This window comes from Pseudomonas yamanorum, assembly GCF_013386765.1.
Taxonomy (GTDB): domain Bacteria; phylum Pseudomonadota; class Gammaproteobacteria; order Pseudomonadales; family Pseudomonadaceae; genus Aquipseudomonas; species Aquipseudomonas yamanorum_A.
In genome coordinates this window covers 1-47,476 of the sequence record NZ_JACARE010000020.1, presented here as the reverse complement: position 1 = coordinate 47,476, position 47,476 = coordinate 1, and the positions used below count along the sequence as shown (strand labels likewise).

Here is a 47,476-nt window from a genome sequence, read left to right as displayed (position 1 = left end):
ACTTTGCCGCTTTTGCAAAGTGAGTCGCTGTAAGAGCGAAACCATAGGCGGCCGTTACCTAACTAACGGATATTCACCCCCCCCTAGCTCAACAAAACAACCCCACCAGGCAACTCCGTACACTTAGCCCCATAAGCATCGCGAATCAAAAGCGCCACCCCCGCCAGCTGGTTCAAACTGAACCGCGCCTGCACCCGCCGCTTGCCCAACTGCGCATTCATTAACAGCAACATCCCCGGCCGATAGCGATTAATCTCATCCACCACCGTCGCCAACGTCGCGTTATCAAACACCAACACCTGCTCCCGCCAAGCCACCACCGCCTGCGTATCCACCGCCACCGGCTCACCCACACCGCTGGCGTCATACGTCACCTGCCGCCCGCTTTCGAGCCGAACCGTACGCCCACCCACCGCCACCGCCACCGCACCGTCGATGCACGTCACACACACACTGTGATCCGTATTACGCACATTGAACCGCGCCTGCGCCGTACTCAACCACCCACCGCCCGCCTGAACCCGAAGCGGCATCGCCACATTGGCCAACACCTCAACCTCCCCCTCCAACAACTCAATCCCATCATCACGCCGGCTGATCCGCGTCTGGGTATTGAGCTCCAGCCGAACACCGTCACTCAACTCAACCCGCCGCTGCTCCCCGACCTCCGTGCGGTAATCCGCCGTCAACCCGGCAAACCCACCCGGCACGGTCACTCGCACCATCAACACCGCCGCCGACGCCGCAATCGCCCCACCCAAAAACGCCCGCCGCCCAAAATGCCGCGGACGGGAAAACTGCTCAGCAGCGGGAGCCAATTGCCGCCACAACACCTTGGCCTGCTCGAACGCCCGGGCATGGTCCGGACTCTGGGCGCACCACTGGCGCAACGCCTTGGCATCCGCGACGGTGGCCCGGCCCGACGTCAGCAGCACCAGCCAATCACGCGCTTCATCGTGCAGGGGGCTGTCTGGCGTATTCCGGGCAGCGGAGAAGTTAAAAATGTTCAAGCGCGCAGGTACTCAACGGATTATCAGGGACTCAATCACTAAGACGGTTTTCCGGCACCGGGACCGAACCGCTGGATCACTTTTCTTTCAAGGCGCTGCGCGCAGTGGCCCAGCCCGGCCTTGATTTCCTTTTCGACCATGCGCGTGGAAATCCCGAAACGCCGGGAGATTTCCAGGTGCGGCGCCTCTTCCAGGCGCGCGGCGATAAGGATCTGGCGCCGCCGCGCCGGCAGTTCGTAGAGGGCTTTGAGCAGGGACTGGATTTCGCGCTGGCCACCCACCACCCGCGACGGGTCCTGGGCTTCATCCACCGTCTGCAGCAGCTCTTCGACCTCGCTGCCGGTCAGCAAGCGGGCATCCGCCTGGCGCCGGTCGGCAGCGATGTTCAGGGCCATGCGGTAGAGGTAGGCATTCGGTTGCGCCAGGTTCGGCGGCACGCCCATGCGGTCGACCCGCAGGTAGGTTTCGTGCAGCACGTCGTTGGCCAGGTCCTCCGAGCCCAGGCGCTTGCGCAGGCGCACCTTGAAGTCCTCGTAGGACGCCAGGAACAGGCTGACCATCGTGCTGTGGCCGGTGTCTTTCATGCCCCAAAAACTCCTTCCCCTGCTGTGCATTCCATGCGTGTTCCTGTTGAGTCGGGCATCAAAAGTAAGGTCACCGGCAAGCGCAGTGAACTGGGCGCCGGGCGTTCGACACGCGCAGCACGCAGGCCAAGTACCAGCGCTTCGTCACGCTGCAGGTCTCCGGTGGAGCTGACCAGGCGGCTGTGTTCGATCACGCCGTTGCGGTTGACCCACACCTGCACCAGCGCCCGGAAACTGCCGGGGCGGGTCAATGGCGAACGGCACAAACTGCGTTCGATCGCCTGCTGCAACGCCGTGGCATAGCTGTTGTTGATCCGTGCTGCATTGCCTGCCTTCAGCCCTCGGGGCTCTGCCGATCGGCTGACCTCGGGGACTTGCAGGGTGAACGCATCGCTGCGGGCATAACGCGCCATCAAGCCACTCCCTGTCAGCAGCAGCCCCAAGGCTTGCTGCGCACTGTAGCGGCCATGTACGCCGATGGAACGCCGGCCCCGGGTCAACTCGCGATCCACCAGCACCGCCATGCCCGTGGCATGGCTGAACGCTTGCAGGGCGCTGTCCAGGTTCTGCGCGGGCAGGTCCAGGATCACCTCGGCGCGCACGGCCTGCGCCAGCCCCACCAGCAGAGCCAGGCAGCAGCCCGCGTGCCTCCAAGCGCTCCTGCTCAGCATCGCAACACGTCCGACATAGCCTACAAAACCGTCATCCTGAGGCCAGTTTATGAACCTGATGTTACGGTGCCAGCAAAAAAAACATCACGGTGACGGGCAGCCCGCTGCACTACACTTTTGCGCCATACCGGCCCATTTCCCAGGGCCCGCCAGGAGGCACCGATGAACCTGTTCCCAACCCTCGCCAGCCTGTTGCTGTGTGCAGCCCTGCCGCTGATGGCCCACGCCGAAGGCCCCCCCGGCGGCTGCGCCGAGGTCAATGTGGATGGCTACAAGGCGCCGGACTATGGCTGCCTCAGCCAACAGATGGGCAACAACCCCGACGCCGCCAAGGCGACGCAGAAGAACCAGCAAGCGCAACAAGTGCCCATCGACAAGCGCAAGCCAAACCAGATCGGGCTTTCTACGCCGGCGGCGACCAGCGTGCGCATGGGCAATACCTTTGGTACTTCGGTGAAACCCCAGCGGCCTTGATCGCCGCTTGTCCCCCCCTGCGTACCCACTCGAAAAAAAGCCATTGTGTTATCGCGACAGCCGATGTTATGTTTCTAACAGACATTAAAAACACGACATTCGAGTAACATCAATGACCGGTAGCCGCGAAAGTGTCATGGATAAAAACAGCTTCCAGCGCACGCTGGAGCAGCAGTTCCCGACGCTGACTCCCACCGGCAAGCGCATCGCCACCTACCTGCTGGCCAACCTGCAACAGTTGCCGTTCGAAACCGCCGACAGCATTGCCCACCAGGCCGGCACCACCGGGATTTCGGTGGGGCGTTTCTTGCGCACCCTGGGCTATCGCAACCTCGATGACGTGAAACAAGGCCTGCGTGGCGACCCGCAAGCGTCCTGGCTGATCACCGACCGCCTCGGCGCGTTTCGCCAGGAGAACGATCAGGAAGACGCCCTCGACCGTTCCCTCAACCGCGAGATCGAAGCGATCCAGCACGTCTACGGCCTGGCCCGCAGCCAGGGTTTCGCCGACATCGTGCAGCACATCGTCGACGCCGACGCGGTGTTCATCCTCGGCATCCAGTCCACCCGTGGCATCCTCAATGCGTTCCACAGTCACCTGGAATACATTCGCCCCAAGGTCTATTACGTCGATGGCCTGTCGGGGATCTACGCCGAGACGTTGAACTCCGGCTTTGAAAAACCCTACGCCATCACGGCAGACTTTCGCGCCTATTCCAGCATCACCCCGACTTTCTGCGAAACCGCGAATGCCCATGGCCTGCCCCTGGCGCTGATCACCGATTTGCAATGCCCCTGGGCCCGGGACTACGACCTGGACCTGCTGCAACTGAAAACCGATGTCGGCCAGTTCTGGGACTCCATGGCGCCGCTGACGTGCCTGTTCAACCTGATGGTGTCTGCCGTCGCCGACCAGTACGGCGAGCGCCTGGACGCCCGTCTGGCGAAAAACCGCGCCCTGCAACAGGCTTTCGGCCAGTTTGAATCCTGACCCTACAAAGGAAATGTTTGAGTGAATACCAGCCCATTGGTAGAAATCGCCCCACCGGAATACCCGGTGCAGGTCGACCTGATCTACGCCAGTGCCGACAACCTGGCAGGCACCGTGATCTACCGCAACGCCCGCTGCCTGCTGCACACCGAAGCGGCCGCCTGCCTGCGCAAGGCCAGCCTTCTGGCGCGCCAGGCCGGCATGACCTTGCTGATCTACGACGCCTATCGCCCCGCCTACGCCCAGCAACTGTTGTGGCAAGCGCTGCCCGACCCGGACTACGTGCGCGACCCGCGCCTGGGCTCGCACCACACCCGCGGCGTGGCCGTCGACCTGACCCTGATTGATGAACACGGCACACCCCTGGACATGGGCACGGCCTTCGACGCCATGGAGCCCAAGTCCCACCAGTTCTATCCCGACCTGCCGCCACAGGTGCAGCGCAATCGCCTGCTGCTGTTGGGCATCATGCTCGGCGCCGGATTCAAGGCGATTGCCACCGAGTGGTGGCATTACGAATTGCCGGATGCCGAACTTTTCCCATTAATTGAGGAGTCCCACTGAACCAAGGAACGTACCATCACAATAATTAGCAGCACCCTTTAGCTCCAACTGCCCGGTTATAGATTTCATAAAAAAAAACCAACCCGCTTTTTCCTCTAAATAATCAAGGAAACCGGCATGACCCCAAGCAACCGCAAGACCCTCGCACTCTCCCTGCTGTGCGCCGCCCTGAGCCTGGGCGCGTGGCAATCGGCAAGTGCCGCCGCCCCCAAAGACACCCTGATGATCGGCAAGGCGGCCGACCCGCAAACCCTCGACCCGGCCGTGACCATCGACAATAACGATTGGGCGGTGACGTACCCGGCGTACCAGAAACTAGTGGCCTACAAAGTCGAAAACGGCAAGGGCAGCACCGACGTCAAGGGCGACCTGGCCGACAGCTGGACCACCTCGGCCGACGGCCTGGTGTGGGACTTCAAGCTCAAGCCCGGCAACAAGTTCGATGACGGCGCCGACGTCGACGCCAATGCGGTGAAGTTCTCCTTCGACCGTGTGATGCAGCTCAAGCAAGGCCCGTCCGGCGCGTTCCCGGATGACATGAAAGTCACCGTGGTCGACCCGCTGACCGTGCGTTTCACCCTGACCAAACCTTACGCGCCCTTCCTCTACACCCTCGCCCACAACGGCGCCGGCATCATCAACCCGGACGTGGTGAAACAGGGCGACGTCAACGCCTACCTCTCCACCCACACCGCCGGCTCCGGCGCGTTCCGCCTGACCAACTGGCAGAAGGGCCAGAGCCTGACCCTGGAACCCAACACCTACTACGCAGGCCCCAAGCCCGCGCTGAACAAGGTGGTGATCAAAATCATCAGCGAAGCCTCGGTACGCCGCCTGCAACTGGAGCGCGGTGACCTGGACATCGCCGAAGACATGCCCCAGGACCAGCTCACCAACCTGGCCAAAAAGAAAGACGTGGTGATCAAGGAGTTCCCGTCGCTGCGGGTGACCTACCTGTACCTGAACAACCAGAAAGCGCCGCTGAACAACCAGAACGCCCGCCAGGCAATCGTTGATGCGGTGGACTACAAAGGCATCGTCGACGGCATCCTCAAGGGCCAGGCCAAGCTGATGAACGGGCCGATTCCTGCCGGCATGTGGGCCAACGACCCGAGCCTGCCGATGATGAAACAGGACCTGGACGGCGCCGGTGCCAACCTGAAGAAACTCCCGGAAAAAATCACCAACCTGAACTACATGTACTCCGACAAGGACCCGGACTGGGAATCCATCGGCCTGACCCTGCAAGCCAGCCTGGCGCCGCTGGGGATCAACCTGAAGATGGAAAAACTGGCCAACGCCACCATGCGCGAGCGCCTGGGCAAGGGTGACTTCGACGTGTCGATCGGCTCGTGGGCGCCGGACTTCTCCGACCCCTACATGTACATGAACTTCTGGTTCGATTCGTCCCTGCAAGGGCTGCCGGGCAACCGCTCGTTCTACAGCAACCCGGTGGTGGACAAGCTGATCCGCGATGCAGCGGCCAACAACGACACGGCCAAGCGCACCGAGCTGTACCAGGAAGCCCAGAAGATCGTGCTCAAGGACAGCGTGTACGCCTACCTGTACCAGAAGAACTACACCCTGCCGATGCGTGATTCGGTGAAGGGGTACGTGTTCCACCCGATGCTGGAACAGGTGTTCAACGTGGCTGAGATCAGCAAATAGAAACTGCTGAGGCGCAACGGTGGTTGCGCCTGGCCCTTTCTATGTGGCGAGGGAGCTTGCTCCCGCTGGGCTGCGAAGCGGCCCCAAAAAAGCCAGGGCCGCTTCGCGCCCCAGCGGGAGCAAGCTCCCTCGCCACTACAAGCCTGCTTAACACCCGAGGTGCCTCATGGCCTTCCTGAATATGTTGCGCAAACGCCTGTTCGGCCTGATTCTGGTCGTCGTCGGCGTTTCGCTGATTACCTTTTGCATCTCCCACCTGATCCCGGGTGACCCGGCGCGCCTGATTGCCGGCGACCGGGCCAGCGACGCCATCGTCGAGAACATCCGCCATCAACTCGGCCTCGACCTGCCGCTGTACCAGCAATATGGCCGCTACATGAGCGACCTGCTGCACGGCGACCTCGGCACCTCGATCCGCACCAGCCGCCCGGTGCTTGAAGACCTGAAAGCCTTCTTCCCCGCGACCCTGGAGCTGGCGGTGGCCGCCCTGCTGCTCTCGGTGCTGGTGGGTGTGCCCCTTGGCGTGCTGTCAGCGGTCTACCACAACCGCGCCATCGACCAGATCGCCCGAACGCTGGCGGTCACCGGTATTTCCACCCCGGCTTTCTGGCTGGGCCTGGGCTTGATCGTGTTGTTCTACGGCCAGCTCGGCTGGCTGCCCGGCAGCGGTCGGCTGGACGAGGGCCTTGAGCCGCCGCGCACCATCACCGGGTTCTACCTGATCGACTCGCTGCTGGCCGGCGATATCCCGCTGTTCCTCAACGCCCTGCAGCACCTGATCCTGCCCGCTGTGACCCTGGGATTCGTCAACCTCGGCGTGGTCGCTCGGCAGATCCGCTCGGCGATGCTTGACCAGTTGGGCGAGGACTACATCCGCACCGCCCGCGCCTACGGTTTGTCGCGCTGGGCGGTGATCCTGCGTCACGCCCTGCCCAACGCGCTGATCCCGTCGATCACCGTGCTCGGCCTGACCCTCGGCGACCTGCTCTACGGCGCCGTGCTGACAGAAACCGTGTTCGCCTGGCCGGGCATGGGCGCCTATGTGGTGAAGTCGATCCAGTCCCTGGATTTCCCGGCGGTGATGGGCTTCGCGATCATGGTGTCGTTTATTTATGTACTGCTGAACATGCTGATCGACCTGCTCTACCGCGTGGTCGACCCGCGCATCGGCGAGGTGAATTGAGATGACCGCACCCGTGACAATGCCCGTACCGGTGCCCCTGGAGCAGCGCCCCACCTGGCGCGCGCGAATGGAATACCTGGGCTATCAAATAGGCCGCAGCCCGCTGACCATTGCCGGCCTGACCATCACCCTGATCGTGCTGATCTGCATGGCTTTCGCGCCGTGGCTGGCCAGCCATGATCCCAATGCCCTCAACCTGGCCCAGCGCCTGGCCGAACCTTCGGCCGAACACTGGTTTGGCACCGATGAAGTCGGCCGCGACCTGTTCAGCCGGGTGCTGTACGGCAGCCGCCAGTCGGTGGGCGTCGGCCTGTTCGTGGCGTTTTCGTCCTGCCTGATGGGCGGGTTGCTGGGCTGTCTGTCGGGGATTATCGGCGGGCGGTTCGACAGCCTGATCATGCGCCTGATGGACATCATGCTGTCGGTGCCGTCCCTGGTGCTGATCATGGCCCTGGCCGCAGCCCTTGGCCCGAGCCTGTTCAACGCGATGCTGGCGATCACCGTGGTGCGCATTCCGTTCTATGTGCGCCTGGCTCGCGGCCAGGCCCTGAGCATTCGGCAGATGGGCTACGTCAAGGCGTCCCAGACCTTCGGCGCCGGGCGCTGGCACATCGTGTCATGGCACGTGGGCCGCAACGCCATGCCGCCATTGCTGGTGCAACTGAGCCTGGACATCGGCAGCGCGATCCTGATGGCCTCGGCCCTGGGTTTCATCGGCCTCGGTGCGCAACAGCCCACCGCCGAATGGGGCGCGATGGTCGCCACCGGGCGCAATTTCATCCTCGATAACTGGTGGTATTCCACCTTCCCGGGGCTGGCGATCCTGGTCACCGCCACCGGTTTCAACCTGCTGGGTGACGGTGTTCGTGACCTGCTCGACCCACGGCAACAGGGGAAATGACCATGTCCAGCCCGGCAGTGCTTGCCATCGACAACCTGAGCCTGGAGTTCCCGGCTTACCGCAATAACGTCCAGGCCCTCAACGGCGTGTCCTTGCACGTCAACCCCGGCGAAGTCGTCGGCGTGGTGGGTGAGTCCGGTTCCGGCAAATCCGTCACCGCGATGCTCAGCCTGCGCCTGCTGCCGGAGCGCAGTTACCGGATCACCGCCGGCAGCCTGCAGATGCTCGGCCGCGACATGCTGGCTGCGAGCGAGAAAGAGCTGTTGCAGATTCGCGGGCGTGACGCGGCGATGATCTTCCAGGAGCCAATGACCGCGTTGAACCCGACCCGGCGCATCGGCCGGCAGATGCTCGACGTGATCATCCATCACCAGCGCCTGAGCAAGGCCGACGCCCGCGCCAAGGCCATCGCGCTGCTGCGGGACATGCACATCGCTGACCCCGAACAGGTGCTCGACAGCTACCCTTTCGAACTCTCCGGCGGCATGCGCCAGCGAGTGATGATCGCCCTGGCGTTCTCCTGCGACCCACAGCTGCTGATCGCCGACGAACCCACCACCGCCCTCGACGTCACCGTGCAACGCCAGGTGCTGTTGCTACTGCGGGAAAAAGCCCGGGAACGCGGCACTGCGATTTTGCTGATCACCCACGACATGGCCGTGGTCTCGCAGTTCTGCGACCGGGTCTACGTGATGTACACCGGCGCCGTGGTGGAAGAAGGCCCCACCGCCCAAGTCATGAGCGACCCGCGCCACCCCTACACCCAGGGCCTGCTCAGCGGTTTGCCGGAACAGGTGAAACCCGGCGACGACCTGCTGACCATCCCCGGCCAGGTGCCCAACCTGGCCGCCCTGCCCTCAGGCTGCACCTTTCGCGAACGCTGCCCACAGGCCATGAGCCAATGCACCACGCGCCCGCGCCTGGATCTGATCAACCCTGCCGGCACCCGCAAAAGTGCGTGCTGGCTGACTGCCGGGGAGTCGGTGTAATGACAGTGTCCCAGGATTCACTGCTGGCCCTGCGAGATGTACGGGTCAAATTCCCGGTAAAAACCGACTGGCTGGGCCGCCCGCGCGGTTACGCCCACGCCCTCAACGGCATCGACCTGCAAGTGCGCCGAGGGGAAACCCTGGGCATTGTCGGCGAATCCGGCTGTGGCAAAAGCACCCTCGCCCAACTGCTGATGGGCTTGGTCAAGCCCAGCGATGGCGAAGTCGACTGGGTCTACGAAAGCGCCCGGGAACGCCACCGCCACGTACAGATCGTGTTCCAGGACCCGCAATCGTCCCTCGACCCGCGGCTGCCCATCTGGAAAATCATCACCGAACCGCTGTACGCCCTCGGCGACACGCCCAAGAGCGAAATGCGCACCATCGCCGCCAAGGTCGCCGCCCAAGTGGGCATCCGCGCCGAATACCTGGACCGCTACCCGCACCAGTTCTCCGGGGGCCAACGGCAACGCATCGCCATCGCCCGCGCCCTGGCGTCCAACCCGAGCATCCTGGTGCTGGACGAGCCCACCTCGGCGCTGGACATCTCGGTGCAGGCGCAGATCCTCAACCTGCTGGCCGAGCTGCAACGGCGGCTGGGGCTGACCTATATCCTGATCTCCCACAACGTTTCCGTGGTGCGGCACATGGCCGACCGGGTGGCGGTGATGTACCTGGGGCAGATTGTGGAACTGGGGTGTGCCGAGCAGGTGCTGGAACAGCCGAAGCATCCGTATACCCAGCTGCTATTGGAAGCGGTGCCCAAGCTTGGGGTGGCGCTGGATGATGCCTACGTCAGTGCGCCGACGGAGCTGCCGGGGAACCGGGTGTTGCCGGCCGGGTGTTTCTTTCTCGACCGCTGCCCTAGGCGCACCAAAGGGTGTGAGCGGCCGCAGCGGTTGACGGGGGGGATGAGTCAGCAGGTGCGGTGTCATCTGGAGCATCCGTGAGGCCTTGAGTCGAGCGTGGCCTCTGCCTGGGTGGCAGAGGTTCCCTCCATCGGCAATGCTTCAGCGCTCGACCAGTAAGGTCCTTGGCAATACAAACCCTTCAAAGCTGCGCTGGGTGATCGGGTTGTTGGCCTTTTCCGCGCTGACCCGATACCGCATGAGCCCGTCCGCCACCATGAATGTCAGATCAACACTGGTGGGCGTGCGACCGTTGAGCTGGCCACGACTCAGCAACCGGAACAATGACCAAGGCCCCCGCTGGCCAAGAGTGGCGGTGTTTCCGGTGGTGTGGACCAACGTCAATTGGCTGCCACTGACGCTGCCCAACGTGTTGGGCCAGACCAGGCCGGTGCGTTGGAGCGGCCCGTGGCTGTAGGGGATCATCTGCCCGTCGACACTCAACACACTGCTCAAGCGCGTATCCCCCCATGACCTCTCGTTGGGGGCAACCCGTCCTACAAGACAAAACGCAATTTCCGACAGACCTTCCTTAAAAACGCCACTCCCCCATCTATTAACGAGCCAGCACCGAAAAAATGCGCTAATCCCTACAACACGGTGCCCGTAACGCCGCTGTACGGAACCAATACACGACACCAGCAGATCGCTACGCCGTGCGCTGCAACCCCCCACACGAACGGCGAAAGGAGGACGCATGACACAGGACGTCATGAACCAGAAAACCCACCCTAAATCCGTCAACAGACAATCAGGTGAGCGCCTGCGAACGCTGCTCCACGAATGCAGCATTTCCCCGATGGCGTTTTCCGAGTTTCTAAACGTCAGCCCCCAGTGCCTGAATAATTGGTTTATGCGCGGCATCCCCAAGCGACGTATCGCCGAGATTGCAGGGCTCCTGAGTGTCAATGATGTGTGGCTGGCAACAGGCGCAGTTCCAGCCTTGATCGTGGCCAGTCAGAAACAAAAATGTAGCACTCGGTAACACCCGGCCCCATTGCAGTGCACCTTCACCGCAACGGGGCCCCGCTTCCTCCCGCCCCTGCGGCCCCCGCACCCCATGGCGCAATTCGTGCATCTGTCGCCACTCCCCTACCACCTGAATTCCCCATGCGCCCCAAGGAACTGAAACTCTGGACCTCCGGTGTCGCCCACCTGCTGGACCTGCCCGCCGGCCACCCTCGGCTCTCGGGCCTGAGCCACTGGTTGCGGCAGATCTGCCCGGTGGATCATTTCGTTCTGTTTGTCTACGAAGGCAATCACCGGCCGCTGGCGATGTTCGATACCTTCTGCGCCGACAAGCGCGGGGTGTATGTCGATGACTACCAGTGCGGCCCGTACCTGCTGGACCCGTTCTACCTCGCCTGCACCCGCGGGCAGGCGCCGGGGCTGTGGCGGTTGCGGCAGTTTGCGCCGGACCACTTCTACCTCGGCGAGTATTACCTGACCTATTACCAGCAAACCGGGCTGGCGGAAGAAGTGGCGTTTTTTGTCGACCTCGGCGGCGGCGCCACGGCGGTGTTGTCGCTGATGCGCTCCACCGCCAGTTGCGCGTTCAGTCGCGACGAGATGCAGTTGATCGAATGCGCCCAGGCGGTGGTGGAACAGGTGATCAACGAGGCCTGGCGCCTGCGCCAGGCGCAACAGCCGCGACCGGCCCAGGACCTGGACTTCAAGATCCGCGAAGCCTTCGATCAGTTCGGTGCCCACATCCTCACCGGGCGCGAACAGGAGATCGTGCAACTGTTGTTGCGCGGGCACTCCAGCGCTTCGGTGGCGGAGCAACTGAGCATCAGCCCGGGCACGGTGAAGATTCACCGCAAGAACATCTACGCCAAGCTCGGCATCGGCAGCCAGTCGGAACTGCTTGGCCTGTTTATCCGCGACCTCACCGGCCAGGAACTGGTGGCCGTGGCCTGATGCCTGAAAGCGACTCTATCCCCCAAGGGATATATACAGCGTAAAACCCCGATTGCTAGTTTGGCCCTCGACGCAATGAGTCATCACTGCACATCGAGGAAGCCGGACCGTGAACGACACTTCGCCAAGCGACATCGAATTCTGCAACGTGGTCAAACGCTACGGCGAGGTGCAGGCCGTCAATGGCCTGGATTTCTCGGTGCGGCGTGGCTCGTTCCACTCCTTCCTCGGCGGCTCGGGCTGCGGCAAGACCACCACCCTGCGCATGATCGCCGGCTTCGAGCAGCCCACCAGCGGCGAGGTGCGCCTGGCCGGCAAAAACGTCGCCGGGGTGCCCGCCTTCGAGCGCCCGGTGAACATGGTGTTCCAGCATTACGCGCTGTTCCCGCACCTCAGCGTGGCGCAGAACATTGCCTATGGCCTGCGCTATCGCACCCCGCGCCCCGACAAGAAAACCCAGGCACGCATGGCCGATGAAGCCCTGGAGATGGTGCGCCTGAGCGGCTTCGGCCAACGCAAGCCCAGCGAACTGTCCGGCGGCCAGCAGCAGCGTGTAGCCCTGGCCCGGGCGCTGGTGAACAAGCCTACGGTGTTACTGCTGGATGAGCCCCTGGCCGCCCTGGACCGCAAGCTGCGCAAGGAGATGCAATCGGAACTGCTGCGCTTGCAGCGTGAAGTCGGCATCACCTTCGTGCTGGTGACCCATGACCAGGAAGAAGCGCTGTCGATGAGCGACAGCATCAGCGTGATGCACAACGGTTCGATCATCCAGACCGCCACCCCGGAACAACTCTACGAGACGCCGGCCAGCCGTTACGTCGCCGACTTTATCGGCGAGTCCAACCTGTTCAACGGCACGGTGCGCCGCCTGCAGGGCAACTCGGTGGTGTTGCGCACCGCCCAGGGCCTGGAGCTGACCAGCCCGCTCACCCCCACCGGCAAAAGCCTGAATGCGGATGCCGAAGGCTGCATCGCGGTGCGCCCGGAGCTGATCAGCATTGCCGGTGCCAGTGCAGACCTGGCTCGGGAAGTCACACTGCCGGGTTGCGTCGAAGACCGCATCTACCTGGGCAACTCCACCGAATACCGCGTGCGCACCCAAGCCTTTGGCGTGGTCTGCGTGCGAGTGCCACGCCAGCAGGATCAAGGCCCGCAGGCGTTCGAACACGGCGCAGCGGTCAGCGTCGGCTGGGATCACGCCAATGGGTTGGCCATGGCGTTGTAAATCACCTTTTATCCAACGAATGTGGAGCGTGTCATGGACCAGAAGACCTTTCTCAAAACCCTGCGCAGCTGGCAGAACGGTTCCATCAGCCGTCGTGAGTTCCTTGGCCGTACCGGGCTGGGGCTGGCCGCCGCGGTGGTCGCCACGAACATGCCGGGGCTGCTGACCTCCACCGCCGAGGCCGCCGAACAGGCCAAGCTCGGTGATCGCCTGTCCCTGGCCACCTGGCCCAATTACCACAGCCAGGAAAACCTCGACAATTTCGCCAAGGCCACCGGCGCACGGGTGTCCATGAGTGTGTTCGGCTCCAACGAAGAAATGCTCGCCAAACTGCAGGCCGGCGGCAGCGGCTGGGACGTGCTGGTGCCCACCAACTACACCATCAGCACCTATGTGGGCCTGGGTTTGATCGAACCGCTGGACCTGTCGCGCATCCCCAATTTCGATGCCTCGGACTTCCAGCAGAAATTCATCGCCCAGGGCACGGTGGACGGCAAGGTGTATGCGGTGCCGAAAAACTGGGGCACCACCGGCATGTGCTACGACACCGAAAAGCTAAAGAACGGCCCCACCAGCTGGAAGCAATTCTGGGACATGGCCCAGGGCCCGGCCAGTGGGCGCACGATGGTCCACGACTACCAGTTGACCGCCATCGGCAACGCCCTGAAGAGCTTCGGCTACAGCTTCAACTCGCTGGACCCCAAAGAGCTGGCCGATGCTGAAAAACTGCTGATCCAGGTCAAGCCGCATTTGTTCGCGATCAACTCCGACATCCAGCCCTCGATGCGCAGCGGTGATGCCTGGCTGGCGATGTCCTGGACCGGCGACGCCTCGCAGTTGCACCGCGACCTGCCGCAGATGCACTTTGAGTTGGGCAAGGAAGGCGGCGAATTGTGGAGCGACTTCTTCGCGATTCCCAAGAGCTCGGAGCACAAGGACGCAGCCTATGCCTTCATCAACTACCTGCTGGACCCGCAGCACAACAAGCTGGAAGTGTTGAGCCATGGCTACCCGAGCGGTGACAAGCGGGTGGACGCGTTGTTGCCGGTGGCGATGCTCGACGATCCGATCATGTACCCGGCCGCCGAGGCGTTGAGCCCGCTGGAATTTGGCGCGGCGGCGACGCTGACCAGCCCGGCCCGGGCCGAGTTGATGGCGCGATTCAAGTCCGCCTGATCACCCAGCCATGGCCACTGAGGAGTCCCCCATGAACGCCGCCACTCACCCTTCCACGGTGACCGCCCTGCCCCTTGCCGCCCGCCAGCGGCGCAACCTGGGACGGCGTATCACCCTGCTGATGCTGTTGCCGTCGACCCTGTGGTTCCTGCTGCTGTTGTTGATGCCGCTGGTGATCATCCTGGTCTTCAGCTTTGGCGACCGCAGTGCCGTAGGCGGCTACGCGGGTGGCTTCACCCTGGCCAACTACCTGAACCTTGGTTCACGGGCCGCGGCCTTCGGCAACACGCTGATGCTGGCGCCACTGGGTACGCTGGTGTGCCTGGTGGCGGCCTATCCGCTGGCGTACTTCCTGGCGGTCAAGGTCAGCAAGAACCGCTCGCTGCTGCTGACCCTGGTGATCGTACCGTTCTGGACCAGCTTCCTGATCCGCACCTACGCCTGGATCTTCCTCCTCAGCGGCAAGGGCATCCCGGCCCTGCTGGCGAGCCTGGGCCTGGAAGATGTGCGGTTGATCAACACGCCCTGGGCGGTACTGATCGGGATCGTCTACGGCTACCTGCCGCTGATGGTGTTCCCGATCTACGTCAGCCTGGAAAAACTCGACAAACGCCTGCTGGAAGCCTCGGCAGACCTGGGCGCCAGCGCCTTTGAAAGCTTTCGCCGGATCACCCTGCCGCTGTCCGCGCCGGGAATCATCACCGGGGTAATGCTGGTGTTCATCCTGTTGATGGGCGAGTTCCTGATCCCGGCCATCCTCGGCGGCGGCAAGGTGTTTTTTGTCGGCAATGCCCTGGTGGACCTGTTCCTGCAATCGCGTAACTGGCCGTTCGGCAGTGCGCTGGCGATGACCCTGGTGGCGATGATGCTGCTGATCATCGGCGTGTATTTGAAGCTGGTGGCACGCTACGGCGGCCGCCCTGCCGACGGAGGCTTGTGACATGTGGCTGCGCAGCTATTCGACTTCGCTGTACCTGTTTCTGTATGCGCCGATCGCCTTGATCGTGCTGTTCAGCTTCAATGCCGGGCGCAGTGGCCTGGCGTTCGAGTGCTGCTCGGTGCAGTGGTTCGGCCGGGCCTTTGGCAACCCGTTCATCATGGAAGCCCTCGGGCACAGTGCATTTATCGCCACGTGCTCGGCGTTGATCGCCACGCTGTTCGGCACCCTGGCGGTGTTCGGCTTGCAGCGTGCCGGGGCCAAGGTGCGGCTGCTGTTTGACGCCCTGACCTACTGCGCGATCATCGTGCCCGGCATCGTCATCGGTATCTCGACGTTGATCGCCTTCATCAGCCTCTTCGATGTGATCAACCCGCTGCTGGCGAGCTGGATGCCCAGCCTGCCGCGTTTGAACATGGGCTTCTTCACGGTGATCGCCGCCCACTCGCTGTTCACCATGGCGCTGGTGATGGTGATCGTGCGCAGCCGCGTCGACACCCTGGACAAGGCGCTGCTGGAGGCGTCTGCCGACCTGTATGCGCCGCCGATGCAGACCTTCTGGCGGGTGACCCTGCCCCAGATCAGCCCGGCAATCATGGCCGGATTCCTGCTGGCGTTCACCTTCAGCTTCGACGATTTCATCATCGCGTTCTTCGTCGCAGGCTCGGAGACCACCTTGCCGATCTACATCTTTTCCTCAATCCGGCGTGGGGTCACACCGGAGATCAATGCAGTCTCGACGGTGATCATCTGCCTCTCGCTGGCCTTGCTGTTTACGTCTCGCCACCTGCAAAACCGCCGTATCCAGGAGCCTCACCATGCGTGATCAACTTTATATCAATGGCGAGTGGGTCAGCCCGGACCTGGGCGGCTACCTCGACGTGATCGACCCGGCCACCGAGCAGGCCTTCGCACGCGTGGCCGCCAGCACCGAAGAAGACATCGACCACGCCGTGCGCGCCGCCCGCCGCGCCTTCGACAATGGCTGGAGCCAGACCAGCGGCGCCGAGCGCGGCCAGTGGCTCGACGCCCTGGCGGACGAGCTGGAACACGCGCAGCCGGCGTTGGCGGAACTGGAAGTGCGCGACAACGGCAAGCCCTTGCCCGAAGCCCAATGGGACGTGGGCGATGCGATTGGCTGCTTTCGCTATTACGCCGGCCTGGCGCGGGAGCTGGACCAGCGCCAGGACCAGCCACTGGCGCTGCCTGACGCGCGCTTTCGTTGCCGTATTCGCCACGAGGCGATTGGCGTGGCCGGGCAAATCATTCCCTGGAACTACCCACTGCTGATGGCCGCGTGGAAGGTCGCGCCGGCCCTGGCGGCCGGTGCCACCGTCGTGTTGAAACCTTCTGAGCTGACGCCCCTGACCGCCCTGGAACTGGCCGCAGCCGCCGACCGTATCGGCCTGCCCGCCGGGGTGTTGAACGTAGTCACCGGCCTGGGCCAGGACGCCGGCAGCCCACTGACCGAACACCCCGGGGTCGACAAGCTGGCCTTCACCGGCAGCGTGCCCACCGGGGCAAAAATCATGGCGGCGGCGGCCCGCGACATCAAGAACATCAGCCTGGAACTGGGCGGTAAATCGGCGTTCATTGTGTTCGACGATGCCGATATTGAAGCCGCCGTGGAATGGATTCTGTTCGGGATTTTCTGGAACCAGGGCCAGGTGTGCAGCGCCACTTCACGCTTGCTGGTGCAGGAAACCATCGCCTCGCGCCTGATCGAACGGCTGGTGGAAGAAACCCGCAAGATCACCATCGGTTCGGGCATGGAGCCGGGCGTATTGCTGGGGCCGCTGGTCAGCCAGGGGCAGCATGAAAAGGTCCTGGGTTTTATCGACCAGGGCCTGGCCAGCGGCGCCCGCCTGCTGACCGGAGGCCGGCGCCCGGCGCACCTGGAGCGTGGGTATTTCATCGAGCCTGCAATCTTTGACGAGCCGGCGCTCAACAGCATCCTCTGGCGCGAAGAAGTGTTTGGGCCGGTGCTGTGCGTCAAGCGGTTCAAGACTGAAGAGCAGGCCCTGCAGATGGCGAATGCCAGCCGCTTCGGTTTGGCAGCCGCGGTGATGAGTGCCGACCTGGCACGCACGGCGCGGGTTGCCAATCAACTGCGGGCGGGGATCGTGTGGGTCAACTGCTCGCAACCGACCTTCGTCGAGGCGCCGTGGGGCGGGATGAAGCACAGCGGGATCGGGCGTGAGCTGGGGGAATGGGGCTTGCACAATTACCTGGAGGTCAAGCAGGTGACGGAGTACATCAGTGAGGAGCCGTGGGGCTGGTACCTGAACTGAAACGGTTTGCAGGATTATCAGAGAGATGGGGTCACGTATTTAACAAGATTTTCATATCCGCAAGGCTATGATCTGCCACCTCGTTGGGGAGTAGCCTGCTTCGGATTCTCGAAGCGTTCGTATCAACATTCTCGGCAACATGCCGTGGTGCGAACACCATTTTGGTTGGTGAGACCAGCGACACATCCATGCCTGAAGTCGGGCGTGTGGCTGTGTCGTTGACTCATATAGCCCGACTGGAAGCCTTACCGTGAACCCCATTTCCCTGATTCTTCTCGCCCTGGCCATGTCCACGGACGCCTTTGCGGCAGCCATCGGCAAAGGCTCCAGCCTGCACAAACCACGCTTGACCGAAGCCCTGCGGGCCGGCCTGATCTTTGGTGTGATTGAAGCCATCACGCCGATTATCGGCTGGGCCATCGGCCAGGCTGCCACCCGCTGGGTGGAACAGTGGGACCACTGGATCGCCTTCACCCTGCTGGTCGCCCTGGGCCTGCACATGATCTACAACGGCCTGAAGGCGGATGATCCTGAGGAAGAGAAACCGACCCAGCACTCGTTCATGATCCTTGCAGTCACCGCGTTTGCCACCAGCATTGATGCCCTGGCCGTGGGTGTGGGCCTGGCATTTGTCGATGTGAATATCCTGGTGGCCGCGGCGGCTATCGGTCTCGCGACGATGACCATGGTGACTATCGGCATGATGCTCGGCCGGGTGCTGGGCACGGTGGTGGGCAAGCGCGCCGAGATGGTCGGCGGCGTGGTGTTGATGCTGGTGGGTGCGACGATTTTGTATGAGCACCTGTCGGCCTGATCAACCCATACCAAAATGTGGGAGCTGGCTTGCCTGCGATAACGGAGTGTCAGTCAACAATGATGTCGACTGATACATCGCCATCGCAGGCAAGCCAGCTCCCACACTGGATCTACTGCAACTTATCGAGCGTAACTCAGGCTGCGTGTTTTTCTTTCTTCAGGCTGTCGATGTCGATCACAAACCGATACTTAACATCGCCCTCGAGCATGCGCTCGGAGGTAAGTCTTGGCCATTTCGTTCACCTGTGCGTTCAGACGGTTGAAGTCAGTTGACCCGCATAGACGCTGAACTGTTCAACCGAGCACGTCCATACAATCTGCAGGGCAGCCCGGCCCCTAAGCTGGTGACTTTTCGATCACGCTGAAAAGTGCTGGAGAATGGGCATGTGCAAGAAAGTCACGACGATATCCCTGGCCTTGACGCTGCTGGGCGCGCAGATGATGGGCAGCGCGTGGGCGGCAACACCGAATGTGGCCGTGGCGCCGCAGTACGACACCAGTCACGTCTACGTCGCCCCGGCCGATGTGGACCGCTTTGCCCAGAGTTTTCTCGCCACCTTCGGCGGAAAAAGCACGCTTCAGGTGGTGGTGAATGTACTGCCGGTGCCCAGCAGCAGCACCTCGCAACTGCTGCAGACGCCGGCGGGCACGGTGTCGCTGTTCGGCTTCACCACACCCGTCCCGCACCCGTTCGGCCAGGAGCGCAACGGCTACCTGGTCAAGGACATGGACGCGGCGCTCAAGGCGGCCCGCGCCAACGGAGCGGCGGTGATCGTGAGTGATTTTCCTGACCCCATCGGCCGTGATGCCGTGATCCAGTGGCCGGGCGGCGTCAACATGCAGCTCTACTGGCACACCAAGACCCCGGATTACGCGGCGTTCCAGACCGTGCCGGAAAACCGGGTGTACGTCTCCAGCGATCGCGCCGACGCCTTCATCAAGTCCTTCGTCGGGTTTTCCCACGGCAAGGTCCTGGCCGATGACAAGCATGCCCCAGGGGTCGATATCGGCCAGGCCAGTGGCAGCTACCGCCGCGTGGACATCGAGTCGCCGTTCGGGCGCATGGCCGTTTTGGTCACCAACGGCCAACTGCCCTACCCCTTCGGCCATGAAACCACCGGCTATCAAGTGGCCGACCTGACCGACACCCTGGGTAAAGCCACTGGCTCCGGTGCCCGGGTGCTGGTCCCGGCGTTTGACACCAAGGGCCGGCGCAGCGCGCTGGTGGAATTCCCGGGCGGTTACGTCGCGGAGATTCACCAGTTCAGCGGGGCAAGATGATCCGCCGCACAGGCTGGGGCCTCGCGGTGCTGTGGCCGCTGCTGGCTGGCGGCGTCCACGCTGACGACCAACCGACGCGCCCGGCGATCAAGGCCAACCGCTGGCAGGAAGACTGGTCGATGCTCAAGGACCCGGCGCTGCGTACGCAGCCGCTGGACAACCTCAAGTACATCCCGCTGTCCGCTGCCAACCCGTTCACCTACCTGTCCCTGGGCGCGACCTTGCGTGAGCGCTTCGAGATGAACGACGCCAGCGGTTTCGGTGTGAAAAACGTAGCCCGCGACCGGTACCTGATCCAGCGGTTCCAGGTGCATGCCGACCTGCACCTGAATGAAAACTGGCGCGTGTTCACCCAGTTGGAAGATGCCCGGGCCTATGACAAAACCTCAATCGGTGGCGCCGACCAGAACCGCGTCGACCTGCGCCTGGCCTTTGCCGAATACATCAACACCTTCAGTGCCGGCACGTTCAAGGGCCGTGTTGGCCGGCAGGACTTCGCCTTCGACTTGCAGCGTTTCATCTCGTCGCGGGACGGGCCGAATGTGCGCCAGTCCTTTGATGCCCTGTGGGCCGACTGGGAAACCCGTGACTGGCGTTTTATCGGGATCGCCAGCCACCCGGTGCAGTACCAGGACGAGCGGCACTTCGACGATAAATCCAACGCTGACATGCAGTTTCACATGCTGCGGGTGGAGCGGCTGGTGGGTGGCAAAAATGAGCTGTCGGCTTATTACGGGGTGTATGAACGCAGCGATGCCCACTATCTGGACGGCGACGGCGATGAGACTCGTCAGTTGTTCGACGCCCGGCTGGGGGGCGCGGCCCTGGGCTTCGATTGGGACATTGAAGCCATGCTGCAAGGTGGCTCGGTGGGCCACAAGGATATTCGCGCCTGGGGTGGCGGCAGCCGCGTGGGCTACACCTTCGACAGCCTGGCCTGGACACCGCGCCTGGGCCTGCAGATGGATATTGCCTCGGGCGACCGCCACGCCGGTGACGGCACGGTGGGTACGTTCAACCCGCTGTTCCCCAATGGCTACTACTTTTCCCTGGCGGGATATACGGGCTACAGCAACCTGATTCACGTCAAGCCGTCGATCACCGTCAAGCCTATCGCCAGGCTGAGCGTGCAGACCGCCGTCGGCCTGCTCTGGCGGCAAACCACCGCCGACGCGGTCTACACTCAGCCGAACCTCCCGGTTGCCGGCACCGCAGGCCAGGGTGAACGCTGGACCGGCGCCTACGCTCAAGTTCGCACCGATTACGTGTTCACCCCCAACCTCACCGGCGCCGTCGAGGCCGTGCACTACGCGGTCGGCCAGACGCTGCGGGATGCAGGCGGCCATGACAGCAATTACCTGGGGGTCGAACTCAAGTTCAGCTGGTAAACCCAACCAAGCACACCCGTACAAGCGCTGCAGGCGCCTGTTCGACAATAGTCAGCCTTTGCCTTCGTACTCACCCAAGGAGTTTCCATGAGCACATTCCTCACCAAAGACGGTACCGAAATCTACTTCAAGGACTGGGGCAGCGGTAAGCCCGTGCTGTTCAGCCACGGCTGGCCGCTGGACGCCGACATGTGGGAATACCAGATGGAATACCTGAGCAGCCGCGGCTACCGCACCATCGCCTTTGACCGACGTGGTTTTGGCCGCTCGGACCAGCCCTGGACCGGCAACGACTACGACACCTTCGCCGACGATATCGCCGAACTGATCAACCACCTGGACCTGCAGGACGTGACCCTGGTGGGCTTTTCCATGGGCGGTGGTGATGTCGCCCGCTACATCGCGCGCCATGGCAGCGCGCGCGTGGCCGGGCTGGTGTTGCTGGGGGCGGTGACGCCGCTGTTCGGCCAGAAAACCGACTACCCGCAAGGCGTTCCCACCGAGGTGTTTGACGGCATCAAGGCTGGCCTGCTGAAGGACCGCGCGCAATTCATTTCCGACTTCAACACGCCGTTCTTCGGCATCAACAAGGGCCAGAAAGTCTCCGACGGCGTACTGACTCAGACCTTGCAGATCGCCCTGCTCGCCTCGCTCAAGTCCACCGTGGATTGCGTTACTGCGTTCTCGGAAACCGACTTTCGCCCGGACATGGCCAAAATCGACGTACCGACCCTGGTCATCCACGGTGACGGCGACCAGATCGTGCCGTTCGAAACCACCGGCAAGGTGGCTGCCGAGATGATCAAGAACGCTGAATTGAAGGTGTACAAGGATGCGCCACACGGCTTCGCGGTCACCCACGCCGAAGCCTTGAACGCAGACCTGCTGGCGTTCCTGAAGCGCTGAACCGATTGCATCACCTCCTTTTGGCCGGGCTTGCCCGGCCTTTTTTATTCAGGCCTGGCGCAGCACTCCGTCCCACTGCTGGTTGAGCGCCCATTTCCCGGGCCCGGCAATCAGGATGCTGGTGAAAATGATCAACAGCAGCCAGCCAAACTGCCCTTCGAGCAGCGTCCACTGCGGATGCACCACCAGCATCGCGATCAGCAGCACGCTCAAGATAGGCAAGCAGGCCAGGCGCACCAGCACCCCGGCGATGATCAACAGCGGGCACAGTACTTCGGCGAAAATCGCCAGCAGCAGTGTCACGCTCGCCCCCAGGTGGAAGGGATCTTCGATCACCTTCAACTGTTCGCCATAGTCCAGCAGCTTGGGCAGGCCATGGACCCACAGCAGGAACAATCCCCCGCTGACCCGCAAAAACAGCAGCCCGAAATCCCGTGCCCGTTCATCCCGTTGTGATGCGTTCATATGCAACCTGTCCCCGTGACGTCCACCGGCCTTTTTACGCCGGAACCGGAGCCGATTGTGCGGCGACGCACGCCTCGGAAATTGCAGCGATGTGCTGACCTGGCAGCTCACTCGCCCGTGCCGGCAAACCCCGCGACGATCTCGTCGATGACCACCCGCACCCGCGCGGTATGCCGCAAGTCGGCATGGGTCACCAGCCACACATCGTAGGGCAATGGCCGCGTACGCTCCGGCCACAGGCGTACGAGCCCGTCCCTCTCACCGGAAATCAGCGGGATTTCACCGATGCCCAGGCCCGCAGCGATGGAGCGGCGCACCAGCAGGCTGGAACTCAAGGCCGCGACGATGCGCCCGCGCCCCAGCGGCTCAGACACCAGGGTCAGGTCTTTCTGGCTTTGCAGGTGCGGTTGGTACACCACCAGGTCGTGTCCTTCGAACAGGCTGCCCGGCTCCGGTGCGCCGTAGCGGTCGATATACGCCTGCGAGGCAAACAGCCCCACCGGCCAGCGGGCGATACGCCGGGCGATCAGGTCGGGATTGTCCGGGCGGGTGTTGCGCACGGCGATGTCGGCTTCGCGTTTGGCCAGGTTAAGGAACTGGGTCGAAGCGTCCATCTGCACGCGCACGTCGGGGTGCGCGTCGTGCAGCCGGGCGATGGCCGGGATCAGGAAGTCGATGGCCAGGGAGTCGGTGGTGGTCACCCGCACCGTGCCGGTCAGGCGGTCGTCCAGGCCCTGGACCTGACGCTCCAGGTCGAGGGCCGAGCGCTCCATTCTCTCCACCGATTGCAAGGCGGCTTCACCCACCGCTGTGAGTGCATAGCCTTCGGAGGTGCGCAGGAACAACGTCGCGTTCAGGGACTTTTCCAAGGCATTGACCCGGCGGCCCACAGTGGCCTGGTCCACCCCCAGCACCCGCGCGGCACCGCGCAATGTGGATTCGCGGCACACCGCGAGGAACACCCGCGCATCGTCCCAGTTCATGGCTTCCCCTTGCGATGCATTTTTGCATCATCGTGACGTGTAATCGCAGCATTATTGCATCACTTATCACGGCTATGCTGGGCACCAGAGAAAATCTTCAGGACCGCCAGCCTGCTGAACTGCCCGACACTGGGCGCGGTCCCAACCCATACGTTCATTGCTACAGGTGCGCTCAAATGAATCTGCCCCACGAAATGACCCTGATCGAAATCACCAGCCCCGGCGGCCCCGAGGTCCTGAAACCCCGCCAGGAGCCCATGCCGGTAGCCGGCCCCGGCGAAGTGCTGATCCGCGTGCACGCCGCCGGGGTCAATCGCCCTGACGCCCTGCAACGCGCCGGCACCTACCCGATGAAGCCCGGCATGAGCCCGTTCCCCGGGCTGGAAGTGGCCGGCGTGGTGGTCGCGCTTGGGGAAGGCGTCAGCGAGTACGCGCTGGGCGACAAGGTGTGCGCCCTGACCAATGGCGGCGGTTATGCGCAGTACTGCGTGGTGCCCGCCAGCCAGGCCTTGCCGGTTCCCGACGGCATGGAGTGGATTCAGGCGGCGGCGATTCCGGAAACCTTCTTCACCGTGTGGGCCAATCTGTTTGGCATCGGTGGCGCGCAGAAAGGCCAGAGGGTACTGATCCATGGCGGCACCAGCGGCATCGGCACCACCGCGCTGATGCTCTGCCGCGAGCTGGGTATCGAAGCGTTCGCCACCGCCGGCAGCGCAGAAAAATGTGCGGTCATCCGCGAACTGGGGGCCGAACCGATCAACTACCGGGAACAGGATTTCGCCGAGGTCATCGCTGAAAAAACCGCGGGCCAGGGCGTTAACGTGATCCTCGACATCATGGGTGGCTCCTACTTGAACAACAACATCAGCGCTCTGGCCATGGAAGGTCGGCTGGTGATGCTGGGTTTCCTGGGCGGTGCCCGTGCCAAGGACATCGACCTGCTGGCGATCCTCGGCAAACGCGCAATCGTCACCGGCTCGTTGCTGCGTTCACGCACCCGGGAAGAAAAAGCTGCGATTGCCGCGCAACTGCGCAAGCATGTGTGGCCGGTGCTGTCCGCCGGGCGTTGCCTGCCGATGATCGACAAGGTGTACGCCTACACCGACGCCGCGCAAGCCCATGCCCGCATGGAGGGTGGCGACCACATCGGCAAGATTGTGTTGCGGGTGGACTGAAAAAACACTGCGTATCAGGCCTGGTTTTTCACCAGGGCCTGATAGGTTTGCGCCTCGGCGAACAACCACTCGCAGAACTCCCGCTGCTTGTTCGCCGAACGCTCCCGTGGTGGCCACACCAGCCAATACGGGTAAGGGTACGGCGCGGTGATCTCACTCAACTGCACCAACTCTCCCCGCCCGATGGCGTCCTGCACCAGGCTGCGCCGATCCAGCGCGATGCCCTGCCCCAGCCGCACCGCCTCCAGCACCAGGTTTGAATCGTTGCTGCACAGGCCCTGACGCTCAACCATCACGTCCACACCGGCCGCCTGGCACCAGGGCAACCAGGATTCGGTGCTGTGAATAATCCGGCTCTGGATGATCTGCGCTGGCGTGCGCGGCAGTTTCCCGCCATTGAAGTGTGGCGCCGCGACCACAACCAACTCGTCATGAAACAGCAACTTCTGCTCCACGCCGTCCCACTCGCCCTTGCCCATGCGAATGCCGATATCCACTGACTCCTGATGCAGGTTGGAAACCGTCAGGCTGGCTTGCAGGCGGATGTTGACGTCGGGGTAGCGCTGCTGAAACGCCGGCAGCCTGGGGATCAACCAGGCGCGGGCAAACGAGGGGATGACCGCGACCACCAACTCGCCCATTTTCGGCTGGGCCTGGATCGTCCGGGTGGCATGCTCGATGTCCGCGAGTGCCTGGCGAATCTGCAGTGCATACAGGCGACCATCTTCGCTGACACGCAGCCCGCGACCTTCACGCACAAACAGGGTGAGGCCGACCAGTTCCTCCAGCGCCTTGATCTGCTGGCTGATCGCCGAATGGGTGACGTGCAATTCCTTGGCCGCCAGGGTCACGCTGCCCAGCCGGGAGGTGGCTTCGAAACTGCGCAATGCGGTCAAGGGAGGGAAAGCATTCATGTAAGCCTGGCTAACCTTTCATGATAAAAAAGATCGATATTACAGGGGTTGATCCCCCGATAAAGTAATCTGAATTTAACACTGCGGTAAATGGAGGCTTCATGAAACTGGTCGGCATGCTGGACTCGCCCTACGTACGCCGCGTAGCCATTTCCCTGGAACTGTACGGTGTCGCGTTTGAACACCAGGCACTCTCGGTGTTCAGCACCTTCGATGATTTCTCCAGGATCAACCCGGTGGTCAAGGCCCCGACCCTGGTGCTCGACGACGGCACGGTGTTGATGGACTCCGGCCTGATCCTCGAGTATCTGGAAGCGCTGGCGCCGGGCGGCGACAAGCTGATGCCCCGGCAAGCAGCGGCGCTTGCCAAGGACCTGCAAGTGATCGGCCTGGCGCTGGCCGCGTGCGAAAAGACCGTGCAGATCGTCTACGAACATCACCTGCGGCCCGCCGAAAAACTTCATCAGCCATGGATCGACCGCGTGACCGGGCAACTGCTGGCGGCGTATTCGTTATTGGAGGCGTTGGTGGCGGAGCGCGACAGCGACGCGCCGCTGACCCAGGCGAGCCTGACAGCGGCGGTCGCCTGGTCCTTCACCCAGCTCAAGATTGCCGACGTGATCAAGGCGGATGCCTTCCCCCACTTGCAACGCCACGCGGCACGCGCAGAACAGCATCCGGCCTTCAGCAAATTCCCGGTCGAGTAGTCGGGCTTACCCGGCGTACACCGGGTAATCAGTGAAGCCCACCTCGGTGCCGCCATACAGGCCGGCAGCGTTCAACGGGTTCAGCGGCCAACCGTTGAGAATGCGCTGGGGCAAGTCGGGGTTGGCAATGTACGGTCGACCAAATGCAATCAGGTCTGCCAGCCCCGCCTCTACCAGTCGCACGCCGCGCTCTGCGGTGTAGCGGCCGGCGTAGATGATGCGACCGCTGAAGGTGTCGCGCACCGCCCGGCGGAACGACTCGGGCAGCTCGGGGGCGTTGTCCCAGTCGGCCTCGGCAATCGACACATAAGCAATGCCGGCCGCTTCGAGTACCTTGATCGCCTCGATGTAGGTGTGATGCGGGTCTTCTTCCACCAGGCCGATGTAAACCCGGTCCTGATCGGTGCCGCTGAACAACGGCGCAAAGCGCACACCCAGGCGTTCCGGGCCGACCACGTCGGCCACCGCCTCGACGATTTCCCGCAGGAAGCGCAGGCGATTGTGCAGCGAGCCACCGTACTCGTCCTCGCGCTGGTTGGAATGCGCCGAGATGAACTGGTTGACCAGGTAGCCGTTGGCCGAGTGAATCTCTACACCGTCAAACCCGGCGGCCAGTGCGTTTTTTGCAGCCTGGGCGTAAAGCCCGACCAGGTCCTTGACCTCTGCGGTAGTCAAGGCGCGAGGCTCTGGCGGCTGCACCAGCTCCCCCGTGCCCGGCCCGGTTGCCACGAATGCCTTCGCCTGCTGCGGCTGGATTGCCGACGGCGCGACGGGTGCTGCACCGTCGGGTTGCAGGTCGTAATGGGACACGCGGCCCACATGCCAAAGCTGGGCGAAGATCACGCCGCCGTCGGCATGCACCGCATCGGTCACCGTGCGCCAGCCGTCGATCTGCGCCGGGGTGTAGATGCCCGGGGTCCAGGCATAACCCTGGCCGCGGGGCTCGATCTGCGTACCCTCGCTGACCATGAAGCCGGCCGTGGCACGCTGGCGGTAATAAACGGCCATCAAGTCCGTGGCAATGTCGCCGGGCTGGGCGCTTCGCTGGCGCGTGAGCGGCGGCAGGACGATGCGGTTTTTCAGGGTGTGGTGCCCCAGTTTGATCGGGGTGCCTAAAGCGCTGTTGCTCATGAGTGGGTTCCAGAGTCGAATTTCGGGCGTGCAGAAGCTGCCGGCTCCCCGTCAGGGGAGCCGCCAACCACTTGCTTTTTTTCGGGGGTTTCTGCGGGTTACGCGGTGAGCTTCAACAGCGCCTTGGCAACGTCGCTGGAACTGGCAGGATTCTGCCCGGTGACCAGCAGCCCATCTTCAATCACAAAGGACTGCCAGTCGGCGCCTTTCTCATACTTGCCGCCCAGTGCCTTGAAATCATCTTCGATCAGGAACGGCACCACGTCAGTCAGGCCAACCGCCGCTTCTTCAGAGTTGGAGAAGCCGGTGACACGACGGCCCTTGACCAGCGGCTCACCATTGACCGCCTTGACGTGACGCAAGGCGCCCGGGGCGTGGCACACAAAGCCGATCGGCTTGCCGGCACGCTCAAAGGCTTCGATCAGGGCGATGGAGGTTTTCGACTCAGCCAGGTCCCACAGCGGGCCGTGGCCGCCTGGGTAGAACACGGTGTCGAAGTCGCCGGCGTTGACCGAGTCCAGCTTCAGCGTGGTAGCCAGGGCCTGCTGTGCCGCCGGGTCGGAGGCAAAGCGGCGGGTCTGGTCGGTCTGCGAGTCCGGCAGGTCGCTGACCGGGTCGAGCGGCGGCTGACCACCGGCCGGCGAGGCCAGGGTCACGTCGGCCCCGGCGTCCTTGAACGCGTAGTAGGGAGCAGCAAATTCTTCGAGCCAGAACCCGGTCTTGCGGCCGGTGTTGCCAAGCTGGTCGTGAGAAGTCAAAACCATCAATACTTTCATGTGCCAGTGCCTCGGGGTGATGTGGGTTGGAATGGAAGCAAGCTTAGGAGCCGGGCCAGAACCGCACAATGTCATGTCCGCAAGGATTCCGGACATTGCACCATGCCGGTTGCCGTTTACCCGGCACACGCCGACAATCACTGCTCCGCGCCCCCTGGAGAGATGAGATGCACAGCATTGCGCTGATGGTTTACCCGAACTTCCAATCCTTGAGCCTTAGCCTGGGCTCGGTGTTCGAGTGCGCGAATCTGCTGCGTGGCGAGCAGGCGTATGAGTTCCACCTGGTATCGGAGAGTGGCGGCCCGATCATGACGTCCCAGGGTTTTTCGGTGAACAGCACGCTGATAAGGCCTGAGGGCTATGACACATTGATCGTCAGCGGTTACCTGGAGTTCCAACTGCCTGACGCCAACCTGTTGAAGCTGGTGCAGGCGGCCTCGAAGCAGTCGCGGCGGATTGCTTCGCTGTGCATGGGCATCTTCGTACTGGCCGAGGCCGGGTTGCTTGAGGGCAAGCGCGCCACCACTCACTGGCTGCACGCACCGGCCTTTGCCAAGCGCTACCCGCAGATTCGCCTGGAGGAAGACAAACTGTTCGTTGTCGACGGCCAGATCTGGACCGGCGCCGGCATGAGCGCCGGGGTGGACCTGGCGTTGGCCATGGTAGAGAACGACCTGGGCAGCGACCTCGCCCGGCGCATCGCGCGCAAGCTGGTGATTGCCCAGCGGCGCGGCAGCGAGCAGTCGCAACTGTCGGCGTTGCTGGAGCTGGACCCCAAATCCGACCGCGTGCAGCTGGCCCTGGCCTACGCCCGGGAGAACCTGACCCACGACCTTTCCGTCGAAGCGCTGGCGGCGGTCGCCCGGCTCAGCCCGCGCCAGTTCAGCCGGGTGTTTCGCGAGGAAACCGGGCAAACCCCGGCCAAGGCCATCGAGTCCCTGCGGGTGGAAGCGGCCCGGGCGATGATGGAGACCAGCAGGCATCCGGTGGAAGTGGTCGCCCGCGAGACCGGGTTCGGTGATCGCGAGCGCATGCGCCAGGCATTCCTGCGGGCGTTCGGGCAGCCGCCGCAGGTGATGCAGGCGGCGCTGTTCAGTGCCGGGGCTGGCGCAGCATTCAACTGATGGGTTAGTGCAGGGCCGCCCGAGTCACCAGGAAACTCAGCAGGTTCGGCTCATCATCCAGCTCGATGGCCTGCACCGGGCGCGGCAGGTTATCCAGCACCGAGCGCCAGAACGCCTGACTCACTTCATCCTGGTCATAGAACCGCACCAGCCAATTCGCCTCGCCGCTGCTCAACACCTGGGTGGCGATGGCGCGGCCAATGCCTTTGCGGCGGTAGCGTTTCAAGATGAACAGGTCGGCCAGCTCCAGGGCGTCGATCCCCGGCAGTTCGCTGCCCTCGATCAGCAGGAAGCCGGCGATAAAACCGTCGACCAACAACAGGTTGGCGCTCCACCGTGGGTCTTCCCAGTAGCGGGCCAGGTGTTCCTCATGAATGTAGAAGCGCCCGTCCACCTCGACGTCTTCCTGTTCCCAGTCCGAGGACTCGTAGGCGTAGAACTGGTAAAGGTTGGCGATCAACGCGGCATGTTCCGGGCCGGTCTCGATCAATTCGACGGTGGTATCGGGGATTGCAGGCATGGGCATCTCGGCACAAAAACAGGGCGTCATTGTCAACAAAAGCCGCCGACAATGCCAATCCATCCGCCAAGCTTTCTGCTTGCTGAATCAATTGCGCTTTTCTCTTGTCAACGACAAAATCATTACAAAGTTAGACTAAACTCCGCAGCACTTCCTTCCCCTTGTTTTCAGGATCAGTACTTTGACAAACGTCTGCACCAGCGGCCTCGATGTCGGCTTTGCGTCCCTGGATTACCTGCAAATCGGCATCCTGGGCATCATTCAAGGCATCACAGAATTGTTGCCTGTGTCTTCCACCGCCCACATGCGCATCGTGCCCGCCCTGCTCGGCTGGCCGGATCCGGGCTCGGCGTTTTCCGCCGCCATGCAATTGGCTGCATTGGCCGCAGTGGTCAGTTACTTCTGGAAGGATGTGCGCCAGGTCACGGTGGGCAGCATCAACGCGGTGCGCCAGGGTGACTACAACAACCAATGGTTCAAGTTGGCGGTGGCCATTGTGCTGGCGACGATTCCGATTGGTATCGCCGGGATTGCCTTGTCGTCGACGCTCAACTCCTGCAACTCGCCGTTGCGTGGCTTGATGGTGATCGGGATTTCCTGCCTGGTGATGGCGGTGCTGCTGGCGGCAGCGGAGCTAAGCGCGAGGCATAAGCGCACGGTGGGGGAAATGCGCCTGCGGGATGCATTGATTGTCGGCATTGCGCAGATCGGCGCGCTGATTCCAGGGGTTTCCCGCTCGGGCTCGACCCTGACTGCCGCCCTGTTCCTCAACTTCAAGCGTGAAGAAGCGGCGCGGTTTTCGTTCCTGCTGGGCTTGCCGGCGATCGCCCTGGCGGGCTTGAAGGAGCTGTGGGTGTTGTTCCACGCCGAGCTGCCGGCCCACGCCTGGCCGCATCTGATCTTTGGCCTGGTGGTTGCCAGCGTCTCGGCGTTCTTCGCAATCTGGGGCCTGATGAAGTTCCTGGAGCGGTTCTCCACCTGGCCGTTTGTGATTTACCGCGCAGTGCTGGGGGTATTCCTGATTGTGGCGGTGAGCACCGGATTCCTGTAGGAGCGAGCTTGCTCGCGATGGTCGTTAACGATGACGCGCCAAGCTTGAATAAACGCGGTGCCTGGAAGTTTTTCGCGAGCAAGCTCGCTCCTACAGTTAAGGCGCGCGGTCGGCCAGTTCTTCGAGCAAATCCGCTGACGGTATGAAGAACAGGCCGCCGGTGACCGCCGTGCTGAAGTCCAGCAGGCGGTCATAGTTACCGGCCGGTCGACCGACAAACATATTCTCCAGCATCAATTCCAAAGGCTCCGGCGACCGCGCGTAGCCGATGAAATACGTACCAAACTCCCCCGCACCCGGTCGGCCGAAGGGCATGTTGTCCCGCAGGATCTTCACTTCCTCGCCGTCCTTGGTGATGGTGGTCAGCGCGCTGTGGGAATTGCTCGGCTTGGTCGCATCGTCGAGCTCGATGTCCGACAATTTGGTGCGCCCGATCACCCGTTCCTGCGCCTCCACCGACAATTCATTCCAGGCCTTCATGTTGTGCAGGTACTTCTGCACCATTACATAGCTGCCGCCGCTGAAATTTGGGTCCTCATCCCCGACGATGGTGAAACCCACCGCCTTGCGCCCTACCGGGTTCTCGGTGCCGTCGACAAAGCCGATGATGCTGCGCATGTCGAAGTAACGGAAACCCTGGACCTCATCCACCACCGTCACCGCGTCCCCCAGCGCCGCCATCAACTGGGTGGCCAACTCAAAACACAGGTCCATCTGCTCGGCACGAATGTGCAGCAGGATATCCCCCGGCGTGGCCGGCGCCAGGCGCCCTGCCACGCCCGCTTCCTTGAACGGATGCAACGCTGCCGGACGCGGGCCGCCAAACAGTGCGTCCCACGCCTTTGAGCCAAAACCTGCAACACACGTCAGGTTGCCGGCCGGCACACGCTTGCCGACCGAGCGCACCAGACCTGCAATATCGGCGCACCAACTGCGTACTGCCTCGGCTGAATCGCTGCCGGGAGCCAGGGTGGCAACCATGAAAATGGCGCTGCTGGTGATCGGGCTGCAGACGGATTGGGGTTCGAGGTTCTGATCGGTTGGCGTTGTCATTGGAAGGTCCACGGGTGGCGGTCGGGATTTCAACGACGGCAGATTAGCAGACAGAAGACGGACGGTCGCGGCTCAGCGCTTAGAGATCGGTCCCGTTTGCCGGGCTACAGCGCCCGGCATTCAATCCTAAGCAATTGAGGGCCTTGCTCGTGGCATTCAATAACCACCGGCAAAAACCGCTGGACCACCGCCATGTTGCTCTGCAAGTGCTCGGTCATCCGCAGCGTGGTGAAACTGCCGCCGCCGGCAAGTGCCATCGGCAGCAATAGCTGGTCGGCCAGATGCTCGGCGACGACCGCTTCACTGGCAAGCCACTCGAGCGCCTGCTCGATAGCCTGGTCGGCTACCGCCTCTGCTCGCAATCGCGCCTGGCCAAAGGCACTGAACACTTCGGTGACATGCGCATGAGCATATTCCAACAACAGGACATTGCCCGGCCCATGCTCCGGATCAAGATTCACCGCGCGCAACTGCTCCGGGCTGATGGACAACCGCTGACGAACACGTTCCAGCTCGCGCTCGGCGACGTGAACGGGCAGCCCGGCACTCAACGTGGTGGCACAGGCGCCCTTCAATTCACCCCGATCAGTGAGGTGCAATGGCATCAATGTGCTTGGATGTATAAATGCCACAAGCTCACCACCGCCAGCCGGTACAAAGCCATGACGTGCCAGCGTCAGCTCGACCCGGGCGCCCATCCGCCGCAGTTGCGGCAACCAGGCACGCTCAAGGAAATCCACCGGAGGCGCCATCGGGTTGTGGGTGCCGCCGCAAATGCTGACACGGCTGGGCTGCAGAGCCAGCAGCAATGCCGGCAGCAACGTTTGCAATACCAGGGTGCAACTACCGGCCGTGCCGATAGAGAACGTATAGTCCCCACCCTGGATCCGCCCCGGCTCGAACAGCAACGCCTGGGAACCCAGTTCAGCACCTTCAACCCGCGCGCCACACACCTCGGCGGCGGCCAGCACTGCCGTCAAGTGCTGACGCAACAGCCCTGGCCGACTGCGCCTGGCGCGAATATTTTTAATCCGCAGCGTACGCCCGGTCACCATCGACAGGCTCAGGCCGCTGCGCAACACTTGGCCGCCGCCCATCGCGCCGTCCAGTTCGATCACATCCTGGTTCATATCCATTCCTTATGCGTAGTGCTCCAACGTTTGTTTCAGTGCAGCCGTCTTGAAGTCCCAGGAGGCAGCAACTCACCGCCCTCTAATTGCTGGACCTGCATCAACAAGGCATCGCGTACTGCCTTGGGCGTTTGCGGATCGACCAGGGTGTATTGCTCATCACACCAGGCGCTCACCCTCTCCAGCCAGTAGGCCGAATCACTCGACGACAGCGCAAAACGCTCCAGCAAGTACTCAAGCTGCCTCCATAGCGGCTTGAGCCCTAGCAGTGCTCGCCGACGATCGTCCGGCAACGCATGCCACTGACTATCCAGGAGCGCCTCCACCGCGCCATCGATAACCGCCCACGACTGCTGGTTCAGGAGCGCCACTGCACATCTGAAGACCTTCGCCGAGGAGTCGTCTAGGGCCCGGAGTTGCAACGCCAGGCCGCGATCACCCAGCGCTTCAAGCACCAACTGCCGGACATGCGGCGATGGCGACATGAAAGCCGGCACTATCATCTCGTCAACCGAGACCTCGTTCAGGTCCTTGACCAGTCCGATCAATCCCAGCCATTCGCGGCGAGTCTGCGCAGGTTCTGCACTCAGCCGCGCCAACAGCACTTCACGACAATCCAGCCGCCAGCGAGGGGCTGCCCATCTTGCCAGCGAGCGCATAGCCGGCGATGCCTCCAGCAGTGCACTACGCAGGTATCCGCGCGGGTCCTGGACCAACGTCAGCAACCTGCGCAGCACCATGACCCGTACGCTGGCGGCAGAGTCGCTCATCGCCTTTTCGAGCAAAGGCAAGGCCTGAGGCGCCGGCAGACCAGCACTGGCATCAACGCCTCGCTGGCGAACCGACACATCGGCATGCTCCAGCGCCAACGCCACCAACTCCTGCGAGCCATCCTGCAGCAGCTCAAAGAGAAACCGTGCCGTCTTGCCACGGCTGCCAACAAAAGCGGCTTGCGCGGCCGGCCGCACCTGATGCGCTACCAGCAAACGGCGTACCTTGGCCAACGTCAGGTCGTGGTCAGCACGGCCCTTTCCCGCCAACGCCAGCACCGCGCCCAATACCTGCAACCACAACTCGGCACGCTCCTCTACAAGGAAGCGTTCAACCCCCAGCACCGCTTGCTCGCGAACCTGCGGCACCCAATCATTCAGGCGTTCCAGCAGTGCCTCCAGGGCTTGGTGCGAGGTGTGCCCAGCCAGCGCGCGAACCGCTATTTCCCGGACATACCCATTACCGAACCTGCTAAGGGTGAGCCAGGATTCATTTGCGCCCTGGATGGCCAGTACTTCCCGTACATACCTCTGAGCGTCATCAGCACGATTGAGATCCAATGCCCGATAACGCTCCAACGCTTGCATGCTGTTCATTGCCCTATCCTTTTACACACACCACCTGGCGCAAGGTATGCAGCACTTCCACCAACTCGCGCTGGGCGTGCATGACTTGGTCGATGTCCTTGTAGGCCATCGGAATCTCATCGATTACCGCGGCGTCCTTGCGGCATTCCACGTGGGCCGTCGCGCGCACCTGGTCAGCAACCGTGAAGGTGTTTTTGGCCTTGGTGCGGCTCATGGTCCGACCAGCGCCGTGGCTGCAGGAACAGAACGACTCTTCGTTACCTAACCCGCGCACGATGAAACTTTTCGCGCCCATCGAGCCCGGGATAATCCCCAACTCACCTTTCTTTGCCGACACCGCACCCTTGCGAGTAACCAGGATGTCGTCACCAAAATGCCGTTCTTTTTGCACGTAGTTGTGGTGGCAGTTCACCGCCTCCAGCGCCACCTCAAACGGTTTGTGGATCACCTTACGCGTCGCCTGAACCACCGCCTGCATCATCAGCTCACGGTTCTGCCGGGCGAAGTCCTGGGCCCAGCCGACTGCTTCAACATAATCATCGAAGTGCTCACTGCCCTCTTCGAAATAGGCCAGGTCCCGATCCGGCAAGTTGGCGATGTGCTGACGCATGTCCTCTTGAGCCAACTGGATAAACAGGTTGCCAATGGCATTGCCAACGCCACGGGAACCGCTGTGCAACATGAACCAGACGCGGTTGGCTTCATCCAGGCAGACTTCGACAAAGTGGTTACCCGAGCCCAACGTCCCGAGGTGTTGGCGGTTGTTGGTTTTCAGCAGCTTCGGGTACTTGTCGGTGATCTTTTTGAAACGCGGGTGCAATGCCGCCCACGCAACATCGGCCTGCTGCGGAATACTGTCCCAGGCACCCTTGTCACGCCCGTTGCGGCCGCTGGTTCGACCATGGGGCACCGCCGCTTCAATCGCGCAACGCAGACCATGGAGGTTATCCGGCAGGTCAGCGGCAGTCAGCGAGGTGCGCGCGGCGATCATGCCACAGCCGATATCCACGCCAACGGCGGCCGGGATAATCGCGCCCACGGTGGGTATCACGCTGCCAATGGTGGAGCCCTTGCCCAGATGCACATCCGGCATCACCGCAAGGTGCTTGAAAATGAATGGCATCTTCGCCGTGTTCATCAATTGCTGGCGAGCTTCCGGCTCCACCGGCACTCCTTGGGTCCAGAGTTTGATGGGCTTGCCGTTGGCAACTTCCAGCAGTTGAAAAGTAGGTGCTTGCATGTTCTCGACTCTTTTCCATTCGCCACACTCAGGCGGCGTAGTCCTTGAATAAATGGGCCAGGCCCGTAGGCAGTGACAAGGGATCACAGATACGCTGCTCTACCAACTGAGCTACCCGTTGCCGGGGCAGGAATCGAACCTGCGACACGAAGGAGTACCCGTGGCATTCACTGCCAAAATCGTAAAAAGGTGGCACGACAAAAAGTGTGACTGAGCGCCGGAACATACCGGCTTACCAGAGATGTACAGCCACAGGCATTCGTGCCGTCACTGACGCTGACAAGGGTTGACGAGACGTCTTTTGATGTAGTCCGGTCAGCATTCAGCACCAGTGAAATCAAACTTCCATTGCTTCAATCGCCTCTACCCAATGTTGCGCACCGTAGCGCCCTTCGGCGAACTGTGCGATCACATCAAATACCGCATCACTGAAGCCTCCCACATTCAAAATGTCCTGGCGGTCCGCCGCCTGCGTCGTCGCGCCCGGCTGCATATCGATACACACCAACCGCGCTTGCGGGTTGATCTGTTTGATCAGTTCCCATTGGCGCATGGTTTCGGTACCGCGCTGGCGCCTTGCATCAATCCACGACTCGTTGTCGGACACCAGTATCACCGTGTCCACTTTCATTTTGGCGCCGGCTATCTTGGCCAGCGGCGCCGAACAGTTGGTCCCGCCTCCGCCGATAGCTGCCAGTTTCTGCGCATTGCTCATCACACTGTCACGCGGGTTGAGCCGGATATCCACCACATGATTTTCAAACGGCATCAAGCGTGCGTCCGGCTGCTTGCGCAAGATCGCGGCGCCAATCAAGGCCGCCACATCGATGCAGCGTACAGCGCTCGTGGCGCCCTCGCGGTAACCGGTCACCGGGCTGTGCATCGAGCCCGACACATCAGGGCAAACCACTACCGAACCCTGCAACACCGGCACGTTGGCCAGGGACAACTCAAGAGCATCCTGCAAGGCCTCCCGGACACACGCCGGTACGTCATCTCCCACCATCCGATACGCGGCCAGCAACTGGTACGGGTACACCCGCGCCTTGGCGATCGCCTCTGCATCAGCCAATCGCGCCGCCACTTGCCATGCAAACCCTGGCACCTCGAACGCGCCCTGGCGGGCAAAGGTGTTGAGGTTCATGCGCAGCGCCTGCCAGCCCATGTTATCGGCCTGGGCAGCCCACTGTTCCTTGCTGAGCTTCTCGTTTCCAAGCAACTGGAACGGTACCGCTGGTACTTCGGTGCTTGAACCGCTACGAAAGGCGAGCAAAGCCCGGGTCAACTCCGGCAAGGCCTGCACATCCACTGGCCGCCAGATCAACCAGGCGAAGAACGCTTCACGCCATGGTTCAGTGGGCTTGGGGTGAACCATTTTCACCACATCCGCCAACGACGGTTGATTCCCCACCGAGGCTTGCAACAACTGACGCTCCGTCGCGGTGTTCAACCAGTTCTGTACCAGGCGCTTGGGCTGCGAACCCAGGGATTTGCGTCCGGTCACTCCGCTGCGCAGGATTTGAACGAAGTTGCGCAACATTTTGCCGCTGTCCACGACCTGCTCGAACATCTGCGGCACCATCACCGAACGCTGAGCCACCAATGCGGCCAACAGCAACGCCGGCATGTCTTTCATGTGGCCCTGGCGGCGGGCATAACACGCGACCTTGGCGACATAACGGCTGTCCAGCTCGCCGGCCAGTTGCAACACGCTGTCCAGCTGGCTTTCAGCTGAGGCGTGGAAGGTCTGGTTTAAGCAACCGGTGACCGCCAGCTGGGCCAGTTTGTGCTTGGCGCTGTAGGCATAAGCCGGTACCTGTGTAGCGTTCAAGGTGTCGCATGCAGGCAGTTTCGCCTGCTGGGTGTTGAAGACTTGGGAGTTGGCCATCGTGGCGTCTCGCTCTGTTGTGTGTTTCGTTGCGAGAGTTATTGCAGCCGCCATGCCAGTTTTATTTTTTGAACGTGAAAATTTTTTATCTATTTGTTTTATATAGTTATTTTTAATTTTAGTCATTTCACCGCTCAGCAGCGGTGACATTCGCATCACAAATTACTTATCCTTACATATCGTCATATATATTTTGGTATCACCATGAGTCAAAAACGCACCGTTGCCATCGGCTTTATCGGCTCAACCCTCGACCGGGTCGGCAAAGGTGCCAACCGCTGGAACCATTGGCGCCCCAGCGTGGGCCTCTGCCAGCAGCAAGAGGTACTGATTAATCGCCTCGAACTGATTCACGGCATCGATGCCCGCGACGTCAGCCTGGCTCAGCGAGTCCGCGACGACATCCAGCAGGTATCGCCGGAAACCGAGGTGCGGCTGCACCCGATGCACCTGAAGAACCCCTGGGATTTCGAGGAGGTGTACGGCGCGTTGCACGATTTCACCGCCGCTTACCGCTTCGATACCGACCACGAGGACTACCTGGTCCACATCACGACCGGCACCCACGTCGCGCAAATCTGCTGGTTCCTGCTGACGGAAGCACGCTACCTGCCCGCCCGGTTAATCCAGACCTCCCCGGCTCGTCGTCGCAACGAAGAAGAGCGCGCCACCGGCACCCATGCCCTGATCGATCTCGACCTGTCACGCTACGACCGCATCGCATCGCGCTTCGCCCACAAGCGTCTGGAAAGCCTGGCCTTCCTCAAATCCGGAATCGCCACCCGCAACCCGGCCTTCAACCGCTCCATCGAACAGATCGAACGCGTAGCCGTACGCTCCAAGGCGCCGATGCTGCTGATCGGTCCCACCGGTGCCGGCAAGTCATTCCTCGCGCGGCGCATCTACGAACTCAAGCGCAGCCGGCATCAAGTCCAGGGGCGCTTCGTCGAAGTCAACTGCGCCACCTTGCGCGGCGATGGCGCGATGTCGGCACTGTTCGGTCATATCAAAGGCGCCTTCACCGGCGCCCAGAACGCCCGCGATGGTTTGTTGCGCGCGGCAGACGGCGGCATGTTGTTTCTGGATGAGATCGGCGAACTGGGGCTCGACGAGCAGGCAATGCTGCTCAAGGCCGTCGAAGAGAAGCGCTTCTTCCCCCTCGGTGGCGACCAGGAGGTCACCAGCGACTTCCTGATCATCGCCGGCACCCACCGCGACCTGCGCGGCCGCGTCGCCGAAGGGCTGTTCCGCGAAGACCTGTACGCCCGGATCAACCTCTGGACCTTCGACTTGCCGGGCCTGGCCGGGCGCCGCGAAGACATCGAGCCCAACATCGACTTCGAATTGGAGCGCCACGCGCGCGAACAAGGTCAGGTGGTGCGCTTCAACCTGGAAGCACGCCGGCGTTACCTCGCTTTTGCCTGCTCCAGCGAAGCGGCGTGGCTGGGCAACTTTCGCGAACTGTCGGCGTCCATCACGCGCATGGCCACCCTGGCGGACAGCGGGCGCATCGACGAAAGCCAGACCCAGGAAGAAATCGATCGACTGCGCTATGCCTGGGGCCTGGAGTCGCCGCAAAACGATTGGCTGTCACGCCTGGGCGTCGATACCGAACTGGACCTGTTCGACCAGTTGCAACTCAACGCCGTGATCGAAATCTGCCGCCAGTCCGACAGTACTTCCGATGCGGGAAGGCGCCTGTTCGGCGTCTCCCGACAAGCCAAGGCGCAACCGAACGATGCCGACCGCTTGCGCAAATACCTGGCGCGGTTTTCGATTGAATGGAAGCAGTTGGCGGAGTTGAAGGGCTGATGGATATCTAAAATGCGGCAGCCTGGATTTGTGCAGCCTGAAACAACGCGTCGGCAGTTTCCTGAATATCTTCACGCTGCCATAGCTTGCCCAGCCATTCGGCCGGAATGCCTTGCACACCGTAATACGCGCCGGCCAACTGCCCCACGATTGCCGCAGTGGTGTCGGCGTCATCGCCCAGGTTTGTCGCGACCAAAACGGCTTCGGCAAAGCTGTCGGTGTGATGAAAACACCACAACGCCGCCTCAAGCGAAGCCACTGCGTAACCCGAACCAACGATGTCGCTGCGCGCCTTATCGAGGTAGTGGCCGCTGGCAATGTCGGCAACTTTGGGTTGGCTTAACTTCAGATAGTCCACCTTCACTACCTGCGCTTTCGGATCTCCGCGCAGCGCGTTCGCAATACACTCCGCCAGTACCAGGCAGCACTCAATCGCCTCCAACGCGCCATGGGTAGTGCGAGAACTGTCGACGGTGAACTCACGCAGCCGCTCGGCATCAGGAAAATAGAACAGCACCAGCGGAGCCAGGCGCATCATCGACCCGTTACCCGCCGAGTATGGGTCCGTAGAGCCTGCGAACGGGTCACCGCTGAGCTGATACTGCGCCAATGCATCACGAACCGTCGTACCAATATCGAAACACTCCCCCGTCGAGCTCAGATAGCCCCACTTCCACCAGTTCAGATAACGCCCCATCTGATCGGCAGCGTCAAAACCACTCTTGCGCAGCAGGCTTTCGGCCAGACACAGCGCCATGGACGTGTCATCCGTCCACTGGCCCGGCAAAAGCTGGAAGGGTCCACCACCGACCATATCGGTAACCGGAGCAAACGAACCACGGCGCATGAACTCAACCGTGGTCCCTACCGCATCACCACACGCCAGGCCAAGCAGGCTGCCGCGGTAACGGTCTGAAAGCTTCATCAACATCACTCCTTTGCACAAATAACACCCCAAGCAGAGAACCATACCGGAGCTTCCCGCTCTGTGGGGCGCCGCGCATTTCTCTGGGAAATTTCCGACTCAGGCACTCCCCTCCTCCCACCTCCCGATGGTAGTGTGTGAAATTGTTTCTGACCTTTCGATCAGACATTTCTCACTCACTCCCTGCAAAGGAATGCCCTCAGCAATGGATTTTTCCCTCAAGCAACTGGCCGTAGCCACCCTGATGGCGGCCAGCCTTTCGGTGTTCACCACCCAGGCTCAAGCCAACCTCACCCCACAACACAACGCCGTCATCCTGAAGACCTTCAGCGATGCCTCGGTCAAGGATTTCCGGCAGTTCCTCGCCAGCCTGGCCAAGAGTGATGTGGCCAAGAGCGACAACCTCGGCCCGGCCATCAGTGCCTTCCTAGACAACAAGGACCTGAGCGCTGACCAGCAGAACGAAATTCACCGCCTGCTGGGCCTGTATGCGCGGGTGAAGTACGGCGCAGCCGCCACCGAAACCCTGCGCGAGCTGGTGGAGATTCCGACCTTCCAGGTGGCCGGTGTGGCTCAGCATGACAACCCCGAGTTCATCAAGATCGCCGCCAAGATCAAGAGCCTCGCCGAGTCGTTCAACCTGAATTTCCGCAATATCGACAACCGCGTCTACGAGATTTCCCTGGAAGGCAGCGGCGATGAAGTGGTCGGTATCCACGCCCACGCCGATGTGGTGCCGGTAACCCCGGAGAACTGGGTGCTGAAAGACGGCACCAAGCTCGACCCGTTCAAGGTCACGCTGATCGGCGACCGCATGTATGGCCGCGGCACCGAAGATGACAAGAACGGCATCGTGGTGGCGATGTACGCGATGAAGGTGATCAAGGAAGAGAAGCTGCCCCTGGCGCGCAATTTCAAGCTGCTGGTGGACACTACCGAGGAAACCTCCGGCGACGCGATCCCGTACTATTTCGAACACAACCCAACGCCTAACTACAACCTGGCGCTGGACGGCGGCTACCCGGTGGTGATCGCCGAGAAAGGCTACGGCACGGTCATGGCCAAGTTCCCCAAGCGCAAGGCTGAAGGCAAAGGCGCAGAAATCATCTCGATGACCGGCGGCAAGGCCACCAACCAGATTCCGTCGGCATCGGTGGTGACCTTGCTCAGCGACAAGCCCGCCGAACTGGCCGCCAGCCTGCAAAAGGCCGGCAGCGAGTACGCCAAGCGCAATGGCGGCGACTTCGAAGTGGCGGCCAAGGTGGTCGGCAAGGACGTGCAGTTGACCGTCACCGGCGTGTCCGCCCACTCCTCCGAACCGCAATCCGGGGTGAACCCGGTCGCCCGGGTGCTCGACTTCCTCAACAGCCTCGACGGCAAGGTGGCGCTCAAGCACAACCAGTTCACCGACGCCGCGCGTTACGCCGCCAACAACTGGGGCCTGGACTACCTTGGCGGCAAGCTGGGCGTGGGCTTCTCCGATGCGTTCATGGGGCCGCTGACCACCTCGCTGACCTATGTGGGCGAGGACGACAACACCTTCAAGCTGGCAGTCAACCTGCGGGTACCGAAGGGCAAGTCGCCGCAAGTGCTCAAGGCTGAAATCGCCGACAAGCTGGCAGCCTGGACCAAGAAAAACCACGTGGCCGTGAGTTTTGACTACTCGATCGCCGAGCCGATGTACCGCAACCCTGAAGGCGAGTGGGTCAAGGCGCTGCTGGCGGTGGCCAGCGAGAACCTGGGCATGGAGCACAAGTACGGCACCTCGGCCGGCGCCACCTCCGTGCATGAGTTGCCCAACGGCGTGCAGTTCGGCCTGGCGCGGCCAGAGGTCAAGTACACCGGCCATACCGACAACGAGTTCAAGACCGTCGACCAGTTCCTGCTGGACCTGCAGATCGTCACTGAAATGATGGGCCGCATCGGGCAACTGCCGAAGCTCTGAGTAACCTTTCAGGCCCGCCGCCCTGGCGGGTCTACCAAGCGATACGCCACCCCTTCGACGCCCGCCGCTGCGCCAGGAACCGCGCATACCGCCCTTGGCGGGCCGTCAACTGTTCAGGCGTGCCCTGCTCCACGACCCGCCCCTCGTCGAGCACCACGATCTGGTCGGCCATCACCACCGTCGACAACTGATGCGCGATCACGATCAACGTGCACTTGCCGCGCAGGCGCGCCAGGGTGTCGGCGATGATCGCCTGGTTTTCCGCGTCCAGTGCCGCAGTGGCTTCGTCCACCAGCAGGATCGGCGCACCCTTGATCAACGCACGGGCGATGGCGACACGCTGACGCTCGCCACCGGACAGGCGTGCCCCGCCCTCACCCACCGTGGTCGACAGGCCCATGGGCAGGCGCTCGATAAGCTCTTGCACACCAGCCTGCCGCGCGGCCTCCAGTACTTGCGCGTCGCTGGCGTCGGGTTTGCCGAGGCGAATGTTGTCGGCGACGCTACCCTGGAACAGGTAGGTATCCTGGAAGATCTGGCTGATCTGCGCGTTGAGTTGCTCGCCGGACATCTGCCGCACGTCCACGCCCCCGACACACACCTGGCCCTGACTGACCTCGAAAAACCGTGCGACCAGGCGCAATAGCGTGGTCTTGCCCGAGCCGGAAGCCCCCACCAGCGCGGTCATGCTGCCGGGCTCGATACGCAGGTTCACCCCCCGCAGCACGTCCCTGGGACCGGCCGGGTGTCGAAAACTCACGTCAAACAGTTCCACCGAGGCATCCCGTGGAGATTGCGGCGCGCCCGGCTCCTTCAGCGGCGAAGCAGCGAGGATCTCGCGCACCGCCTCAAGTTGCCCGCCGGCACCGCGCAAGGTCTCGCCATAGCCGGCCACCTCCAGCAGCGGGTCAATGAAGCGGCTGACCAGCAACAGCGACACCATCACCGCAATCACCGAGCCCACGTGCAAGGCATTCCCCAGGTACGCGTCAAGCCACAGTGCGGCGGCAATCAACAACGCGGCGAATACCATCTGCACAAGCCACATATTCAGCAGCACCGAGGTCGCCGACAGAAGAATCAAGCGTGCCCCGGTCGCATGCTGCTGCTCAATCGCCCGTTGCAGGAACACCGTACTGCCGCCACCACTGAACGCGCGCAACACCGACTGCGACTGGGCGAACTCCAGCATGCGCTGGCTGGTCTCGGCCGAACTACGCTGGAACGCCCGGTCGGCACGCCGCCCCAGCCGCGCACTGAACCAAAATGCAGCGCCGAGCATCGGCAGCGCGACTAACGCAATGAGCCCCATTTTCCAGTTCAGCACAAACAGCGCGAGCACCAGCACCAATGGCGTCACCACGCCGCTGAGCACCGGGGTAAACACATGGGCGGGCAACTGGGCCACGGCCATCATGCCTTGGGTCACCACATGGTTGAGTCGCGCGGTGTTATCGGGCGTGAACCAGCCCACAGGCAATCCGGCCACATGATCGCCGATGCGCTGACGACCGCCTTGCAGCACCGCCACACCCACTGCGACACCGGCCTTTTCGACTTCCCGCCGGGTGGCCCAACACGTTGCCACCGCTGCCAGAAACACCACCAGCCACAGCGCGGCTTCGGCAAGATCACCGTTGAGCATGTCGGTCAGCACCGGCACCAGCGCAGCGATGGTCAGCCCGCACAACGCGCCGTAGAACACCACCTTGCCGACATAGCGATGCAACACCGGGACGTCGTCGCCCAACAGTTCGATAAAGGTTTTCAGCATGTCGGCAGCGCCTGTTCACGGGTCTGTTTGTAACCGCCCGACGCCCACAGGCGTGCGTAGCGGCCTTCCTGTGCGATCAGTCGAGGATGGTTACCCTGCTCAACGATGCGACCGTTTTCCAGCACGATGATGTGGTCGGCGTGCATCACCGTATCGAGGCGGTGGGCGATCACCAGCAGCGTGCGGCCCTGGGCAAAACGCGAGAGCGCCTCCTGGATCGCCACCTCGTTCCCGGCATCGGCGGCGGCCGTGGGCTCGTCCAGCACCAGCACCGGGGGTGCCAGCAATACCGCACGGGCGATGCTGATGCGCTGCTGCTCGCCACCGGACAGCTGCGCGTCCTCACCGATCACCGAGGCGTAGCCCCGGGGCAAGCCGATGATGCACTCATGGATATTCGCGGCGCGTGCGGCCGCCTCGATCTCCTTCTGGCTGGCGCTGGGCCGGCCGAGGGCGATGTTTTCGGCAACGCTGGCATGAATCAAGCGCACCTCCTGCAGCACAAAACCGATCAGGCTGTAGAGCTGCGCGGTCTCGATCTGTCGCAGGTCGACGCCGCCCAGGGTGATACGCCCCTCGGTCGGATCGAAAAAACGCAGCAGCAGGCGCGCCAGGGTCGACTTGCCCGAGCCCGAGGCGCCGACGATGGCGGTCACGGTGCCGGGCTTGAGGGTGAAGCTGATATCCGACAGCACAGGGTGCTGCGGGTGGTAGGCGTAGCCGAGGTGTTCGACGCGCACTTCGGCGTCCTTGGGCAGCCGCTCGGACCCCGGGGCCACCTGCGCCAGCACCGGTGTCGCGAGGAGTGCCTGCATACGTTCGGCGGCACCCACGGCGTTGTTCAGATCGTGGGTGATGTAACTCAGCAGCATCAGCGGCGCGCAAATACCCGGTGCGACAATGGCAAATGGCAGCACGTCGACGGCCTCAATCCAGCCAAGACTCACAAATACCAGGCCGAACGTCAGCACCATTGCGAGCACGGTCACCGGGGCGATCATCGCGTTGGCATTGGCCATCGTCCCCACCAGCGGCCGGGTGAACTCAACGAACGCCTCGCTGAAATCATCCACTGCCTCACGGTAACTCGCGTGGGCCTTGCCGGTCGCGCCGAAGGCCTTGACCACCGGAATGCCGTTGACGAACTCGACCACCGCGTTATTGACCCGGGTCATGCGCTCGACAAAGGAGCCCATGTTGCTGCCGCTGGCTTTCATCGCCCTGGCAAAGAACAGGAAAAACCCCGGAAACGGCAGCAGCGAGACCAGCGCCATACGCCAGTCAACCGTGAACAGATAGACCACCGCCAGCAAGACCGCCCCGGCACAGCGGCCCACGGTGGTATAGAAATGCGCCGTCAGGCTATGCAAGGTGCCGATGTCGTCCTGCAGCGCCTGCTTGACCTCACCGGACGCCCGCTCGGTGAACCAGCCCAGCGGCACCTGGCTCAGACGCTCGGCGATGGCCAGGCGCAAATGGCGAGTGATGTGGTTGTCGGCCAGATGCGCCACAGCCTCGGCAACCGTCATCAACAACATGCCCGCGAACAGGCTCGCCAGGCTGACGATGATGGTCAACCACACCTCGCCCGATGCCTGGGCAATCGACGGCTCGCCGAGGGCGATCCTGGCGATATGCACGATGCCGCCCAGCGGCACCAGCGTCAGCATGCTGCCCACACCGGCCAGCAGTGCGGCGGCGATCAGTCGCCCGCGTGCCGGCCGCAATACCTGCGAGACCGCGCCCCGGCCCCTGGGTTTGGCCGCAGCCGTATCCCTGTTACTCATGAAGTCTCCCTGACTGAATGAGCTTTTGCTCGCCCTTACCTTATCTTCCGAACGAGCAGCCAAAACCCTCAATCGGAACCGGAAATAATTTTCAGGCAGGGGCGCTGACGGTCACCCAGTAGCGGGTGCGCCGGATCACCTGTATTGGCAACGCAGCCGCCAGGTTGTCCAGGGCCAGGTCGGTATCGGCCAGGTGCAACACGCCGCTGACCCGGAGCATGGCCACCTCCGGCGCACAACGCAGCACACCCGGACGGTAGCGCGCCAGTTCGGCGACCAGCTCATCGAGCCGCGTACCGTCGGCCACCAACAGGCCCTTGACCCAGGCGACGCTGCGGTCTGTCACCTGCGCGATGGGTTTCACCTGATTCCTGGAAATGCTTGCGCCGTGGCCGGCATCCACCCGCACGCCCGCGCCGTGTTCGGGCTGCACCTGCACGGCGCCCTCCAGCACCGCCAACCGGCAACTGTCGTCGCATTGGCGCACGCTGAAACGTGTGCCCAGGGCCTGAAGCAGGCCTTGGCGCGTCTGCACCCGAAACGGCCGGGGTGAAGGCGCGGTGGTGATGAACACCTCGCCGGCCCGCAGCAGTACCAGGCGCTGGTGGTCGTCGAACTGCACGTCAATCGCCGAGGCAGACGCCAGCACCACGCGGGTGCCGTCGGGCAATGCGACCTCGCGCACTTCGCCGGTGCGGGTGCTGTGCCCGGCACTCGCCAGTTGCCAGGTGTCGGTGCGGCGCACGCCGTAGGCGAGGCTGCCGGCTGCGACCAACAGGCCCAGCAGTCGCAGGGTACTGCGCCGGTTGAGGGAGTCGGGGGCAGCGGGTTCGGCCAGGGTGTGTTTGGCTACTGGCGCCGGTACGCTGTGGAGTTTTTGCTCGAAGCCCAGCAGGCGGGTCCATGCCAGTTCGTGGTGGGGGTGTTCGGCGCGCCAGCGCAGGCAGTTGGCGTGGTCATCCTCGCTGGCGTCATCGGCCCACAGGCGGGCCATCCAGGCGGTGGCGCGCTCAATGATAGCGGGGGAAATGGGCTGCTCGATCGACATCGCGACGGGTCAGCCGTGCAGGGTCTGGTAGCAGGCCAACAGGCCGGCGGCGATGTATTTTTCTACCGAGGAGATGGAGACTTGCAGTTGGGCGGCGATCTCGCGGTAGCTCAGGCCGTCGAGCTTGCACAGCAACAGGGCCTGGCGGGCCTTGGGTGGGAGACTGTGCAGGGCGGCGTCGATTTCGATCAGGGCTTCGATGGCCAGGGCGCGGGTTTCTTCATCGGCGGCGCAGGGTTCGGGTAACAGGGTCAGGGCTTGCAGGTAGGCGGATTCGATCTGGCGGCGGCGGTAGAGGTCGATGACCAGGCCGTTGGCGATCTGGGTGAGGTGGCGCCGGGACTCGCCGGTGGGCGGGAGTTGGCCCTTGCGCATGAGTTGCAGGTAGACGTCGTGGGCCAGGTCGGCGGCGTCGAACGCGTTGCCCAGCTTATTGCGCAACAGGGTGCGTAGCCAGCTGTTGTTGTCGACGTATAGATTTTCAACCTGGCGTTGAAAGGCGAACTGTCCGATGTTCACAAACCTCTCCTTTTACCCAATGGTCCCGGGAGTGCTGGGGCATTGGGTTGTTGGTAACAGTTTGCAAGACTATCGGCTCTGGGGCGTGGGTGCAATGCGGGGGGTTGGGGGGGCTGAGGTGTACATATCCGTTATTTTTGTAACGGCCACGATTGGTTCCGCTCTTACAGCGGCTCACTTTTGAAAAGCGCAAAAGTAAGCAAAACGCTCTTGCCCCACCACTCGGCACCTCGCTAATGCTCGGTGTGCCCGAACGCAGGCAGCACGA

Annotated in this window: 44 protein-coding genes, 2 pseudogenes and 1 riboswitch; of the genes and pseudogenes, 26 read left to right on the top strand and 20 right to left on the bottom strand. The window is 62.5% G+C overall.

Annotated features, from left to right (window positions below; genetic code table 11):
• Nucleotides 1-83: 83 nt before the first annotated feature.
• From HX875_RS17290 to HX875_RS17280, 3 genes are read right to left on the bottom strand one after another with little or no spacing between them, the layout of a single operon-like run.
• On the bottom strand, nt 84-1,010 hold the full coding sequence (locus tag HX875_RS17290; RefSeq protein ID WP_177044095.1) for a FecR family protein: 927 nt from the start codon (nt 1,008-1,010) through the stop codon (nt 84-86).
• Nucleotides 1,011-1,048: 38 nt separating this feature from the next.
• A complete protein-coding gene (locus HX875_RS17285) occupies nt 1,049-1,594 on the bottom strand; it encodes an RNA polymerase sigma factor (RefSeq protein WP_177044094.1) in 546 nt (181 codons plus the stop codon).
• The gene (locus HX875_RS17280) at nt 1,591-2,265 is read right to left on the bottom strand and encodes an energy transducer TonB family protein (protein ID WP_177044093.1); all 675 of its coding nucleotides are present in this window, start codon (nt 2,263-2,265) and stop codon (nt 1,591-1,593) included. The genes HX875_RS17285 and HX875_RS17280 overlap by 4 nt, the downstream gene beginning before the upstream one ends.
• 162 nt (nt 2,266-2,427) lie before the next feature.
• Between HX875_RS17280 and HX875_RS17275 the strand changes: the two genes are divergently transcribed.
• From HX875_RS17275 to HX875_RS17240, 8 genes are all read left to right on the top strand, one after another.
• Nucleotides 2,428-2,739 carry a hypothetical protein gene (locus HX875_RS17275; protein ID WP_177044092.1) on the top strand — a complete coding sequence of 104 codons (312 nt, stop codon included), beginning with the start codon at nt 2,428-2,430 and terminating at the stop codon, nt 2,737-2,739.
• 136 nt (nt 2,740-2,875) lie between these two features.
• On the top strand, nt 2,876-3,730 hold the full coding sequence (locus HX875_RS17270; RefSeq protein ID WP_177044091.1) for a MurR/RpiR family transcriptional regulator: 855 nt from the start codon (nt 2,876-2,878) through the stop codon (nt 3,728-3,730).
• Between the two features lie 21 nt (nt 3,731-3,751).
• Nucleotides 3,752-4,294, top strand: a complete 543-nt coding sequence (gene ddpX / locus HX875_RS17265; protein WP_177044090.1) for a D-alanyl-D-alanine dipeptidase — start codon at nt 3,752-3,754, stop codon at nt 4,292-4,294.
• Between the two features lie 117 nt (nt 4,295-4,411).
• A complete protein-coding gene (locus tag HX875_RS17260; protein ID WP_177044089.1) occupies nt 4,412-5,962 on the top strand; it encodes an ABC transporter substrate-binding protein in 1,551 nt (516 codons plus the stop codon).
• Nucleotides 5,963-6,128: 166 nt separating this feature from the next.
• Nucleotides 6,129-7,145, top strand: a complete 1,017-nt coding sequence (locus tag HX875_RS17255; protein WP_177044088.1) for an ABC transporter permease — start codon at nt 6,129-6,131, stop codon at nt 7,143-7,145.
• 19 nt (nt 7,146-7,164) lie between these two features.
• Nucleotides 7,165-8,046 carry a D,D-dipeptide ABC transporter permease gene (gene ddpC / locus HX875_RS17250; protein ID WP_371321483.1) on the top strand — a complete coding sequence of 294 codons (882 nt, stop codon included), beginning with the start codon at nt 7,165-7,167 and terminating at the stop codon, nt 8,044-8,046.
• Entirely contained in the window at nt 8,043-9,035 is a 993-nt protein-coding gene (locus tag HX875_RS17245) for an ABC transporter ATP-binding protein (RefSeq protein ID WP_177044086.1), read from the top strand. The genes ddpC and HX875_RS17245 overlap by 4 nt, the downstream gene beginning before the upstream one ends.
• A complete protein-coding gene (locus HX875_RS17240; protein ID WP_177044085.1) occupies nt 9,035-9,985 on the top strand; it encodes an oligopeptide/dipeptide ABC transporter ATP-binding protein in 951 nt (316 codons plus the stop codon). Before HX875_RS17245 ends, HX875_RS17240 begins: the two co-directional genes overlap by 1 nt.
• Nucleotides 9,986-10,045: 60 nt before the next feature.
• Here HX875_RS17240 and HX875_RS17235 read toward each other — a convergent pair.
• A pseudogene (locus HX875_RS17235) lies at nt 10,046-10,396 on the bottom strand (type VI secretion IcmF C-terminal domain-containing protein); the annotation flags it as partial.
• 244 nt (nt 10,397-10,640) lie between these two features.
• On the opposite strand from HX875_RS17235, the gene HX875_RS17230 reads away from it, so the two are divergent.
• The 11 genes from HX875_RS17230 (at nt 10,641) to HX875_RS17180 (ending at nt 21,883) form a co-directional block, all read left to right on the top strand.
• Nucleotides 10,641-10,928 carry a hypothetical protein gene (locus tag HX875_RS17230; RefSeq protein WP_177044084.1) on the top strand — a complete coding sequence of 96 codons (288 nt, stop codon included), beginning with the start codon at nt 10,641-10,643 and terminating at the stop codon, nt 10,926-10,928.
• 125 nt (nt 10,929-11,053) lie between these two features.
• Nucleotides 11,054-11,863: a response regulator transcription factor gene (locus HX875_RS17225; RefSeq protein ID WP_177044083.1), complete on the top strand. Its 810-nt coding sequence runs from the start codon at nt 11,054-11,056 to the stop codon at nt 11,861-11,863.
• Nucleotides 11,864-11,972: 109 nt separating this feature from the next.
• Entirely contained in the window at nt 11,973-13,088 is a 1,116-nt protein-coding gene (locus HX875_RS17220; protein ID WP_177044082.1) for an ABC transporter ATP-binding protein, read from the top strand.
• A 33-nt stretch (nt 13,089-13,121) separates the two neighbouring features.
• Nucleotides 13,122-14,264 carry an ABC transporter substrate-binding protein gene (locus HX875_RS17215; RefSeq protein ID WP_177044081.1) on the top strand — a complete coding sequence of 381 codons (1,143 nt, stop codon included), beginning with the start codon at nt 13,122-13,124 and terminating at the stop codon, nt 14,262-14,264.
• A 31-nt stretch (nt 14,265-14,295) separates the two neighbouring features.
• Nucleotides 14,296-15,204, top strand: coding sequence for an ABC transporter permease (locus HX875_RS17210; protein ID WP_177044080.1), 909 nt, complete (start codon nt 14,296-14,298; stop codon nt 15,202-15,204).
• A gap of 1 nt (nt 15,205) precedes the next feature.
• Nucleotides 15,206-16,027, top strand: coding sequence for an ABC transporter permease (locus HX875_RS17205; RefSeq protein ID WP_177044079.1), 822 nt, complete (start codon nt 15,206-15,208; stop codon nt 16,025-16,027).
• On the top strand, nt 16,020-17,492 hold the full coding sequence (locus HX875_RS17200) for an aldehyde dehydrogenase family protein (RefSeq protein ID WP_177044078.1): 1,473 nt from the start codon (nt 16,020-16,022) through the stop codon (nt 17,490-17,492). The genes HX875_RS17205 and HX875_RS17200 overlap by 8 nt, the downstream gene beginning before the upstream one ends.
• 71 nt (nt 17,493-17,563) lie before the next feature.
• Nucleotides 17,564-17,732: riboswitch (yybP-ykoY riboswitch) on the top strand.
• A gap of 10 nt (nt 17,733-17,742) precedes the next feature.
• Nucleotides 17,743-18,306 carry a manganese efflux pump MntP gene (gene mntP / locus HX875_RS17195; RefSeq protein ID WP_177044077.1) on the top strand — a complete coding sequence of 188 codons (564 nt, stop codon included), beginning with the start codon at nt 17,743-17,745 and terminating at the stop codon, nt 18,304-18,306.
• A gap of 386 nt (nt 18,307-18,692) precedes the next feature.
• On the top strand, nt 18,693-19,589 hold the full coding sequence (locus tag HX875_RS17190; protein ID WP_177044076.1) for a glyoxalase: 897 nt from the start codon (nt 18,693-18,695) through the stop codon (nt 19,587-19,589).
• The gene (locus tag HX875_RS17185; protein WP_177044075.1) at nt 19,586-20,977 is read left to right on the top strand and encodes an alginate export family protein; all 1,392 of its coding nucleotides are present in this window, start codon (nt 19,586-19,588) and stop codon (nt 20,975-20,977) included. Before HX875_RS17190 ends, HX875_RS17185 begins: the two co-directional genes overlap by 4 nt.
• An 87-nt stretch (nt 20,978-21,064) precedes the next feature.
• Nucleotides 21,065-21,883 (top strand): alpha/beta fold hydrolase, encoded by an 819-nt coding sequence (locus HX875_RS17180; RefSeq protein ID WP_177044074.1) that lies wholly within the window; start codon nt 21,065-21,067, stop codon nt 21,881-21,883.
• Nucleotides 21,884-21,931: 48 nt separating this feature from the next.
• On the opposite strand, the gene HX875_RS17175 is transcribed toward HX875_RS17180, so the two are convergent.
• A complete protein-coding gene (locus HX875_RS17175; protein WP_177044073.1) occupies nt 21,932-22,348 on the bottom strand; it encodes a DoxX family protein in 417 nt (138 codons plus the stop codon).
• A 107-nt stretch (nt 22,349-22,455) separates the two neighbouring features.
• Nucleotides 22,456-23,331, bottom strand: a complete 876-nt coding sequence (locus tag HX875_RS17170; RefSeq protein WP_177044072.1) for a LysR family transcriptional regulator — start codon at nt 23,329-23,331, stop codon at nt 22,456-22,458.
• A 176-nt stretch (nt 23,332-23,507) separates the two neighbouring features.
• On the opposite strand from HX875_RS17170, the gene HX875_RS17165 reads away from it, so the two are divergent.
• A complete protein-coding gene (locus HX875_RS17165; protein WP_177044071.1) occupies nt 23,508-24,506 on the top strand; it encodes an NAD(P)H-quinone oxidoreductase in 999 nt (332 codons plus the stop codon).
• A gap of 14 nt (nt 24,507-24,520) precedes the next feature.
• Here the strand turns inward: HX875_RS17165 and gcvA are convergent, their stop codons facing one another.
• Entirely contained in the window at nt 24,521-25,420 is a 900-nt protein-coding gene (gene gcvA, locus HX875_RS17160) for a transcriptional regulator GcvA (RefSeq protein WP_177044070.1), read from the bottom strand.
• A gap of 101 nt (nt 25,421-25,521) precedes the next feature.
• Between gcvA and HX875_RS17155 the strand changes: the two genes are divergently transcribed.
• On the top strand, nt 25,522-26,127 hold the full coding sequence (locus HX875_RS17155; RefSeq protein ID WP_177044069.1) for a glutathione S-transferase: 606 nt from the start codon (nt 25,522-25,524) through the stop codon (nt 26,125-26,127).
• Nucleotides 26,128-26,133: 6 nt separating this feature from the next.
• Here the strand turns inward: HX875_RS17155 and HX875_RS17150 are convergent, their stop codons facing one another.
• Both HX875_RS17150 and HX875_RS17145 read right to left on the bottom strand, forming a co-directional pair.
• Entirely contained in the window at nt 26,134-27,258 is a 1,125-nt protein-coding gene (locus HX875_RS17150; RefSeq protein WP_177044068.1) for an alkene reductase, read from the bottom strand.
• A 98-nt stretch (nt 27,259-27,356) separates the two neighbouring features.
• The gene (locus tag HX875_RS17145; protein ID WP_177044067.1) at nt 27,357-28,034 is read right to left on the bottom strand and encodes a type 1 glutamine amidotransferase domain-containing protein; all 678 of its coding nucleotides are present in this window, start codon (nt 28,032-28,034) and stop codon (nt 27,357-27,359) included.
• A 167-nt stretch (nt 28,035-28,201) separates the two neighbouring features.
• Here HX875_RS17145 and HX875_RS17140 point away from each other — a divergent pair, with 167 nt between their 5' ends.
• The gene (locus HX875_RS17140) at nt 28,202-29,158 is read left to right on the top strand and encodes a GlxA family transcriptional regulator (RefSeq protein ID WP_177044066.1); all 957 of its coding nucleotides are present in this window, start codon (nt 28,202-28,204) and stop codon (nt 29,156-29,158) included.
• A gap of 4 nt (nt 29,159-29,162) precedes the next feature.
• Here HX875_RS17140 and HX875_RS17135 read toward each other — a convergent pair whose 3' ends face one another.
• A complete protein-coding gene (locus tag HX875_RS17135) occupies nt 29,163-29,669 on the bottom strand; it encodes a GNAT family N-acetyltransferase (protein WP_177044096.1) in 507 nt (168 codons plus the stop codon).
• A gap of 190 nt (nt 29,670-29,859) precedes the next feature.
• Between HX875_RS17135 and HX875_RS17130 the strand changes: the two genes are divergently transcribed.
• A complete protein-coding gene (locus HX875_RS17130) occupies nt 29,860-30,729 on the top strand; it encodes an undecaprenyl-diphosphate phosphatase (protein ID WP_177044065.1) in 870 nt (289 codons plus the stop codon).
• 17 nt (nt 30,730-30,746) lie between these two features.
• A pseudogene (locus HX875_RS33170) lies at nt 30,747-30,827 on the top strand (outer membrane lipoprotein carrier protein LolA); the annotation flags it as partial.
• Here HX875_RS33170 and HX875_RS17125 read toward each other — a convergent pair.
• The 5 genes from HX875_RS17125 to HX875_RS17105 all read right to left on the bottom strand — a co-directional run bounded on the left by HX875_RS17125 (nt 30,826) and on the right by HX875_RS17105 (nt 37,398).
• A complete protein-coding gene (locus HX875_RS17125; RefSeq protein ID WP_177044064.1) occupies nt 30,826-31,782 on the bottom strand; it encodes a Dyp-type peroxidase in 957 nt (318 codons plus the stop codon). The pseudogene HX875_RS33170 and the gene HX875_RS17125 overlap by 2 nt on opposite strands.
• Nucleotides 31,783-31,886: 104 nt before the next feature.
• Nucleotides 31,887-32,912 carry an RNA 3'-terminal phosphate cyclase gene (gene rtcA, locus HX875_RS17120; protein ID WP_177044063.1) on the bottom strand — a complete coding sequence of 342 codons (1,026 nt, stop codon included), beginning with the start codon at nt 32,910-32,912 and terminating at the stop codon, nt 31,887-31,889.
• Nucleotides 32,913-32,947: 35 nt separating this feature from the next.
• A complete protein-coding gene (locus HX875_RS17115) occupies nt 32,948-34,279 on the bottom strand; it encodes a PBS lyase (protein ID WP_177044062.1) in 1,332 nt (443 codons plus the stop codon).
• A 4-nt stretch (nt 34,280-34,283) separates the two neighbouring features.
• Nucleotides 34,284-35,510, bottom strand: a complete 1,227-nt coding sequence (locus tag HX875_RS17110; RefSeq protein ID WP_177044061.1) for an RtcB family protein — start codon at nt 35,508-35,510, stop codon at nt 34,284-34,286.
• 337 nt (nt 35,511-35,847) lie between these two features.
• Nucleotides 35,848-37,398, bottom strand: coding sequence for a vWA domain-containing protein (locus HX875_RS17105; protein WP_177044060.1), 1,551 nt, complete (start codon nt 37,396-37,398; stop codon nt 35,848-35,850).
• A gap of 204 nt (nt 37,399-37,602) precedes the next feature.
• Between HX875_RS17105 and rtcR the strand changes: the two genes are divergently transcribed.
• Nucleotides 37,603-39,210 (top strand): RNA repair transcriptional activator RtcR, encoded by a 1,608-nt coding sequence (gene rtcR / locus HX875_RS17100; protein ID WP_177044059.1) that lies wholly within the window; start codon nt 37,603-37,605, stop codon nt 39,208-39,210.
• A gap of 7 nt (nt 39,211-39,217) precedes the next feature.
• Here rtcR and HX875_RS17095 read toward each other — a convergent pair whose 3' ends face one another.
• Complete coding sequence (locus HX875_RS17095) at nt 39,218-40,141, bottom strand: ADP-ribosylglycohydrolase family protein (RefSeq protein WP_177044058.1); 924 nt, start codon at nt 40,139-40,141, stop codon at nt 39,218-39,220.
• Between the two features lie 199 nt (nt 40,142-40,340).
• Here HX875_RS17095 and HX875_RS17090 point away from each other — a divergent pair, with 199 nt between their 5' ends.
• A complete protein-coding gene (locus tag HX875_RS17090; protein WP_177044057.1) occupies nt 40,341-42,080 on the top strand; it encodes a dipeptidase in 1,740 nt (579 codons plus the stop codon).
• A gap of 31 nt (nt 42,081-42,111) precedes the next feature.
• Here HX875_RS17090 and HX875_RS17085 read toward each other — a convergent pair whose 3' ends face one another.
• The 4 genes from HX875_RS17085 to HX875_RS17070 form a co-directional block, all read right to left on the bottom strand.
• Nucleotides 42,112-43,854, bottom strand: a complete 1,743-nt coding sequence (locus HX875_RS17085) for an ABC transporter ATP-binding protein (protein WP_177044056.1) — start codon at nt 43,852-43,854, stop codon at nt 42,112-42,114.
• Nucleotides 43,848-45,641 carry an ABC transporter ATP-binding protein gene (locus tag HX875_RS17080; protein ID WP_177044055.1) on the bottom strand — a complete coding sequence of 598 codons (1,794 nt, stop codon included), beginning with the start codon at nt 45,639-45,641 and terminating at the stop codon, nt 43,848-43,850. The genes HX875_RS17085 and HX875_RS17080 overlap by 7 nt, the downstream gene beginning before the upstream one ends.
• A gap of 91 nt (nt 45,642-45,732) precedes the next feature.
• Complete coding sequence (locus HX875_RS17075) at nt 45,733-46,689, bottom strand: FecR domain-containing protein (protein WP_177044054.1); 957 nt, start codon at nt 46,687-46,689, stop codon at nt 45,733-45,735.
• Between the two features lie 9 nt (nt 46,690-46,698).
• The gene (locus HX875_RS17070; RefSeq protein WP_177044053.1) at nt 46,699-47,208 is read right to left on the bottom strand and encodes a sigma-70 family RNA polymerase sigma factor; all 510 of its coding nucleotides are present in this window, start codon (nt 47,206-47,208) and stop codon (nt 46,699-46,701) included.
• Nucleotides 47,209-47,476: the final 268 nt, after the last annotated feature.

Coding starts and splice junctions, on each gene's coding strand:
- HX875_RS17285 (WP_177044094.1), bottom strand. CDS start 1,594: ATGAAAGACACCGGCCACAGCACGATGGTCAGCCTGTTCCTGGCGTCC.
- HX875_RS17280 (WP_177044093.1), bottom strand. CDS start 2,265: ATGCTGAGCAGGAGCGCTTGGAGGCACGCGGGCTGCTGCCTGGCTCTG.
- HX875_RS17275 (WP_177044092.1), top strand. CDS start 2,428: ATGAACCTGTTCCCAACCCTCGCCAGCCTGTTGCTGTGTGCAGCCCTG.
- HX875_RS17270 (WP_177044091.1), top strand. CDS start 2,876: ATGGATAAAAACAGCTTCCAGCGCACGCTGGAGCAGCAGTTCCCGACG.
- HX875_RS17260 (WP_177044089.1), top strand. CDS start 4,412: ATGACCCCAAGCAACCGCAAGACCCTCGCACTCTCCCTGCTGTGCGCC.
- HX875_RS17255 (WP_177044088.1), top strand. CDS start 6,129: ATGGCCTTCCTGAATATGTTGCGCAAACGCCTGTTCGGCCTGATTCTG.
- ddpC (WP_371321483.1), top strand. CDS start 7,165: ATGCCCGTACCGGTGCCCCTGGAGCAGCGCCCCACCTGGCGCGCGCGA.
- HX875_RS17245 (WP_177044086.1), top strand. CDS start 8,043: ATGACCATGTCCAGCCCGGCAGTGCTTGCCATCGACAACCTGAGCCTG.
- HX875_RS17240 (WP_177044085.1), top strand. CDS start 9,035: ATGACAGTGTCCCAGGATTCACTGCTGGCCCTGCGAGATGTACGGGTC.
- HX875_RS17230 (WP_177044084.1), top strand. CDS start 10,641: ATGACACAGGACGTCATGAACCAGAAAACCCACCCTAAATCCGTCAAC.
- HX875_RS17225 (WP_177044083.1), top strand. CDS start 11,054: ATGCGCCCCAAGGAACTGAAACTCTGGACCTCCGGTGTCGCCCACCTG.
- HX875_RS17215 (WP_177044081.1), top strand. CDS start 13,122: ATGGACCAGAAGACCTTTCTCAAAACCCTGCGCAGCTGGCAGAACGGT.
- HX875_RS17210 (WP_177044080.1), top strand. CDS start 14,296: ATGAACGCCGCCACTCACCCTTCCACGGTGACCGCCCTGCCCCTTGCC.
- HX875_RS17205 (WP_177044079.1), top strand. CDS start 15,206: ATGTGGCTGCGCAGCTATTCGACTTCGCTGTACCTGTTTCTGTATGCG.
- HX875_RS17200 (WP_177044078.1), top strand. CDS start 16,020: ATGCGTGATCAACTTTATATCAATGGCGAGTGGGTCAGCCCGGACCTG.
- HX875_RS17190 (WP_177044076.1), top strand. CDS start 18,693: ATGTGCAAGAAAGTCACGACGATATCCCTGGCCTTGACGCTGCTGGGC.
- HX875_RS17185 (WP_177044075.1), top strand. CDS start 19,586: ATGATCCGCCGCACAGGCTGGGGCCTCGCGGTGCTGTGGCCGCTGCTG.
- HX875_RS17180 (WP_177044074.1), top strand. CDS start 21,065: ATGAGCACATTCCTCACCAAAGACGGTACCGAAATCTACTTCAAGGAC.
- HX875_RS17175 (WP_177044073.1), bottom strand. CDS start 22,348: ATGAACGCATCACAACGGGATGAACGGGCACGGGATTTCGGGCTGCTG.
- HX875_RS17170 (WP_177044072.1), bottom strand. CDS start 23,331: ATGAACTGGGACGATGCGCGGGTGTTCCTCGCGGTGTGCCGCGAATCC.
- HX875_RS17165 (WP_177044071.1), top strand. CDS start 23,508: ATGAATCTGCCCCACGAAATGACCCTGATCGAAATCACCAGCCCCGGC.
- gcvA (WP_177044070.1), bottom strand. CDS start 25,420: ATGAATGCTTTCCCTCCCTTGACCGCATTGCGCAGTTTCGAAGCCACC.
- HX875_RS17155 (WP_177044069.1), top strand. CDS start 25,522: ATGAAACTGGTCGGCATGCTGGACTCGCCCTACGTACGCCGCGTAGCC.
- HX875_RS17150 (WP_177044068.1), bottom strand. CDS start 27,258: ATGAGCAACAGCGCTTTAGGCACCCCGATCAAACTGGGGCACCACACC.
- HX875_RS17145 (WP_177044067.1), bottom strand. CDS start 28,034: ATGAAAGTATTGATGGTTTTGACTTCTCACGACCAGCTTGGCAACACC.
- HX875_RS17140 (WP_177044066.1), top strand. CDS start 28,202: ATGCACAGCATTGCGCTGATGGTTTACCCGAACTTCCAATCCTTGAGC.
- HX875_RS17125 (WP_177044064.1), bottom strand. CDS start 31,782: ATGACAACGCCAACCGATCAGAACCTCGAACCCCAATCCGTCTGCAGC.
- rtcA (WP_177044063.1), bottom strand. CDS start 32,912: ATGAACCAGGATGTGATCGAACTGGACGGCGCGATGGGCGGCGGCCAA.
- HX875_RS17115 (WP_177044062.1), bottom strand. CDS start 34,279: ATGAACAGCATGCAAGCGTTGGAGCGTTATCGGGCATTGGATCTCAAT.
- HX875_RS17110 (WP_177044061.1), bottom strand. CDS start 35,510: ATGCAAGCACCTACTTTTCAACTGCTGGAAGTTGCCAACGGCAAGCCC.
- HX875_RS17105 (WP_177044060.1), bottom strand. CDS start 37,398: ATGGCCAACTCCCAAGTCTTCAACACCCAGCAGGCGAAACTGCCTGCA.
- rtcR (WP_177044059.1), top strand. CDS start 37,603: ATGAGTCAAAAACGCACCGTTGCCATCGGCTTTATCGGCTCAACCCTC.
- HX875_RS17095 (WP_177044058.1), bottom strand. CDS start 40,141: ATGTTGATGAAGCTTTCAGACCGTTACCGCGGCAGCCTGCTTGGCCTG.
- HX875_RS17090 (WP_177044057.1), top strand. CDS start 40,341: ATGGATTTTTCCCTCAAGCAACTGGCCGTAGCCACCCTGATGGCGGCC.
- HX875_RS17085 (WP_177044056.1), bottom strand. CDS start 43,854: ATGCTGAAAACCTTTATCGAACTGTTGGGCGACGACGTCCCGGTGTTG.
- HX875_RS17080 (WP_177044055.1), bottom strand. CDS start 45,641: ATGAGTAACAGGGATACGGCTGCGGCCAAACCCAGGGGCCGGGGCGCG.
- HX875_RS17075 (WP_177044054.1), bottom strand. CDS start 46,689: ATGTCGATCGAGCAGCCCATTTCCCCCGCTATCATTGAGCGCGCCACC.